Origin of the sequence: Corynebacterium occultum, from assembly GCF_009734425.1 — a bacterium.
Taxonomy (GTDB): domain Bacteria; phylum Actinomycetota; class Actinomycetes; order Mycobacteriales; family Mycobacteriaceae; genus Corynebacterium; species Corynebacterium occultum.
Genome location: NZ_CP046455.1, coordinates 1715674 through 1773155, shown reverse-complemented (window position 1 = coordinate 1773155; position 57482 = coordinate 1715674). Strand labels below are relative to the sequence as shown.

The 57482-nt window shown below is 63.0% G+C and carries 51 protein-coding genes, 9 tRNA genes and 1 pseudogene (1 of these 61 running past the window's edge); 43 read left to right on the top strand and 18 right to left on the bottom strand.

Translation table 11 applies throughout. The annotated features are described in order from the left end of the window. From galE to COCCU_RS08265, 6 genes are all read right to left on the bottom strand, one after another. Positions 1-312 carry the 5' portion of a UDP-glucose 4-epimerase GalE gene (galE, locus tag COCCU_RS08290; RefSeq protein ID WP_156231071.1) on the bottom strand. Its footprint begins 678 nt before the window's first position, so 312 of the gene's 990 nt are visible here — the first part of the coding sequence; the start codon lies at positions 310-312; its stop codon lies off the left edge, out of view. 48 nt (positions 313-360) lie between these two features. Further along, entirely contained in the window at positions 361-1041 is a 681-nt protein-coding gene (locus COCCU_RS08285; RefSeq protein WP_156231070.1) for a metal-dependent transcriptional regulator, read from the bottom strand. Between the two features lie 480 nt (positions 1042-1521). Next, the gene (locus tag COCCU_RS08280) at positions 1522-2523 is read right to left on the bottom strand and encodes a sigma-70 family RNA polymerase sigma factor (protein ID WP_156231069.1); all 1002 of its coding nucleotides are present in this window, start codon (positions 2521-2523) and stop codon (positions 1522-1524) included. A 277-nt stretch (positions 2524-2800) separates the two neighbouring features. After that, entirely contained in the window at positions 2801-3235 is a 435-nt protein-coding gene (gene dtd, locus COCCU_RS08275) for a D-aminoacyl-tRNA deacylase (RefSeq protein ID WP_156231068.1), read from the bottom strand. 26 nt (positions 3236-3261) lie between these two features. Beyond that, complete coding sequence (locus tag COCCU_RS08270; protein WP_156231067.1) at positions 3262-4785, bottom strand: DUF7782 domain-containing protein; 1524 nt, start codon at positions 4783-4785, stop codon at positions 3262-3264. Positions 4786-4817: 32 nt separating this feature from the next. Continuing rightward, the gene (locus tag COCCU_RS08265; RefSeq protein WP_156231066.1) at positions 4818-5300 is read right to left on the bottom strand and encodes a DUF3099 domain-containing protein; all 483 of its coding nucleotides are present in this window, start codon (positions 5298-5300) and stop codon (positions 4818-4820) included. A 58-nt stretch (positions 5301-5358) separates the two neighbouring features. Between COCCU_RS08265 and COCCU_RS08260 the strand changes: the two genes are divergently transcribed. The 4 genes from COCCU_RS08260 to COCCU_RS08245 all read left to right on the top strand — a co-directional run bounded on the left by COCCU_RS08260 (position 5359) and on the right by COCCU_RS08245 (position 9518). Continuing rightward, positions 5359-5598 (top strand): DUF3039 domain-containing protein, encoded by a 240-nt coding sequence (locus tag COCCU_RS08260; protein ID WP_156231065.1) that lies wholly within the window; start codon positions 5359-5361, stop codon positions 5596-5598. Further along, the gene (locus COCCU_RS08255; RefSeq protein WP_156231064.1) at positions 5595-7316 is read left to right on the top strand and encodes a DEAD/DEAH box helicase; all 1722 of its coding nucleotides are present in this window, start codon (positions 5595-5597) and stop codon (positions 7314-7316) included. The genes COCCU_RS08260 and COCCU_RS08255 overlap by 4 nt, the downstream gene beginning before the upstream one ends. A gap of 191 nt (positions 7317-7507) precedes the next feature. Beyond that, positions 7508-8152, top strand: coding sequence for a DUF4190 domain-containing protein (locus COCCU_RS08250; RefSeq protein ID WP_156231063.1), 645 nt, complete (start codon positions 7508-7510; stop codon positions 8150-8152). An 85-nt stretch (positions 8153-8237) separates the two neighbouring features. Then, a complete protein-coding gene (locus COCCU_RS08245) occupies positions 8238-9518 on the top strand; it encodes a DUF418 domain-containing protein (RefSeq protein WP_156231062.1) in 1281 nt (426 codons plus the stop codon). Between the two features lie 141 nt (positions 9519-9659). Here COCCU_RS08245 and COCCU_RS08240 read toward each other — a convergent pair whose 3' ends face one another. Beyond that, positions 9660-11219 (bottom strand): RNA polymerase sigma factor, encoded by a 1560-nt coding sequence (locus COCCU_RS08240; protein WP_156231061.1) that lies wholly within the window; start codon positions 11217-11219, stop codon positions 9660-9662. A gap of 337 nt (positions 11220-11556) precedes the next feature. Next, the gene (gene ppgK, locus COCCU_RS08235; RefSeq protein WP_156231060.1) at positions 11557-12309 is read right to left on the bottom strand and encodes a polyphosphate--glucose phosphotransferase; all 753 of its coding nucleotides are present in this window, start codon (positions 12307-12309) and stop codon (positions 11557-11559) included. Between the two features lie 196 nt (positions 12310-12505). On the opposite strand from ppgK, the gene COCCU_RS08230 reads away from it, so the two are divergent. Both COCCU_RS08230 and COCCU_RS08225 read left to right on the top strand, forming a co-directional pair. Next, complete coding sequence (locus tag COCCU_RS08230; RefSeq protein WP_197088316.1) at positions 12506-13372, top strand: inositol monophosphatase family protein; 867 nt, start codon at positions 12506-12508, stop codon at positions 13370-13372. A gap of 138 nt (positions 13373-13510) precedes the next feature. Next, positions 13511-13804: a DUF4193 domain-containing protein gene (locus tag COCCU_RS08225; protein WP_156231058.1), complete on the top strand. Its 294-nt coding sequence runs from the start codon at positions 13511-13513 to the stop codon at positions 13802-13804. 251 nt (positions 13805-14055) lie between these two features. Here the strand turns inward: COCCU_RS08225 and COCCU_RS08220 are convergent, their stop codons facing one another. Continuing rightward, entirely contained in the window at positions 14056-14571 is a 516-nt protein-coding gene (locus tag COCCU_RS08220; RefSeq protein ID WP_156231057.1) for a DUF3093 domain-containing protein, read from the bottom strand. Positions 14572-14820: 249 nt separating this feature from the next. Between COCCU_RS08220 and dut the strand changes: the two genes are divergently transcribed. The 4 genes from dut (at position 14821) to dxs (ending at position 20141) form a co-directional block, all read left to right on the top strand. Next, positions 14821-15273, top strand: coding sequence for a dUTP diphosphatase (gene dut, locus COCCU_RS08215; protein ID WP_407924169.1), 453 nt, complete (start codon positions 14821-14823; stop codon positions 15271-15273). A gap of 165 nt (positions 15274-15438) precedes the next feature. Beyond that, entirely contained in the window at positions 15439-16386 is a 948-nt protein-coding gene (locus tag COCCU_RS08210) for a DUF3710 domain-containing protein (protein ID WP_156231055.1), read from the top strand. A 303-nt stretch (positions 16387-16689) separates the two neighbouring features. Beyond that, positions 16690-17931 (top strand): class I SAM-dependent RNA methyltransferase, encoded by a 1242-nt coding sequence (locus COCCU_RS08205; protein WP_156231054.1) that lies wholly within the window; start codon positions 16690-16692, stop codon positions 17929-17931. 293 nt (positions 17932-18224) lie between these two features. Beyond that, positions 18225-20141, top strand: a complete 1917-nt coding sequence (gene dxs / locus COCCU_RS08200) for a 1-deoxy-D-xylulose-5-phosphate synthase (protein WP_156231053.1) — start codon at positions 18225-18227, stop codon at positions 20139-20141. 111 nt (positions 20142-20252) lie between these two features. Here dxs and COCCU_RS08195 read toward each other — a convergent pair whose 3' ends face one another. Beyond that, entirely contained in the window at positions 20253-21467 is a 1215-nt protein-coding gene (locus COCCU_RS08195) for an HRDC domain-containing protein (RefSeq protein ID WP_156231052.1), read from the bottom strand. 19 nt (positions 21468-21486) lie between these two features. Then, positions 21487-22122, bottom strand: coding sequence for a DUF3000 domain-containing protein (locus tag COCCU_RS08190; protein ID WP_156231051.1), 636 nt, complete (start codon positions 22120-22122; stop codon positions 21487-21489). A gap of 288 nt (positions 22123-22410) precedes the next feature. On the opposite strand from COCCU_RS08190, the gene hemQ reads away from it, so the two are divergent. Continuing rightward, entirely contained in the window at positions 22411-23112 is a 702-nt protein-coding gene (hemQ, locus tag COCCU_RS08185) for a hydrogen peroxide-dependent heme synthase (protein WP_231598709.1), read from the top strand. Between the two features lie 153 nt (positions 23113-23265). Here the strand turns inward: hemQ and msrB are convergent, their stop codons facing one another. The 4 genes from msrB to COCCU_RS08165 all read right to left on the bottom strand — a co-directional run bounded on the left by msrB (position 23266) and on the right by COCCU_RS08165 (position 26121). After that, positions 23266-23679, bottom strand: a complete 414-nt coding sequence (gene msrB / locus COCCU_RS08180; protein WP_156231049.1) for a peptide-methionine (R)-S-oxide reductase MsrB — start codon at positions 23677-23679, stop codon at positions 23266-23268. Between the two features lie 108 nt (positions 23680-23787). Further along, the gene (locus COCCU_RS08175) at positions 23788-25062 is read right to left on the bottom strand and encodes a glycosyltransferase family 87 protein (RefSeq protein WP_269434452.1); all 1275 of its coding nucleotides are present in this window, start codon (positions 25060-25062) and stop codon (positions 23788-23790) included. Between the two features lie 56 nt (positions 25063-25118). Then, a complete protein-coding gene (locus tag COCCU_RS08170) occupies positions 25119-25868 on the bottom strand; it encodes a pyrimidine reductase family protein (RefSeq protein WP_156231048.1) in 750 nt (249 codons plus the stop codon). Positions 25869-26049: 181 nt separating this feature from the next. Then, positions 26050-26121: transfer RNA gene (locus COCCU_RS08165), tRNA-Val, on the bottom strand. A gap of 650 nt (positions 26122-26771) precedes the next feature. On the opposite strand from COCCU_RS08165, the gene COCCU_RS08160 reads away from it, so the two are divergent. From COCCU_RS08160 to pdxS, 18 genes and pseudogenes are all read left to right on the top strand, one after another. Then, positions 26772-26844, top strand: a tRNA-Gly gene (locus tag COCCU_RS08160). 41 nt (positions 26845-26885) lie between these two features. Then, positions 26886-26956 (top strand) — tRNA-Cys (locus tag COCCU_RS08155). Positions 26957-26965: 9 nt separating this feature from the next. Beyond that, positions 26966-27040: transfer RNA gene (locus COCCU_RS08150), tRNA-Val, on the top strand. Between the two features lie 34 nt (positions 27041-27074). Beyond that, a tRNA-Gly gene (locus tag COCCU_RS08145) sits at positions 27075-27147 on the top strand. Between the two features lie 36 nt (positions 27148-27183). Then, positions 27184-27258: transfer RNA gene (locus COCCU_RS08140), tRNA-Val, on the top strand. A gap of 34 nt (positions 27259-27292) precedes the next feature. After that, positions 27293-27365, top strand: a tRNA-Gly gene (locus COCCU_RS08135). A 70-nt stretch (positions 27366-27435) separates the two neighbouring features. Beyond that, a tRNA-Val gene (locus tag COCCU_RS08130) sits at positions 27436-27510 on the top strand. A 34-nt stretch (positions 27511-27544) separates the two neighbouring features. Next, positions 27545-27617 (top strand) — tRNA-Gly (locus COCCU_RS08125). A gap of 472 nt (positions 27618-28089) precedes the next feature. Next, positions 28090-28710, top strand: a complete 621-nt coding sequence (locus tag COCCU_RS08120) for a copper resistance CopC family protein (protein ID WP_231598708.1) — start codon at positions 28090-28092, stop codon at positions 28708-28710. 38 nt (positions 28711-28748) lie between these two features. After that, positions 28749-29354: a copper chaperone PCu(A)C gene (locus COCCU_RS08115; RefSeq protein WP_231598707.1), complete on the top strand. Its 606-nt coding sequence runs from the start codon at positions 28749-28751 to the stop codon at positions 29352-29354. After that, positions 29344-30615 (top strand): Dyp-type peroxidase, encoded by a 1272-nt coding sequence (locus tag COCCU_RS08110; RefSeq protein WP_156231047.1) that lies wholly within the window; start codon positions 29344-29346, stop codon positions 30613-30615. The genes COCCU_RS08115 and COCCU_RS08110 overlap by 11 nt, the downstream gene beginning before the upstream one ends. A gap of 137 nt (positions 30616-30752) precedes the next feature. Next, positions 30753-32816, top strand: coding sequence for a threonine--tRNA ligase (gene thrS, locus COCCU_RS08105; protein WP_156231046.1), 2064 nt, complete (start codon positions 30753-30755; stop codon positions 32814-32816). After that, positions 32800-33414, top strand: a pseudogene (locus tag COCCU_RS08100) (HIT family protein); the annotation flags it as partial. The gene thrS and the pseudogene COCCU_RS08100, both read left to right, overlap by 17 nt. 151 nt (positions 33415-33565) lie before the next feature. Continuing rightward, on the top strand, positions 33566-34219 hold the full coding sequence (gene pgsA / locus COCCU_RS08095; RefSeq protein ID WP_156231045.1) for a phosphatidylinositol phosphate synthase: 654 nt from the start codon (positions 33566-33568) through the stop codon (positions 34217-34219). A 5-nt stretch (positions 34220-34224) separates the two neighbouring features. After that, the gene (locus tag COCCU_RS08090; RefSeq protein WP_231598706.1) at positions 34225-35148 is read left to right on the top strand and encodes a phosphatidylinositol mannoside acyltransferase; all 924 of its coding nucleotides are present in this window, start codon (positions 34225-34227) and stop codon (positions 35146-35148) included. Beyond that, a complete protein-coding gene (locus COCCU_RS08085; protein WP_156231044.1) occupies positions 35145-36254 on the top strand; it encodes a glycosyltransferase family 4 protein in 1110 nt (369 codons plus the stop codon). Before COCCU_RS08090 ends, COCCU_RS08085 begins: the two co-directional genes overlap by 4 nt. Continuing rightward, positions 36251-36727, top strand: a complete 477-nt coding sequence (locus COCCU_RS08080; RefSeq protein ID WP_156231043.1) for a LemA family protein — start codon at positions 36251-36253, stop codon at positions 36725-36727. Before COCCU_RS08085 ends, COCCU_RS08080 begins: the two co-directional genes overlap by 4 nt. A 135-nt stretch (positions 36728-36862) precedes the next feature. After that, positions 36863-37765 carry a pyridoxal 5'-phosphate synthase lyase subunit PdxS gene (gene pdxS / locus COCCU_RS08075; protein ID WP_156231042.1) on the top strand — a complete coding sequence of 301 codons (903 nt, stop codon included), beginning with the start codon at positions 36863-36865 and terminating at the stop codon, positions 37763-37765. Positions 37766-37858: 93 nt separating this feature from the next. Here pdxS and COCCU_RS08070 read toward each other — a convergent pair whose 3' ends face one another. Next, positions 37859-38335, bottom strand: a complete 477-nt coding sequence (locus COCCU_RS08070) for a DUF3817 domain-containing protein (protein ID WP_156231041.1) — start codon at positions 38333-38335, stop codon at positions 37859-37861. 164 nt (positions 38336-38499) lie between these two features. Between COCCU_RS08070 and COCCU_RS08065 the strand changes: the two genes are divergently transcribed. The 7 genes from COCCU_RS08065 (at position 38500) to yajC (ending at position 43956) form a co-directional block, all read left to right on the top strand. Further along, positions 38500-39363: an acyl-CoA thioesterase gene (locus COCCU_RS08065; RefSeq protein WP_156231040.1), complete on the top strand. Its 864-nt coding sequence runs from the start codon at positions 38500-38502 to the stop codon at positions 39361-39363. After that, positions 39360-39971, top strand: a complete 612-nt coding sequence (gene pdxT, locus COCCU_RS08060) for a pyridoxal 5'-phosphate synthase glutaminase subunit PdxT (protein ID WP_156231039.1) — start codon at positions 39360-39362, stop codon at positions 39969-39971. The genes COCCU_RS08065 and pdxT overlap by 4 nt, the downstream gene beginning before the upstream one ends. A gap of 178 nt (positions 39972-40149) precedes the next feature. Continuing rightward, entirely contained in the window at positions 40150-40902 is a 753-nt protein-coding gene (locus COCCU_RS08055) for a YebC/PmpR family DNA-binding transcriptional regulator (protein ID WP_156231038.1), read from the top strand. 215 nt (positions 40903-41117) lie between these two features. Continuing rightward, complete coding sequence (gene ruvC / locus COCCU_RS08050) at positions 41118-41732, top strand: crossover junction endodeoxyribonuclease RuvC (RefSeq protein WP_156231037.1); 615 nt, start codon at positions 41118-41120, stop codon at positions 41730-41732. Continuing rightward, a complete protein-coding gene (gene ruvA, locus COCCU_RS08045; RefSeq protein ID WP_156231036.1) occupies positions 41729-42343 on the top strand; it encodes a Holliday junction branch migration protein RuvA in 615 nt (204 codons plus the stop codon). The genes ruvC and ruvA overlap by 4 nt, the downstream gene beginning before the upstream one ends. Positions 42344-42359: 16 nt before the next feature. Next, entirely contained in the window at positions 42360-43433 is a 1074-nt protein-coding gene (gene ruvB / locus COCCU_RS08040; protein ID WP_156231035.1) for a Holliday junction branch migration DNA helicase RuvB, read from the top strand. A 115-nt stretch (positions 43434-43548) separates the two neighbouring features. After that, the gene (gene yajC / locus COCCU_RS08035; RefSeq protein WP_156231034.1) at positions 43549-43956 is read left to right on the top strand and encodes a preprotein translocase subunit YajC; all 408 of its coding nucleotides are present in this window, start codon (positions 43549-43551) and stop codon (positions 43954-43956) included. A 95-nt stretch (positions 43957-44051) separates the two neighbouring features. On the opposite strand, the gene COCCU_RS14680 is transcribed toward yajC, so the two are convergent. Then, on the bottom strand, positions 44052-44366 hold the full coding sequence (locus COCCU_RS14680; protein ID WP_231598704.1) for a hypothetical protein: 315 nt from the start codon (positions 44364-44366) through the stop codon (positions 44052-44054). Here COCCU_RS14680 and secD point away from each other — a divergent pair. From secD to COCCU_RS08000, 7 genes are all read left to right on the top strand, one after another. Then, positions 44347-46203 (top strand): protein translocase subunit SecD, encoded by a 1857-nt coding sequence (gene secD / locus COCCU_RS08030; protein ID WP_407924132.1) that lies wholly within the window; start codon positions 44347-44349, stop codon positions 46201-46203. The genes COCCU_RS14680 and secD overlap by 20 nt on opposite strands. Positions 46204-46206: 3 nt before the next feature. Continuing rightward, on the top strand, positions 46207-47388 hold the full coding sequence (gene secF / locus COCCU_RS08025; RefSeq protein WP_156231032.1) for a protein translocase subunit SecF: 1182 nt from the start codon (positions 46207-46209) through the stop codon (positions 47386-47388). Between the two features lie 274 nt (positions 47389-47662). Beyond that, entirely contained in the window at positions 47663-49225 is a 1563-nt protein-coding gene (locus COCCU_RS08020) for an ABC transporter substrate-binding protein (protein WP_156232706.1), read from the top strand. Continuing rightward, the gene (locus COCCU_RS08015) at positions 49226-49783 is read left to right on the top strand and encodes an adenine phosphoribosyltransferase (protein ID WP_156231031.1); all 558 of its coding nucleotides are present in this window, start codon (positions 49226-49228) and stop codon (positions 49781-49783) included. Between the two features lie 16 nt (positions 49784-49799). Continuing rightward, a complete protein-coding gene (locus COCCU_RS08010) occupies positions 49800-52082 on the top strand; it encodes a RelA/SpoT family protein (RefSeq protein WP_156231030.1) in 2283 nt (760 codons plus the stop codon). Between the two features lie 159 nt (positions 52083-52241). Then, complete coding sequence (locus COCCU_RS08005) at positions 52242-54236, top strand: S9 family peptidase (protein WP_156231029.1); 1995 nt, start codon at positions 52242-52244, stop codon at positions 54234-54236. 223 nt (positions 54237-54459) lie between these two features. Beyond that, positions 54460-56565 (top strand): bifunctional metallophosphatase/5'-nucleotidase, encoded by a 2106-nt coding sequence (locus COCCU_RS08000; RefSeq protein WP_156231028.1) that lies wholly within the window; start codon positions 54460-54462, stop codon positions 56563-56565. A 333-nt stretch (positions 56566-56898) separates the two neighbouring features. On the opposite strand, the gene COCCU_RS07995 is transcribed toward COCCU_RS08000, so the two are convergent. Beyond that, positions 56899-57243 carry a hypothetical protein gene (locus COCCU_RS07995; RefSeq protein WP_156231027.1) on the bottom strand — a complete coding sequence of 115 codons (345 nt, stop codon included), beginning with the start codon at positions 57241-57243 and terminating at the stop codon, positions 56899-56901. Positions 57244-57482: the final 239 nt, after the last annotated feature.

Below are 57482 nucleotides of genomic sequence, written 5' to 3'. Positions count from 1 at the left end.
CTCACGCATGGCATCAAGCAGAGCCAGCGAACCGAGCACATTGTCCTGCCAGTAGATTTCCGGCTTGAGCACTGATTCACCGACCAGGGAACGGGCGGCAAAGTGGATCACGCCCTCAATTCCACCGCGGCCGAGGACCTCGGCCGCCTTTTCCCGGACACTACCTTCGACGAGTTCTGCCTCGGCCGGGATCGCCTCCCGGTTTCCGGTGCTGAGGTCGTCAATGATGATGACCTCATGACCGTGTTCGACGAGTACGGCGGCGCAGACGCTGCCGACATAACCAGCTCCACCGGTGACCAGGAGTTTCACGCTTTCCAACTTTCCTTAATGAATGTGCTCAGTTAGCCGAGTCAAGGCTCAGAGTAATTCGATTCGGACTGCATGGCAGAGGTCGTCGATCAGCTCGACCTCATAGCCGTTCTTGCTGATTCGGACCCGGCCGTGGTCATTGACAATATCGATAGTGGTGCCGATGCTGATGCCGGCCTGACGCAGGGCCTCGAACTGGGCCACGTCGACCTGGAGAATTTCATTGAGCTGGACGATCCTGGCGGTGACCTTTTCCCCGTTGGGCAGGTCAATTGCGCGAATGCCGGCGTCCGGGGTTTCCTTGTTGTCCAGGCCCAGACCAGCCAGACCTGGGATGGGGTTGCCGAAGGGGGAGCGGGAGGCGTCCTCGAGGACGGCGACCATGCGCTTCTCCACCTCATCGCTCATCACATGCTCCCAGCGGCAGGCTTCCTCATGGACCTGGCTGATGTCCAGGCCAAGGATATCGGTGAGGAGTCGCTCAGCGAGGCGGTGCTTGCGCATCACGGCGGTGGCCAGCTGGCGGCCCTCCTCAGTCATTTCGAGACTGCGGTCGGGACGGACCACTACCAGGCCGTCCCGCTCCATGCGGCCGACCGTCTGACTGACGGTCGGTCCGGACTGCTCCAGGCGCTCCGCGATCCGCGCGCGCAACGGCACGATGCCCTCCTCTTCGAGCTCGTATATCGTGCGCAGGTACATCTCGGTGGTATCAACCAAGTCCTTCACGTCGCGAGAACCTTTCTTCAGAATTCCGGGGACGGCCTTATGGCATGTCAAGTGTAGATCAGAATGAAAGTGGCGGGGCTTATCGGCCAGTGACGGAAGTTTGCCGATGCTGCTGCTTTCGGGATGGTTCTTCAATGGTGTCCGCATCCTGCTGGGTGCCTCCGCCGACCCACTTTCTTATAGGGTTAGATTACCTGATTCTATCAACAGATAGCGAGTATTGATTATTCCTTTAATGGGGACAATCGCGGGTAATCAGTCGTTCTCGGCTTAAAAAATGGTTATGGCCGAAATATGAATCATAACGGACATCTCCGGGTTATTTTGATGGGGTGCCATGTTCTGGCGTGTCATCCCCTCGGAAAGGTCTGATGCAGGGGGAGGGATCCGGGCCTGCGGTAGGGGAAATACTGCACGACCCCGGCATAGTGCCGGGGCCGTGCAGCAACCTCGAGGGGAAGGGCTTCCGCCTCACCTGGTTTAAATGGCGTAATCGCGGAGGCGGTCAGCGCGCTCGCCATCACGAAGCTTGCTCATGACCTCGCGCTCAATCTGGCGGACACGTTCGCGGGAGAGCCCGAAACGGCGACCGATCTGGTCCAGGGTGCGCGGCACCCCGTCGTCGAGGCCATAACGCAGTCGGATGACATCCTGCTCACGCTCCTCCAGGGTGGAGAGAACATAGCGGATATCGGAGTGCCGCAGGGAGGCAACCACAGCGGTTTCTGCATCGGTGGCCTCCGCATCCTCGATGAAATCGCCCAGAGGTGCCTCTTCGTCGGCACCGACCGGCATATCCAGGCTCACCGGGTCACGCGACTGGCGCAGCAGCATCTCAATCTTGGACTCATCAATGCCGGATTCCTCAGCCAGTTCCTCATTGGTGGCCTCACGGCCGAGATGCTGGTAGAGCTCACGCTTGATGCGGGAGAGCTTATTGACCTGCTCCACCAGGTGGACAGGCAGGCGAATGGTGCGGGACTGGTCAGCCATGCCGCGGGTGATCGCCTGACGGATCCACCAGGTAGCGTAGGTGGAGAACTTGAAGCCCTTGGCGTAGTCGAACTTCTCCATCGCACGGATCAGCCCGAGGTTTCCTTCCTGGATCAGATCCAGGAGGGGCATGCCGCGGCCGGTGTAGCGCTTGGCCAGGGAAACCACCAGACGCAGGTTCGCCTCAAGAATGTGGGCGCGGGCCTTCTTGCCTTCCTTGGCCAGGACCTTCAGGTCGCGCTTCATGGCGCGGGTCAGCTTTTGCTCGGGATCATTGAGCAGGTGGCTGGCGTAGAGCCCCACCTCAATCTGCTGGGCGAGCTCGACCTCGTCCTCAGCTGTGAGCAGAGCGGTCTTGCCTATTCCGTTCAGATACACGCGGACCAAATCCGCCGAAGGGTTGTCATTGGTCTGGCCGCGGCGACTGCCACGATCCTTCACCTCAACCTTGTCCTCTACATCGATGTCCACTGCAGACGCTTGTGTCATAGGGGCCTCCTCGGTATCGCCGGTTCTATAAGAGATAACGGCCACTGCCCGAATAAAGTTCCCGCGCTCCTGAAATGGATTTTAATGGAGGAGGGTTATCGGCCCTGAACTGGTAAAACGGTGATTCTTCGGGAAAATTCCAGGTGGATTCATGGATCTTTCGCCACTGCGTATCACTGGGCTGCGTATCACTGGCAGGAAAGTTTAATGCCGCTGCTGTTCGGGCAGGCCTGGGCAAGGGACCCCACGCTGGTCAGCAGCCCTCACTCCCAGGGATTCAGCATTCCACCAGCACTGTGAAGGGCCCTTCGTTGACGGAACTGACCTTCATCATCGCCCCGAATTTCCCCTCCGCCACCGGGATACCCCGATCCCGGAGCCCTGCCGCGATCTTCGCGATCACCGGTTCCGCCAGCTCCCCGGGGGCAGCCGCCGACCAGGAGGGGCGGCGCCCCTTCGCGGTCTGGCCATGGAGGGTGAATTGGCTTACCAACAGCACAGGGGCGCCGAGATCCTGGATGGAGCGCTCGCCCTCGAGGATGCGTAATTCGGCGATTTTACGGACCATGGTTTCCCAGGCGTCAGGGGCATCCTCCCGACCGACCCCGACCAGGGCGAGTAACCCGCCGGTATCGGGGCAATCGATGGCACCCACAGTTTCACCTTCGACGGTGGCTGCGGCGGAACTGACGCGGGTTAACACTGCCTTCATCGGCGCTACTCCTGGAGATATTCGGTTTATTCAGTGATGATCAGGTCTGCCGGTACCACCAGGCCATGGCGGACCAGATCGCCCACGGCATTGACGGCGGCGGGCAGGAGTTCTTCGCTGTCGAGTCCCTGCGCCATGGCATAGAGCTCCACGGTCTCTGCCAGGCTCAGACCCTGGGGGTGGAGGCCGGCGACGATGGCGGCAAGGTGGGAGTCCACCTCGTGGCTCCAGCGGGGTCCTTCGGTGCGGGTCAGACGCATCACTGCGGGAGTGAAACCCACCCCGGCATCGGTGTCGGGGAGGGAGATGTCCTCGCGGGCGACCCCGGGGCGCAGCTGGAAACGGGAATCCCCGAACTCCTCGGGGTTTAAGTCCCGGAGCCATTCCACCCGCGTGAAATACTCCTCGATCTCCGGGGAAAGGGGGTCAGTGAAGGACTGGGTCATTTCCTCGGCGAGGATCTCGGTGGGTTGATCACCGATGTTCTTCATGGCCACGAAGCCGAAGCCGACCCCGGTGACCCCGGCATCCGCGAAGTGCTGCAGCCAGGCTGCGGTGCGGGCATCGGATTCCGCGGATCGTGGGTCGAGGGATTCATCACGCAGCCAGGTGCCCACATAGTGGGCGGGGTCGGCCACATCGCGCTGGATCACCCAGGCGGAAACCCCGGTTTCCGGGAACCAGGAGGCCACGCGGTGGGCCCAGGACTGCTCCGAGGTATGGATCCAGGCAGCCAGGAAGTGGGCGGTGCCCCCGGTGTTGAGGTGTTCCAGGGCCTGCCCGATCACCAGGGCACTGGCCCCGTCAAGATCCAGCCCGGAGTCACGGTAGACGTGTCCGACCTCCGGCAGGCCGACCACGAAAGGCGGATTGGCGATGATCCGGTCGAAGGTTCGGCCCTGGACCGGCTCGTACCAGGGGCCCTCCAGCAGCTCTATCTCAGCCTGCTTATCGACGGCCGCGCCGAGCGTCGCCTCCGCGAAGTCCAGCGCCCGGGGGTGTAGGTCGGTGGCGGTGATGTGATCGGCGCAGTGCAGCTGCCCCAGGGCCTGCACCCCGGAGCCGGTGCCCAGGTCCAGGACGGTGCCCACCGGGGAGTCCGGGGTGGCCTGCAGCAGGGAGAGGCTGGCGGCCCCGACCCCCAGGACGTGCTCCGGCCCGGGGATGTGTTCGGTCATGGCGGCATCGGCATCGGAGAAGACCATCCGGTCCCGACCGAGGATGACATGGGGTCGGATATCCATGTCCAGACGAAGCAGATCCTGATCGGCGGTGAAGACCGCGGCGTCGATGAGCGCCTGGGTGAGTTCCGCACCGATCAGTTCCTCCAGCTGGGCGGGGGAGAGCGGATCGCGGAGGATGAAGGTGCGGATCAACTGATCAAGTCGGCCCTGCCGGCGGGTGGCGAAACGGACGGCCGCGGGCTCGCCACGGTGCATCGCCTCGGTCATCTCCGGGCCGAGGTGCGCGGCGATGGCGTCGGCGGTGAAACCTGCTTCCCGCAGCACGGGAGTCAGGCGGGCAGCCAGGGTGGTCAGTTCACTGCGCATGGTGGGGGAATTCCTTCTGGGTTTGAGGGTGGCTAAGGCTGGGAGGTGGAGGTGTCGGCCGGGGGATCCTCATCCTCATCGGCTTCGATTGTTTCAGCTTCCGGGGAGGCCTCCAGCTGCTGTTGGGCACGGGCCGCCAATTCCTCCTGGTGGGCGAGTTCCCGCAGCACCGCCGGTTTGTACACCTGGCGGCTCCGCCGGTCCAGCTTCTCCCCCTTTTCATTGGCGAGGATCACCGCCACCGCGGGCAGCGGTATCGAGATGAGGAAGAAGAAGGCGGTCAGCCACCAGTTGTGCCACCAGAAGACACTAAGAGCACAGAGCATGAACAGTGGCACGCGTGCGAGCTGGATCATCGCGTAGACCCGTTCACGATGCCTCCGGTTCTCGGCAGGGGAACGGGTAGCGGTGGTGATCAGGGCGGCTGTTCTGCGGCGGAGCCGGAAGCGTCGTCGGTGGGCAGGCTCGGCAGAAGTGGAATCCGCGGGGTCGGCCTCGTAAATGCCCTCATTCATGGCTCACACGATAGACCCGTTGTGCCTTTGAACCGAGTATTGGGGCATGATGGAGTCCGTGAGAACGACAACGAAGACCATCGAACGCCCCGAGGTACGGGATCAGAACAGTACCGACGACGACACCCCGAAGTTCTTCCACTATGTGAAGAAGAACAAGATCGTGGAGTCCGCGGTCCAGGGAAACATGGTTGTCGCCCTCTGTGGTGAGACCTTCCCGGTGACCAAACAGGCCAAGCCTGGTTCCCCGGTGTGCCCCGACTGCGAACGGATCTACAAGGGCCTGCGTAAGAAGTGAGCAAGGGACAACTTCGTGTATGGCAGCGCCAGGCCTTGACGAAGTACCTGGCGCAACGCCCCAAGGATTTCCTCGCGGTGGCGACGCCGGGTGCAGGTAAGACCACTTTCGCCCTGCGTGTGGCCACCGAATTCGTGGAGGACCGCACCGTTGACCGGATCATCGTGGTGGTGCCCACCGAGCACCTGAAGGTGCAGTGGTCTCAGGCGGCGGCCCGCGTCGGTCTTTCACTGGACCCGCATTTCACCAATGCCGACGCCATCAACCCCGCCTTCCATGGTGTGGTGGTCACCTACGCCCAGGTGTCCATGCACCCCTTCAAGCATCACGCCATCTCCACCGCCAAACGCACCCTGGTCATCCTCGATGAGGTCCACCACGGTGGTGACGCCAAGAGCTGGGGCGACGGCATCCGGGAGGCCTATAACGATGTGGAGCACCGCCTCTCACTGACTGGCACCCCCTTCCGTTCTGATGACTCGGCGATCCCCTTCGTCCGCTACGTAGAAGACGGGCAGGGGCACCTGATCAGTCAGGCTGACCACACCTACGGCTATGCCGACGCGCTTGCCGACGGCGTGGTCCGACCCGTGGTCTTCCTCGCCTACTCCGGTGAGGCCCGTTGGCGCACCAGCGCCGGTGAGGAGTTCGCCGCCCGCCTGGGGGAGCCCCTCAACGCGGAGCAGACCGCCCGGGCCTGGAAAACCGCCCTGGACCCCAAGGGGGACTGGATCCCGGCGGTGCTGCAGGCCGCCCACACCCGTCTACTGCAGCTGCGCCGCAATATGCCCGATGCCGGAGGCCTGGTGATCGCCACCGACAAAACCACCGCGCGGGCCTACGCCAAAATCCTGGAGAAACTCTCCTCGACCCCGGTGTCCGTCATCCTCTCCGATGAGCCGGGATCCTCGGAGCGTATCGACGAGTTTTCCGCCTCCACCGATGAATGGATGGTGGCGGTCCGCATGGTGTCTGAGGGAGTGGATGTCCCGCGGTTGGCGGTCGGTGTCTACGCCACCTCCGCCTCCACACCGCTCTTCTTCGCTCAGGCCATCGGCCGCTTCGTGCGGTCCCGTATGCCTGGGGAGACCGCCTCGGTGTTCCTGCCCTCGGTGCCGGTCCTGCTGGACCTGGCCGCCAAGCTGGAGACCTCCCGTGACCATGTGCTCGGCAAACCGGACCGTCCCTCCGACGGACTCGATGACGAGCTGCTGAACCTGGCCAACAAGGTGGAGAATGAACCGGAGCTGGAGAAGAGCTACGAGTCCCTCGGTGCTGAAGCCGAACTCGACTCCCTGATCTACGATGGCTCCACCTACGGCACCGCCACCTTCGCCGGCTCCGAGGAGGAAGCCGATTACCTCGGCCTGCCCGGGCTTCTCGACGCTGAGCAGATGCGTGCCCTGCTGCGTAAACGCCAGGAGGAGCAACTCGACGCCCGTGATGAGGAGCAGCGCCGCCGCCAGGAAGCAGAGGCCAAGGCCCGGAAGGAAGCCCAGAACAAGGGCAACCAGGCTGCTGCGGAACGGGTGGCCAGCCAGGAGATTCCGCAGCTGCGCAAGGAGCTCAACGCCCTGGTCTCCATTACCGCCGGCCGGAGCGGACGCCCACACGGAGCGATCCACACCGAGGCCCGTAACGCCTGTGGCGGCCCGCCCACCGCGCTGTGCTCTGCGGAGCAGCTACGCGACCGGATCGCTTACCTGCGTCGTTGGTGATCTGTTTCCACCGTTGATCTGACACCCGGCTCCCGGGATTCCCAGGGGCCGGGTTTTCTCTGGTCGGGGAGATAACAAAGGATAAAGATTTTCTTTCGGCACTGCCCCCCTGAGGGCGTGAGGCACTTAGACTCGGGGGACAAACCTGTCTGTACAAGAACATCCCCATCCCCGGATGAAAGGCGAGCACCATGACCAACCCCCAGAACCCCTATGGAAACAATGGAGAAGGCTCCGGAAACGGATCCTCCGGGCAGGGTGGTACCCCCAACTTTGACTCCTACGGCTACTCTCCCGGCGCCCCGGGCAGTCAGCAGCCCAGCTCTGGTTCAGGTCCGCAGGAAAATCCCTTCCAACAGCCAGGACAGGGTGCCCCGGGTTACCAGCCCCAACCTGAGAGTGGTCGCTGGGACGGTTACAGCCAGCCCGGCTATCAGGGCGGCTACCCCAACAGCTACCCGCAGGGTGAATATGCCCAGTCCAACCCGGAGAACGGACAGAAAAACCAGGTCGCACCCTGGGCCCTGGGAACCTCCATCGCCTCCATGGTGGTGATGTTCACCCTCATCTTCGCTTTTTTCGCGCCCCTCCTGGGGGTGGTCGGGCTGATCCTGGGCATCATTGCGGTGGTTCAGGCCCGCAAGCATCAGGGGCCGGCCCGACGGATGGCTATGAGTGTCACCTCCATAGTGCTCTCCCTGATTGCGATCATTCTTCCGCTGGCCCTGATCATCATAAGTTTCTCCTTCCTGGAAGGCTCTGGGGCCGCGGACTGCTTCATGCTGACTAATTCTGCCGAGCAGGAGGACTGCATCAACGAGGTCTTCAACCTTTAGACCCGCTGAGAACCTGATTACCTCCACTCCCGGCTGATCCTTTTCAGCGCAGGGGTTGAGTTTTCCAGGAAAGGAACTGAACTGAATGGCAGAACCCACGGCAGCGATGAGCAGAACGGCCAGTCCCCAACGCTTCCTCGCCCCTGATCTTGCCCGTGGTCTGATGCTCTTGGGTATCGCGCTGGCGAATGCGGTGCACATCTGGGTGGGGAATCCGGAGGCGGAACTGGTCACCGGTTATGGCGGGGTCTACGACAACAGCATCCTGGACAAGATCACGGTGGTGCTGGGGGCGATGTTCATCCACATGCGTGGCCTGCCCATGTTCAGCATGCTCCTGGGTTTCGGTGTCGGACTGATCATCCTGAGTCTGGAGCGCCGGGGTTTTCCGGTCGGGGAGGCGAAGCAGATGATCGCCCGCCGCTATGGGTTCCTGACACTCCTGGGTCTGCTGCACATGGTGTTTCTCTTCTACGGCGACATCATCTTCTTCTACGGTCTCGCCGCCATCGTGCTCGGATTGATGATCACCCTGCGGGACAAGACCCTGCTCTGGATCGCCGGCACCCTCTTCTCCCTCCAGGCCACCTTCTACACACTGCTGGGTGTCGTCATAATCATCTTCGCCGAGTCCGGTGGACTCTTTTCCCTCCCCACCGGCTTCGGCGATCCACAGACCTATGCGGAGAACCTGCAGCTGGGTCTCTTCTCCCTGGGGTTGGGGCTGCTGGTTTTTCCCTTCCAGCTGATGACCTTTCTGCCCTTGATGCTCCTGGGTTTCGTCGCCGCCCGCCGCGGTATCCACCGGAACACCGGTGCGCACCTGCGCCTGTTGTGGATCTGGGTGGGGGTGGGGGTCGCCGTGGTCCTAGTGATCGGTCTGCCGTGGGGACTGGCGGAGATCGGCGTATTGCCGACTGGCCTGGCGGCGGGACTTCGGCTGATCAATCTGGGACTCGGCCTGCTGACCGGCCCAGCCATCATCGCGAGTATCGCCCTGGTGTGTCAACCCCTGCAGGAGCGACTGAACCATCACTCTGAGACTGGAGAAACACCCCGCCTTGCGCTGCCGCTGCGTGCCGTGACAGCCCTGGGTAAACGATCCCTGACCGGTTATGTGCTGCAGTCGGTGTTTTTCCTCATCCTGCTTCGTCCCTTCTGGCTGGGACTCGGCATCGGGCAGGGGGCCTTCGAGGTCTCCCTGATTGCGCTGGGGGTGTGGCTGTTGACGGTGTTGCTTGCCCTGGGTCTGGATTATGCCGGTAGACCGGGTCCTCTTGAACAGCTGCACCGCCGTCTTTCCTATGGCCGTGAGGGGCTGCCGGACCGGTGGCAGCCCAAGCAGCGTGGCGGGGCGCTCACCTAGCGCACCAGCTTTTTCGGGCCATGATGCCTGACCTCTGGACAACGGGAGGTGGGGTAGGGGGCAGTCTTTCTGATCCGCGGCGTCGATAAGCAGGGGCGCACAAAAAACCGGGCCCGAAGGCCCGGCTCATTTGTGGGTGGACTAGTCCAGGTAGTCGCGCAGCACCTGCGAACGCGAGGGGTGACGCAGCTTGGACATCGTCTTGGACTCGATCTGGCGGATGCGCTCACGCGTGACACCGTAGACCTGGCCGATCTCGTCGAGGGTGCGCGGCATACCGTCGGTCAGGCCGAAGCGCAGCCGAACCACGCCGGCTTCACGCTCGGAGAGGGTCTGCAGCACATCCTGCAGCTGATCCTGCAACAGGGTGAAGGAGACCGCGTCCACGGCGACCACTGCCTCGGAGTCCTCGATGAAGTCACCGAGCTGGGAGTCGCCCTCATCACCGATGGTCTGATCCAGGGAGATCGGCTCACGGGCATACTGCTGGATCTCGAGGACCTTCTCCTCGGTGATGTCCATCTCCTTCGCCAGCTCCTGCGGGGTGGGCTCGCGACCCAGATCCTGCAGCAGCTCACGCTGGATACGACCCAGCTTGTTGATGACCTCAACCATGTGCACCGGGATGCGGATGGTGCGGGCCTGATCGGCCATGGCGCGGGTAATGGCCTGACGGATCCACCAGGTGGCATAAGTGGAGAACTTATAACCCTTGGTGTAGTCGAACTTCTCCACCGCGCGGATCAGGCCGAGGTTTCCTTCCTGGATCAGATCCAGGAAGGCCATGCCGCGACCGGTGTAACGCTTGGCCAGGGACACCACGAGTCGGAGGTTGGCCTCCAGCAGGTGATTCTTCGCCTTGCGTCCGTCACGGGCAATGGCACGGAGGTCACGCTTGACCGCGGGGGTCAGCTTGGCTTCCTTGTCGCCGGTGGCGAAGGCCTCCTCCATCTGCTCCATCCGGTGGGTGGCGTAGAGACCGGCCTCGATGCGCTTAGCCAGCGACACCTCCTGCTCAGCATTCAGCAGGGCGACCTTACCGATTTGCTTGAGGTAGGCGCGGACCGAATCGGCCGAAGCCGTTAGTTCAGCGTCCTTACGTGCCTGGCGCAGGGCGGCAGACTCATCCTCATCCCAGACAGAGGAACCGTCGTCTGCTTCCTCCTCTTCCTCTTCTTCCTCCTCGGTCTCGATTTCCTCCTCGAAATCCTCCGCTTCGCCGAGAACGGGATCGAAATCCTTCTCATCCTCGTCGACCAGATCCTCATCCACGGTCCCCGGCGCGGTGGCCTTGGAATCAGCGGACTCGGTGACCTTAGCTGCGCTGGTCTTCTTCGCAGTCTTCTTGGCCGTGGTTTTCCGGGTGGTTTTTTTCGCGGTGGTCTTCTTGGCCGTGGTTTTCTTGACTGCCTTCTTCGCGGTAGTCTTCTTTGCCGGTGCACTCGCGGTGGAAGAGGCGGTGGCGCCGGACTCTTCGGGTTCAACCGTCATGTCAGCGGCTGATGCCGCCGGAGCCGAGGTTACGGAGCGAACCTGCTCTGCCGGGGTGACAGCAGGCACGGCGGCAGCGGTTCGTGGAACCGCCTTGCGCACGGTCTTCTTCGCGGACTTCTTGACGGTCTTCTTCGCCGGAGTTGCGCTTCCCACGGCAGTGTCCTCGCCGGGTGCGAGTGCCTTGTCTGAAGATTCAGTGGCTGCCACGTACGCCCTTTCGCCTTGCTTACTATTTCCGGTGTGAGTCTGGGGGAGCAATGTTTGATTGCACACCCCGGATACTGCGGTACTGCACACACTAGTGAATTTGCCGCTACTGCCGGTGGAACCGCTTGTCCCGAAGATGGCTGGAGGGGACGAAAACGGCACGCCGGGGGCAGGCGCGGTCATGATCAACGCCCCAGTATAGAGGATCTATGAATTGCGCGTCGCAGGGGATGGGTCGAAACCTCCCCGGAGGGTGTCTCAGCCACCCCGCAAAGCACCTGCCCGGAGGCTGACACCGGGGGATCGGCTGAGGTGGCACCCTGGGCTCGCGGCACCCTTAGGGGGCAACGTGTTTCGCCACCGCCATGGCCGCACCGACGATGCCGGCCTGGTTGCGCAGCTCCGCCGGGATGACCGGGGTGTTCAGATCCAGACGAGGAACCCATTCCTCGTGCTCACGGGAGATGCCGCCACCGACGATGAACAGCTGCGGGTTGAACAGACGCTCATACTCGGCCATCACCTTGGACACCCGCTTCGCCCATTTCTTGTAGCTGAGCCGCTTGCGGTCCTTGACTGCGGAAGAAGCGCGGTGTTCGGCCTCCCTGCCGTCGACCTCCAGGTGCCCGAGCTCAGTGTTGGGGAAGAGTTCACCATCGAGGAGGAGTGCAGATCCGATCCCGGTGCCGAAGGTCAGGAAGATCACCGGTCCCTGCTGGGCGCGTTTGTCACCGAAGGCGACCTCAGCCAGGCCGGCGGCATCGGCATCATTGAGTACGCTGACCTCGCGGCCACCGAGGTGACGCTGGAAGAGGTTGTGGACGTCGGTGCCGATCCAGGAGGGGTCGATATTGGCGGCGCTGAGCGCGATCTGACCTTTGACCACCGAGGGCAGGGTGATGCCCACCGGCCCCTCCCACTCGGCCTGGTTGAGGATCTCCAGAACCGTCTCTGCGACGGCATCCGGGGTGGCGGGCTTGGGGGTCTTGATCTTGATCCGGTCCCCGATGAATTCACCGGTATCCAGATTCACCTTGGCACCCTTGATGCCCGACCCGCCGATATCAATTCCGAAGGCAATATTGTCCATGCCACGGAGTCTACAAATCTCTGGCCCATCGTGCGGGTTAACTGGCCATTACCCGGGGATCAGGCGATCCGGTGCCCCCACCCGGCCCCTTTCCGCATGGGGGTGTCGGGGGCGAATCCCGCGGGGTGGCGGTTTCTGCCCCGCGGGTTAGCCCTACCTGCCGCATGGCCCTGATAACCACGGCACAATGGAACCCATGACTGAGACTCTGAGTGCAAGGCCCGAGTGGGCGGGAAATGATCCGGCGATCCTGCGGGAGATCGCGGTGGAGACGGCGGAGCTGGCGGCCGGGCGCATCGTGGCCAAGCGTGAGGAACTCGGCGATATCCGGAAGTTTGTGACCATCAAATCCTCCGCCGTGGATCCGGTGACGGTGGTGGACACCATGGCCGAGGATTTCATCGCTGACCGGCTGGAGCAGCTGCGACCTGAGGACGGGATCATCGGTGAGGAGGGATCCTCCCGTGAATCCATCTCCGGGGTGTCCTGGGTGATTGATCCCATCGACGGAACGGTGAACTTCCTCTACGGGCTGCCGCAGTATGCGGTCTCCATCGGTGCCGCCATCAACGGTGAAGTGGTCGCCGGAGCCGTGGTCAACGTGCCCACCGGCGTGGTCTACTCAGCAGCCCGGGGGGAGGGGGCCAGTCGCCGGAGCGGGGCGGAGGAGATCCGGTTGCGGGTCAATACGGTGACTGATCCCGCCCAGGTGCTGCTGGCCACCGGTTTCAGCTACTCATCAACTCGTCGTGCCGCGCAGGCTGAACTGCTCACCCACATCCTGCCTGAGGTTCGGGATATCCGCCGCCTGGGTAGCGCCGCCCTGGATTTCTGTGCGCTGGCGGAGGGGTCGGTGGATGCTTTCTATGAGCATGGGCTCAACTGCTGGGATTATGCGGCAGGGGCGGTCATCGCCGCCGAAGCCGGTGCGGTGGTGAAGATCCCGAACTTGTCGACGCCGGGTGAAGTTGGGGAGCTGACCTTCGCTGCGGCAGACAAGGTGGCCCAGTCCCTGGGTGAAATTTTCGAAAGGTGCGGAGCCCAGGGTCCACTAACTCGTTAGGCCACTGTTTTTAGCGGGGTTGACCTGGGAATATGACAACGCGCAGAATGTGACTTAATATGCGCGTCGAACCTGCTGACCTTTGGTTTCAGCGTATTCAATTTTTCCGGACCCACCCGACTTGAAGGACTCAACCTCATGGCCACCGATTATGACGCCCCGCGTCGCCGCGTAGAAGACGAGCTGGATGCCGATTCCCTTGAGGGCTTGAAAGCCGCCGAGAGCGCATCCTCACCGATGGATGATGATGGCGAGATCGTCGAGCCCTTTGAGCTTCCGGCTCAGGATCTCTCCGGTGAGGAACTCAACGTCACCGTGGTGCCGCGCCGCGCCAACGAGTTCACCTGCGCCAGCTGCTTCCTGGTTCAGCGCAACAACCGGATCTCCCACACCGAGGATGATGGTTCCATCATCTGCCTCGACTGCGCCTGATCCGCTTAGGACCCCTCCTCCTGCCGGGGCTGGGGTGAGGGGTCGTGGGTCGGGTGGCGGCGGTGCATCATGCTTCGGCCCGGTCCGCGGCCTGTGCCGAGTTTTCCTGAGTGATGCAACCAGGATCCAGCGACGAATCACCCCCAGGCGACAATGCCCGGGGTGATGAAAATACCGCCGGGCGACAGTTCGAACTGTCGCCTGGCGGTATTGTCCTTTTGTCCTGCCTCCCCCTTTGAGGGTTGGCCGGCTCAGGAGCGGTAGGTGGCGATGGCTGCTTCTGCCTGGTCGGGGAGGAAAGCGCGCAGCAGGGCTTCCGGGTTCCTCGAACCGATCAACCAATAAGGGGTGGGATCCTCCGGGTCTTCAAGCACCAGCATCACCATTTCGTGAACCCAGCCATGGGAGACTACGAAGGCCGCCGGGTCGAGCTGACGCCCCATGGCGTTACGCTTCGCGGTGGCCGGCACCGCCAGGGAACGAGAAACCACCTCGTCAGGCAGTACGGCCTTCTCCGCCAGCAGCCAACGGGTGCCGTCAGGGTCCTCCTCGACGCTGATCACGGTGCGCGACATGGAGAGAAGAATCCAGACGGCGACCAGCGATAACACGATCGCCGGGATGATCAGCCAGAAAATATTTCGGTTCAGGGCGAATTGTGCCGAAACCAGGGCGACCAGAAAACCGGCGAGAACCCACCAGTAGGCGGGCACCCACTGTCGTTCGCGGTAGATCGTCTTGGTGGCGGCAGATCCAGAGTCAGTCACAACCCATCACTGTACTGCACCTCCTTTCGCAGCCAAGGTGTGCCTGGGTTGGTGCAGGCTGCGGTGTCGAGGTTCAGTCCGGGTTGCCCGGATCAGGTGGGTGGGATTCTTAATTGCAGGGTGGGAACCAGGGGAGGGCAGCGTCCCGGGCCCACCACCTTGGACGGGTTCAGCGACCCGGGGAGAATCCCCTCCCGTAGTCTGAAGAACGTGAGTGAGACCCAGAATTCCCCTGTTGAAACTTTCCCCCTGACCGCTGGCCAGATCGGTCCGATCCCGCTCAAGCGCCTGGACCCGGACTTGCCGATGCCCCGGCGCGCCCACCGTGGTGATGCCGGGGTGGATCTCTATGCCGCCGAAGATCTCCTCCTGGAGCCGGGGCAACGTGGTCTGGTGGGTACCGGTGTGGCATTGGCCCTACCGCTGGGCACCGTCGGGCTGGTACACCCCCGTTCCGGTCTGGCAGCCCGCCATGGACTGTCCATCGTGAATGCCCCCGGTACCGTGGACGCGGATTACCGGGGCGAGATCAAGGTCAACCTGATCAACCTGGATCCGGTGGAGAAGGTCGAGATCTCCCGGGGCATGCGCATCGCGCAGCTGCTGATCCAGCGGGTGGAGCTGGTGGATTTCCTGGAGGTCGAGGACCTGGATGAGACCGAACGTGGCACCGGGGGACATGGCTCAACCGGTCTTAACTGAGTCTCCCAATCAGTAGAGTGGGCGAGGGAACACCCCTGGGCTGGTTCCCGACTTCCCGGGCACCCCAAGATTCGGATAGTCCCCGGATCGGCCACCCACCGATCAATTCCCTCACCGCAGCTAGATGCCGACCCCCCCGGATCGGCCGAGAAAGGACGCGTACCCATGGCACTGTGGCCATTCGGAAAAAAGAAGCAGGACAACCAGGTGACAGCAAAGGAGGAGGTGTCGCAGCCAGTGGCGGCGGAGGCTGAGCACCGGGCCGCTGAAACGGCCGCGGTGACCACCCCGGCTGCAGAGAGCCTGGTTGCCGCCTCCCCGGAACCTGCCCCGATGACAGCTGCGGAGCAGCCTGACCCGGTGCATGATGCCACCGGTGGGGGCACCGGCCCCTTCGATGGTGACACCGTGAACATCGAGGAATTCGACTTTCAGGATTTTTCCACCGCCACCCTCAACCTGGGCAGCATGAACATCCCGCTGCCCACAGGTTCCCAGGTCCAGGTTGAGATGGCGGAACAGGGGCCGAAGATGCTCCACATCGTCACCACCGCTGGCCGCATCACCCCGGTCGCCTTCGCGGCACCCCGCAAGCCGGGACAATGGGCCCAGGCTGCCACGGATATCGCGGAAGGTATGCGCAAAGAAGGCCTGGAGGTCCTCGTGGAACAGGGCCCCTGGGGCCGCGAGGTCGTCGGCAGCAGCGCCAACGGCATCATCCGGATCATCGGTGTGGACGGCCCACGGTGGATGCTGCGCATGACCCTGGCCGCCCCGGCGGAAAAGGCCGAGGAACTGGCCAACCTGGGCCGGGAAGTCACCGCCCGCACCTTCGTCTACCGCGGTGAGGATCCGATCCTCGCCGGTAGCGCCCTGCCGGTGGCATTGCCCGCCCAGTTGGCGCAGCAGGTGCAGCAGGCCATGCAGCAGCGAACCCAGCAGGCCCAGGGCGGCCAGCAGGTGCGGCCGGCGGGCCAGCCCCCCGCAGTCGGCCAGCCCGGTGGCAGCGGTCCCGCTGCCCTCAGCCCGGAGCAGGAGCAGGCGCTGCGCGAAGCCCAGGATGCGTTGCGCAGCCAGGGGAACAGCGAAACAAAGCGCCCCGAGAACCCCTGATCCACTGGGGGGACTGCACGGAGTGCTCCGGAAACCGAAGAAGTGCAGTCCCAAGAACCCCGGCACCGGCCAGCCAGCACCTGAAACAGCCAGCTGCAGGCCGGCGAGTTGATCGGGCCCGAGTAGCGGAGAAGACTGGGGCGGAGCACAATTCCGGAATAGAAGGCCGGACACCCACCCCCCCCACTCTGATCCGGACATCACCGGGGCAGCAGCAGGGGCAGGTCCCGGGGCAGTACTGCCCCGACCTCAACATCATGCGAGCGCGACACCCCGCGCTCAGAAACCAGAAAGCAAGAAACCATGACAACTCCCACCATCGGCCAACAGCAACAACTCGAGGTCACCCGGATGGCCCATGGCGGTGAGGGGATCGCGGTACTCGACGGTCGCGTCATCTTCGTCCATGGTGCCTACCCCGGCGACACCATCACCGCCGAAATCACCGAGGTGAAGAAGAACTTCGCCCGCGCCGTACTCGTCGAGGTCCTCAGCCCCTCCCCGCTGCGCAGCGAGCAGGTCTGCCCGGCCGCTGCCCGTGGTGCCGGCTGCTGCGACTTCGGTGACCTCAATCCGGCTGAAGAACTCGGCCTGAAGTACGGAATCCTCAAGGACCAGCTCTCCCGACTGGCGAAGGTGGGGGGAATCCCGGAGGCGGAACTGATCAACCTTCCCCCGGAACGCGGCTGGCGCACCCGCGTCCGACTCGGGGTGGACACCCAGGGCCGGGCCGGTTTCCGGGCGCTGAAGTCCAATGATCTGATCACCGAAGTGGCCTGCACCCAGGCAGCCCCGGGCCTGCTCGACGGCATCATGGGCGAAGGCGCGCGTACCTTCACCCCCGGCGCGGAGATCATCGTGGCCATCGACAGTGAAGGTGTGCGTCATATCGTGGAGACGCGCCGCGCCGCCCGCGGTCGACGCAGTGAAAAGGTCACCGCCGTACTCGAGGGCACCGGTGAGGTCACCCAGAACGCGGATGACCATGAATTCCGTTTCCCGGCGGAAGCCTTCTGGCAGGCCCATCGCAGCGCACCGGGAGCCTACACCGCACTGGTGCGCAACTGGCTGGCCGAGGAAACCCTGAGTGAGACCGCCCAGCCGGTCGCCTGGGACCTCTACGGCGGGGTAGGCCTTTTCGTCCCCGCCCTGGCGGACTCCCTCGGCGAGGGCGCCCAGATCCACTCGGTGGAGATGTCCAAGGCAGCCACCCGAGCAGGGCAGGCCACGCTGGATGGCTATGATGTGGTGTTCCACAACGCCCGGGTGGAGCAGCACGCCGTTAAGTTGCCAAAGCCGCAGGTGGTGCTGCTGGATCCGCCCCGCAGTGGTGCCGGTGCCAAGGTGGTTGAGTCCCTGGCCACCGCCGCCCCTGAGTTGGTGGTGCACGTCGGTTGTGATCCGGCGACCTTCGCCCGCGATATCGCAGCCTGGGCGGAGCACGGTTATCAGGTCACCCGGATGACGGTGTTCAATGCCTTCCCCGGCACCCACCACTTCGAGGTCCTGGCGCTGCTGCGCCCGGCACCGGAGAGCAAGTCCTAAGTTTCGTGGCGCGGCCCCTGGGGCACCTGTCCTGCGCCGCAGCAGCACGGCTCAACCAGGATGAAAGCCCATATGGATCCTGACTTAAGTCGGGTGAGAGGGTCATCCCGGTCAAGACCCGAGTAGGATGGACATTTAAATAATAGGACGAATGCGCAGCCAGCTGTTCGTCCCTCCCGGTCGCTACCTCATGACCAGCCCAGTGAGGTAGTTTCAGTGGCCGCAAACCCCCCTGGAGTCCACAGCGCAAGCGGGGCTCCACCTAACCAGGTAAAGGAGTCAGACTCACCTCCATGGGAATCCTGCACCGTATTTCATCTCCCGCGGACCTTGCGGACCTCAGCAGCGAGGAGCTCGACACCCTGGTGGTGGAGATCCGTGACTTCCTGGTCGCGAAGGTTTCTGCGACGGGTGGCCATCTCGGCCCGAACCTGGGTGTGGTGGAGCTGACGCTGGCATTACACCGGATCTTCGATTCCCCCTCGGATCCGATCATCTTCGACACCAGCCACCAGTCCTATGTCCATAAGATTCTCACGGGTCGGGCAGGGGAGTTCGACACCCTGCGTCAGAAGGACGGCCTTTCCGGTTACACCTCCCGATCCGAGAGTCAACATGACTGGACCGAGTCCTCTCATGCCTCGGCGGCGCTGTCCTACGCAGATGGTCTGTCCAAGGCGATGTCCCTCTCCGGCAAGAAGGATCACTCCGTGGTGGCGGTCGTCGGTGACGGCGCCCTGACCGGTGGTATGTGCTGGGAGGCGCTGAACAACATCGCCGCCGGCAAGGATCGCAAGGTGGTGGTCGTGGTCAATGACAACGGCCGCAGCTACTCACCAACCATCGGCGGCTTCGCCGAGAACCTCGCGGAACTGCGGATGCAGCCTTTCTATGACCGGGTCATGGAGCGCGGTAAAACCCAGCTCAAGTCCCTGGGGTGGGTCGGGGAGCGTACCTTCGAGGCCCTCCATGCCTTCAAGGAGGGGGTGAAGTCCTCGGTGATTCCCACCGAGATGTTCCCGGAGCTGGGCATGAAGTACGTCGGTCCGGTGAATGGTCACGACCGGGAGACCCTGGAGACCGCCTTCGCCTACGCCCGGGAATACCAGGGACCGATCATCATTCACGTGGTCACTGAGAAGGGGCACGGTTTCGCCCCGGCGGAGAATGACACCGCCGAGCTGATGCACTCAACCGGCATCATCGATCCGGTGACCGGTGTCCCGAAGTCAGCTTCCAAGCCGGGCTGGACCGCCATTTTCAGCGAGGAACTCTGTGCCACCGCTGAGCAACGGGAAGACATCGTCGCCATCACCGCAGCCATGGCCGGCCCCACCGGTCTGGCTAAGTTCGGGGAGAAGTACCCGGAGCGTTTCTTTGATGTGGGTATCGCCGAGCAGCACGCACTGACCTCTGCGGCCGGGTTGGCCCTGGGTGGGATGCACCCGGTGGTGGCGATCTACTCCACCTTCCTCAACCGCGCCCTCGATCAGCTGATCATGGATGTGGCGCTGCTGAAACTACCGGTCACCCTCGTGCTGGATCGCGCGGGTGTCACCGGGTCGGATGGTGCCAGCCACAACGGCATCTGGGATCTTTCGCTGGCGTCGACGGTGCCGGGCATCCGGATCGCCGCCCCGCGGGACGGGGAGCAGCTGCGTGAACTCTTCCGGGACTCCCTGGATATCAAGGATGGTCCCAGCATCGTCCGTTTCCCCAAGGGTGCGCTGCCCCGGGAGCTCCCCGCCGTGGACATGCTTGATGACGGCGTGGAGATCCTCCACTACTCGGATGGCACCGGAGAAGCGGATGAGGTGGTCAGCGTGCTGCTGATCGCCGTGGGCATCATGGCGGAACAGGCGGTGGCTGCGGCAACTGCCCTGGAGGAACTTGGCGTCGGGGTCACCGTGGTCGATCCACGCTGGGTCGTCCCCGTGGCACCCTCGCTGCTGGCCCTGGCCGATGACCATGACCTGGTCATCACCATCGAGGACGGAATGTTGCGCGGTGGTGTGGGGTCCATGATCGGTGAGGCACTCAACGCAGCCGGGGTGGACGTACCGCTGCGTCAGCTCGGTTTCCCGGGTATCTTCCCGGAGCATGCCTCCCGCAATGAGCTGCTCGGTGAACTCGGTCTGGATGCGGTGGGGGTTTCGGCTTCCGCAGTGGAGTGGGCCGAGGAACTTTTTGGCGGGGACCCCGCAGAGTAACACTGCCGAAGTGTAAAGGCCGTGGGTGTGGCTCCTGGATTTTCCGGGAGACCACACCCACGGCCTTTGTGCTGTTGCCATCCCCGGGGGATGGGTCGGGGAGGGGTGGTTTTAGGTGCGGGGGAAGAGGGCGTCGTTAAGCAGTGGTGTCACCAGTTCGATCTGCCAGGGGCGCACCTCCTGGTCCTGGAGCAGGGCTATCAGGTCCGCGGGGGAGTTGGACTGTTTCCCTTCGGTGCTCTCCCACACCGCGGTGCGCAGTGCCGCGGGGCGGATCAGATTTTCGCTGGGTATCTGCAGCTCCAGGCTGAGCGCATCGACTTTTTCCCGGGTCTGGGTGAACCGTTCCCAGGACTCCGGGAACTCCGTCTGCCAGGTCCGCCGGGAGGGGATACCGCGGGGTGGTCGGATCCTGGTGGGCCAGGTGTTGCGCGGGGTGGCTCGGGCCTGCTGGATGATGTCGAAGCACCAGCGGGCGACCCCGGGCCGGCGGAAGGGGAAACCCTTGATCTGGCGTAGCTCCCGTTCATTTTTCGGGGTATGGCGGGCAACTTCGATCAGGACCTTATTGGCCAGGATCCGACTGACCGCGCGGTCTTCCTCATAGGCGATGGAATCCCGTTCCAGCCACAGCTCTCTGGCAATCAGCAGCTGCTCCGGGGTGGTCAGGGTGCTCACCCCCTTGGTGTCCCGCCATCCTAACTCCGGTGGGGCCTCAATATCCTGGTGCCCGGCCCGGATGTACTCGAATTCCTGCTCCGCCCACTCCAGCTTGCCCTGGGAGTCCAACAGCTCGGTCATGGCTTCCGCCAGTTCCAGCAGCAGCTCCACATCCAGGGCCGCATAATTGAGCCAACCATCCGGCAGCGGACGTTGGGACCAGTCCTCGGCACCATGCCCCTTGGTCAGGCTCTGATCCAACAGCAGCTCAATCATGGCGGCCAGGTTCACATGTTCCAGGCCGGCCATCCTGCCAGCCAGCTCAGTGTCGAAGATCCGACCCGGGTAGAGCCCCAGCCAAGCCAGGCAGGGCAGGTCGGAGGGGGCGGCATGGATGATCCAGTCCCGGCCGTTGATGGCCGGGCCGAGCAGGCCACCCAGATCCTCCCGATAAGGTTCCGGGTCTATCAGCAGAGTGCCGCTGCCCTGGCGGCGCAGCTGAATGAGGAAGGCCCGGTCGTCATAACGAAAACCCGAGGCACGCTCGGTGTCAATGGCGATGGGGCCTCTGCCCGCCGAGAGTTGCTCGGCGGCGGCGGAGATTTCTTCCGGAGTGGCCAGAAGTGGGGGGATTCCCTCCCGCGGAGAGGTTAATGGGATAGACATCATCAACCAGCTTAGTCAGCTAGCCACGGCCCAGTTCCGTCACACCCTCCGGGGGCAGACCCGCCACATGCGCCAGGACATGGGCGAAAGCCTCCACATGGGGGGCCAGATCATTGACAGTGGCGGTCCAGGAGGCCCGTAGCTCCAGCTGGTAGGCCCGCGGCGGGCCCCCGATATCACCGAACCGCACCGAAGCGGTGGAGGTGACCGTGCCACCCAGGTTGGTGTAGTCCGCCGCCCCCTGAGCCAGCCCTTCATTCAGCCACTGCCAGGCTACATCCGGGAGCAGGGGATCAGAGGCCACCGCACTGTCCATGTCAGCCTGGATGTAGGCGACCAGACGCATCGACCCGGACCAGGCATCATCGGCCTGCGGATCATGCAGCAGAATCAGGCGGCCGAAGGCATCACCTTCAGTGTCGGTGGGGATGTCCTCCGGTTCCTCCCGCATGATCTCCAGACCGATGGCATGGCTGAAGGGTGCCAGACGTTGTGGCGGGCGGATCGTGCCGACCGAGATCTCCGGACGCAGCGTGGCAGTATGCATGGATTCCACGGCATCGGAAAACACCTTGGGGGTCCCCTCATCGGAGACACCGGAATCGGCGGAGCCTGAGGTCGACCGCAGCTTCGAGGAGGCATCGGAGTTGATCACAAGGCCAAGGTAGCTTTGGGGCTCAACACTACGGTGGAGGCGCGCCGGTTTCCGGGGCAGACACCTTGTGGGCGCTCCGCGGAAGGCCCCGGCCACGGATTGTGGCGGGCGGAGTTTCGGGGGAGTCTCACACCATCGGAACCATATCCAACTTATGATTGATAGCAATGGTGTACCCACCCAGGTCGTGGCACCCCAAAGGGAATGCTACCGCCGGGACTGGGTTACCTCGTGAAATGCAGGTGCGGTCCCGGATCCCCCGGAAACCGCGGAAAGGATGTCACGCAAGTGGGCAAAATCAATTTCGAGGAACTCAACAAGGTTCAGCGCTACACCCAGTGGGCCACCTTCCGGGCGATCCCCGGCGCCCTGGGCAAGGAACGTGCCGAGATCATCACCCAGGCCCGCGAGTTTTTCGCCGGCCTGGAGGAACAGGGTGATGTCACCGTCCGTGGCATCTACGACCTCTCCGGCCTGCGCGCCGAGGCGGACTTCATGATCTGGTGGCATGCCGAGGAATTCCAGGAGCTTCAGCAGGCCTTCAGTGCCTTCCGTCGTGACACCGCGCTGGGTCAGCTCAGTGAGGCCTTCTGGATCGGCAACGCACTGCACCGGCCGGCGGAGTTCAATAAGTCTCACCTGCCCTCCTTCATCATGGGTGAGGAGCCCCAGGAGTGGATCACCGTCTACCCCTTCGTCCGCTCCTATGAGTGGTATCTGCTGGATCCGCAGGACCGTCGCCGGATCCTCTCCGAGCACGGCAAGGCCGCCCGCGACTACCCGGATGTCCGCGCCAACACCGTCCCCGCCTTCGCGCTGGGTGACTATGAATGGCTGCTGGCCTTCGAGGGGCCGAAGCTCGACCGCATCGTCGACCTGATGTACAAGATGCGCTATACCGAGGCACGTCTGCACGTCCGGGAGGAACTGCCTTTCTTCACGGGGCGTCGCGTCGCCGATGTCGCTGAGCTGATCGAGGTCCTGCCCTAACCAAACCCCGCGGGCCAGCCGTGGGGCGCGGGGGACTGCGCCAAGCGTCTGCGCCTGCCGGAGCTCCCGGGAGTGCAAAAGGTCCCTGTGTCCCTCCCCCGTTGCGGGGGAGGGACACAGGGACCTTCAGTGTTATTGCTGGCCGGGGGGGAATTAACCCTCGATCGGCTTCTCATCCAGGGTCAGGCTGATGGAGTTGATGCAGTAGCGCAGATCCGTGGGGGTGTCATAGCCCTCTCCACCGAACACATGACCCATGTGGGAACCGCACTTCGCGCAGAGCACCTCAACGCGGCGCATACCCAGGCTGTTGTCCTCCCGCTCGATGATCTTGTCACCGGCGAGCGGGGAGAAGAAGGAGGGCCAGCCACAGTGGGCCTCAAACTTCTCGGTGGAGCGGAAGAGCTCCTCGCCGCAGGCGCGACAGCGGTAGACACCTTCAGTGGTGGTGCTGGTGTATTCACCGACATGGGGCGGCTCGGTGCCTGCTTGGCGGAGCACATGGAATTCTTCCGGAGTGAGCTTCTTGCGCCACTCCTCATCGGAGATCGGGGTGAAGTCAGTCATGGTGGAGACCTCCTTGAAAGAGGGGTTTAAGGGTTGGTTCTGTGCCGAGTCTAGCGGGAGTGCCGGAATCAGCTCGCTTCGCCTACTTCAGCGTAAACGACGGTTGACCTATTCCCGGGGTGTTCCCGGGGTGGGACTCCCCGCACCGACGGTGTCACGACTTTCGCTTCGCCACCAGAACACCGTCACTACCGCGGTGATGATGACCAGCAGAGCCCAACCCAGGGTGGGGCTGAAGAAATTCATCCAGCGCCCGTAGTCCACCCAGCGGGTGGAGAACCATTCATCGGGGGAGAGGAAGAGGTAGACCGCAACCCAGGCCGGCCAGGTGTGGAAGACGCTGCGGCGCAGCAGCAGGGTGAAGAGCCAGGGGAAGAGCATCATGGAGTAGTACATCTGACCCAGTGAGGAAAGCAGGAAGACCCCCGTCAGCAGCAGCCCGGCGGTACTGCTCGCCCACAGCAGCGGATCGCTGTAGCGCCAACGCAGCAGGGTCACCCCACCGACCACGCCCACCGCGGCGAAGATCAGGAACCAGAGGGTCTGTAACCACTCCGGCATCCCGAAGTAAACCGCGAAACCGGACAGCGAACTATTGGCGTAATCACGGACCTCGGCCAGATAAGGGGCCAGTCGGGTCAGGTAGTCGGAGGCCCCGGGCACCAGGGGCCAGGCCACCACATTGAACAGCGCCGGCACCGCCAGACCGCCCAGGAGAGTCTGCCACTGCCACTTCACCAGCGGCAGGAAAAGCAGCGGCAGGAAGATCGGTTTGATCAGGATGGCCAGGCCAATGACGATGCCCGCCCACCATAGCTTCTCATTAAGCAGCAACCAGAGGAACCCGACCAAGGCAAGCAATAGGAGACCGTTGATATTGGAGAAGATCAGGGTGTTGCGGACTGATTCGGTCAGGAAAGCGGCGGTGATCGTGGCTGGCCAGATCAGCGAGCGCAGGCTGAAACCGAACATCCGGGTCAGCAGGCCCAAGGCTGCAATGATGGCGGCGGCATTAGCGGCGATGAAGGCGAAGCGGGCAAAACCGAAACCGGGCATCATCCCCAGTGGGGAGAGCAGGAGCGTGGCGCCGGGGTTGTAGAGGTAGTGCGGGTCCACGTGGTGGTAGATCTCGTTGTAGACCGGCACCCCGTCCAGGAAACGTCGGATGGCGGAGTGCACCGTGGTGAAGTCATCGGTGGTGTCACCGTTGATGGCGAGGATGAACACACGGTGGATCACCAACAGTGCAGCCAGCGGCCACAGTATGGCGTTGCCCACCCGGTCCGTGCTGAGCCGTCGCCTGGTGGGAGCGTCGGGCTGACCACTGATGGATGCCCGGGCCGTCCAGATGCTTTCGAGCCTGTTGTTTCCTGGGAAAGTCACGTCCCAAACACTATCTAAGTGACCGGAGTACGGCGGAACCAACACTCACCAAGGCGCTAGTGGGGACGACGGTAACGCAGGAAGAGTGTGCCGTCCGCGGTGACTCCGACATGCTCCAGGTGCAGATCCCGGGTGAAGGTGGGCATTCCCTCGGACACATTCAACAGCTGATGTTCGATGGGGGCGTGCAGGCGGGGCTCGATGGTCAGGTGGAAGACATCGATGAGATCCTCGGCGAACATCTCCGCGAAGGCCCGCGGCCCACCCTCCAGGTCCACCCTTTTGAAACCGTGGAAACGCAGCGTCTCCAGCACGGTGCGCATCCCACCGTCACCACAGTCGATGATCTCCGCCCCGGCAGCAAGCAGAGCCTGCTTCTGGGAGGCCAGGGCCGGGTCGGCGAAAGTGGCGTGTGGCACCAACAGCAGGGGAGTGGAAGTCGCCTCAGTGAAGAAGCGGGCCGCCGGGTTCAGCGAGAGGCTGCGGGTGAGCACGGCGATCTGTGGCAGCACATCCTGCCCGATATTGAGCCGGTCCTGTCTCTGGTCCTCACTCAGGATCACACCGCCGTAGTTCTCCTCGCGGACGGTGCCGGCCCCGACCAGGATCACATCGGACCAGGCGCGCACCGCGTGGAAGAAGACGGAGTCGGTGGCGTTGCCCATGGCCTGGGTGTTGCCGCCCAGTGCGGCGGCACCGTTGAGGGTGGCGATGGCCACCGCCCGGACCTCCGCCGTGGCGGGGCCGGGCAGGGGGCCGAGCAACTCCTCGGGGGGCAGGGTCTCAGGTCGGGGAAGGCGGTTCATGATCTCAGCTTATCGACGACCCCCCTGGCCCGGGCCATTATGAAGGTGAGGCTTTGGCCCCAGCGGCCGGGTTAGGTGCCCCAGCGGCGGGTATTTTCCCTTAACCCGGGATTCCGCCGCCAGGGGTGGGGAAAGAAAAACGGTCCACATGCGATGCATGTGAACCGTTTCCATCTGATTGTGGTCCTAGCTGGGTTCGAACCAGCGACCTTTCCGGTGTGAACGGAACGCTCTTCCACTGAGCCATAGGACCAGTCAAGGGCTTCAAACAGTTGCCCTTGTTGCGTTAGAGAATTTAACACGAGCCTTCCAGAGGTGCCTAATCCGCAGGTGGAGGCGCACCCCCCATCGCGATTTCGGATTTTATGTGAAGTGTCTTGAATGGCCTTGATGGGGTTTGGGCCCCTTGTTCTTGCCGTGTCCATATTTTCCGGGCAGGTGGACCCTGCTCGGAGTGAAACTTCATCCTCGGAGATAAAGAGGAGAAGCAATTTTCGGAGCTAGTTGGGAAGAGCGGGTCGTGGGAGGTGCCGTGCTTGCAGATCCGGGGGTCGGGGGAGCTATTTCGCTGACACTATTCCTGGGGAAAGTATCTCTTCCGGAGTGGCTGGGGAGGAACTCCCTGGTCGGGGTGGGGTGAAGTGGGATGGTGGGGGGGGCGGCTCATCCGGCTGGGTGAAAGGGAGTCTTGGAGGGGTTGCCCGCCGGGAGCCTGAACATGAACCCTGCATGAACCACATGGGCGTAATTACGTCGTTGCAATTTGGAAAATGCCAGTTCACCACCTCAGAAAAGGTTGGTTTTGCTGGGGATTTGTAACTTTCGGGCAGGTCGGGTTAAAGTTCTTCTCGCACCAAGCAACAGGAACTAACGCAAATTAGTGAATGAAGTTTAAAGTGCAGTGCGGATGTAGCGCAGTTGGTAGCGCATCACCTTGCCAAGGTGAGGGTCGCGAGTTCGAGTCTCGTCATCCGCTCTGGTACCTTTACTGGTACCTGAGGCGGAATCAACCGCCACGGTGGAATGGCCGAGTGGTGAGGCAACGGTCTGCAAAACCGTGCACACGGGTTCGATTCCCGTTTCCACCTCGCAGTTAAGCGCGTTTAGCTCAGCGGGAGAGCGCTTCCCTGACACGGAAGAGGTCACTGGTTCAATCCCAGTATCGCGCACCAAGAGTATGAATCAACTCTTAAAACCAGGTTCAGTGCGGATGTAGCGCAGTTGGTAGCGCATCACCTTGCCAAGGTGAGGGTCGCGAGTTCGAGTCTCGTCATCCGCTCTCATTTCACCGGGCCAATCGGTATGAAATGAACCCGCGCGTTTAGCTCAGCGGGAGAGCGCTTCCCTGACACGGAAGAGGTCACTGGTTCAATCCCAGTATCGCGCACCAAGAGTATGAATCAACTCTTAAAACCAGGTTCAGTGCGGATGTAGCGCAGTTGGTAGCGCATCACCTTGCCAAGGTGAGGGTCGCGAGTTCGAGTCTCGTCATCCGCTCTCATTTCACCGGACCGGTTAGCTTGGGGCTGACCGGTTTTTTCGAACTAGCCGGTATTGAAATGAACCCGCGCGTTTAGCTCAGCGGGAGAGCGCTTCCCTGACACGGAAGAGGTCACTGGTTCAATCCCAGTATCGCGCACCAAGAGTATGAATCAACTCTTAAAACCAGGTTCAGTGCGGATGTAGCGCAGTTGGTAGCGCATCACCTTGCCAAGGTGAGGGTCGCGAGTTCGAGTCTCGTCATCCGCTCAATCCAGGCCGGTCAGCTTAATGCTGACCGGCCTTTTTCTTTTCCTGCCAGGGGCAAAATGTGGGTGCTGTTGCAAGATCGAGTTTTGGCGGAAACCGCGGATCCGATGAAACTCGGGCGTCGTGGCCCCTCCGCCCAACTTTGCAACAGCACCTCCTGAGCCCCGATCCCCCTGATCGAAAGAGCTCCGGCAGCTCCGATTCCTCATCCTTGATCGGTTAAGCCATCTCCCTGAAACGCAGCTGCAGGCGGAAATTCCCGGGCCTGAGTTTCCGAACTCCCCAGACCTGCCACCTGCATGTTGGTGCTTCCTGCCGGGTGGATAAATAGACTCAGGGCAAGCGTGGCACCACGGTTTCAGTTCACCGTCCATTAACCCTGTCGGGAACTTATCTGCGGTGCCCAACGACTATGTATTCAGCACCTCGGGTTCCCCGAGATGCGTAGCCGTCAACCAGGAGGAAGCACTCCGTGAGTCTGTCCCGTACCCGCTCTCTGTCCCATCGCTCATTGTTGGCTGCCGGCGCAGCCGCAGCTCTCACTCTGCTGTCTGGGGTGGTTGGCCTGGGGCTGCCGCCTGCCCAGGCCCATGATTCGGTCGTCGGTGGTAATCCTGCCCCGAATTCCGTGGTGGAGGAATTCCCGGCGCAGATTGAGCTGGAGTTCTCCGGGCTCCCGCAGGATTCCTTCAACACTGTGGCAGTCAGTGACAGTGACAGTGGGGAAGTGCTCTTCAACGGGGAGCCGGAGCTTGATGAACGCATGGTGATTCTGCCGGTTCCGGAGGACATTGATCCGGGACCGGGCAACTACACCGTGGGTTTCCAGATCACCTCCTCTGACGGCCATGCCACCCGTGGCTCCATCACCTTCGAGGTTGCCGGAGATGAGAGCATGGACGGGGAGAACACTGGTTCCGCCACTCCAGAAGACAGTGCAGGAATCACCGATGGCGACACCGAAGAGGAGACCACCTCCCCGGAGGATCAGCTCCTCTCCGGCCCGCTGGGCTGGGTATTCGGGGGTGTCGGTGTCATCCTCGTCATTGGCGTGCTGATCATGATGATCACCAAGAACCGCAATCAGTCCTAGTACATGAGTACCAGGACTCTCTTTCCAAAAAATCAGGAATGATGACCTTGAAGCGTACCCGTCTGCTCTGCGTATCCCTGCTTGCCATCTTTGCCCTCACTCTCGCGGCCTGTGGTGATTCCTCGGAGGAAGGCACCTCCACCACTGCCGCCGAAGCCACCACCACGGGTGGAGACGATCAGGACAATGCCGCGGCGGTCACCCTCGAGGATGGGGTGGTTCGTGCCACCGTCGAGGACAACCCGATGACCGCCATCTTCGGTGAGCTGCGAAATAACTCCGATGAGGAGATCACCATCACCGGTTTCCGCGCCGATGTGGCGGCCGAAGCCTATGAGATCCACGAGACTGTCGACGGAGTGATGCAGGAAAAGCCGGGCGGTATCACTCTCGCTGCAGGTCAGGGCCATGAGCTTGAGCCGGGTGCTGAGCACTTCATGCTGATGGGTCTGGATGCCCCGGTCGAGGCCGGCGATGTTGTTCTGCTCACCATGGACCTGTCTGATGGTTCCACCGTGGAGCTGGGTGAGGTTCCGGTCCGCACCATCGCCGCCGGCGATGAGGACTACGGTGATCTCGAAGATCATGGCCATGATTCCGAAAACCATGATGACGTAGATGATGGAATGGAGAATGAACACTAGGATTCGCGCTGGCCTTTCCCGCCGTGGATTTCTCTCCGGACTCGGTGTCGGCACGGGCGGCGCAGCTCTGGCTGCCTGCACCACCCGGGTCGCTTCCGATGTCACCGCCCCGGAACCGGAGGTCCCCAGCATCGGTGTGGAGACCGTCGACTTCGACGGGCCCCACCAGGCGGGGGTGGCAACCCCGGCCCAGGCGCACCTGAACCTGATCGCCTTCAATCTCCGGGAGGGCGTCGATAAGCGGGGTCTGCAACGTCTGCTGCGCCTGTGGACCGAGGATGCCCGCCGTCTGACCCAGGGTGAGACACCGCTTGGATCATTGGAACCGGAACTGGCAGACACCCCCGCCCGGCTGACGGTGACCTGTGGTTTCGGCCCGACGCTTTTCGACGCCGTGGGCATCGGTGCCGAGCGCCCGGAATGGTTGGCGGAGATCCCCGCTTTTAGTCGGGACCAGCTTGATGAGCGTTGGGGACAGTCGGATCTGGTGCTGCAGATCTGCGCCGATGACCCGCTGACCCTGGCGCATGCCACCCGGCACCTGATCCGGGCCGGCGTGGATTATGCCCGCACCCACTGGATTCAGCAGGGCTTCCTGGATGCCCGGGGTGCCCAGCGGCCGGGGCAGACTCCGCGCAATCTCTTCGGACAGAAGGACGGCACCGTCAACCCCCGCAATGAGGAGGATTTCCTGGAGCAGGTGTGGATCGACGAGGGTCCGCAGTGGGGGCGGGGTGGGACCATGATGGTGGTGCGGCGGGTCTTCATGAACGTCGACACCTGGGAGATCCTGGACCGCACCTCCCGTGAAGTGTCGGTGGGGCGTGACCTGGCCGAGGGTGCGCCATTGACCGGGGATAAGGAGTTCGATGAACCGGACATGACGGCCGTGGACCACACCGGCCTGCCGATCATTGACCCAGCCAGTCACATGGCTCGCTCCCGGCCCCCTGCGGATCATCCGGAACAGGTGCTCCACCGCCGTTCCTACAACTATGATCTCCCGCCGGAGCCGGAGCTCTCCGCTGCCCTTGAGACCGAGGGAGTGCCGGTGCTGTCGAACTCGGGTCTGGTGTTCATCTGTTTCCAGAGAGATCCCGGCACGCAGTTCATTCCGATCCAGCAGCGCCTGGATGAGGCCGATCGGCTCAACCAGTGGATCACCCACATCGGTTCCGCCGTCTATTTCATCCCCCCGGGGGTCAGCCCCGATGGTGAGGGCGGGAAGCGTTATTGGGGTGCGGCACTGCTCGAAGCCTGAACAGCACGCGGTAGGATATTGGCGAACAACCTCCTCCCTTGGTCTCTTCCGCGGCCAGGGGAGTGGTTTGTGCCAGATCCCAGTGGGAGGCGGCCAGGTATGCCGCCACCCACGTGAGCGTGTAAAGGACGCAACCTATGGTGAACGCCACCGAATCCGCCCCGGTCATTTCCGCATCTTTCGAGGTTCCCGGCGGCACCGCCGTCGGTGCTGCGATGCGTGAGCTCGACCTTCCGAACAAGGGCCCCGAGGCCATCGTCTGTGTCAAGGATGCCGAGGGCAACCTGAAGGATCTTTCCCACATCCCGGAAACCACGGCGGTCTTCACCCCGGTTGCGGCGAACACCGAGGACGGCCGCGCCGTCATCCGACACTCCTGCGCCCATGTGCTGGCACAGGCCGTGCAGCTGGAGTTCCCTGGCACGAAGCTGGGCATCGGTCCCGCCATCGAGAATGGCTTCTACTATGACTTCCAGGTCGCCGAGCCCTTCACCCCGGAGGACCTCAAGACCATCGAGAAGCGCATGAAACGCATCATCAAGACCGGCCAGCGTTTCGAACGCCGCGTCTACGAGTCCGCGGAAGCTGCCGCTGAAGAGCTCAAGGATGAGCCCTTCAAGCTGGAGCTGGTGCAGGACAAGGGCAATGTCGACCCGAACTCCGATGAGGCCACCGAGGTCGGTGCCGGTGATCTGACCGCCTATGACAACGTCAACCCGCGCACCAATGAGGTCGAGTGGTCGGACCTGTGCCGGGGCCCGCACATCCCCACCACCCGCTATATCCCGGCCTTCACCCTGACCCGCTCCTCCGCCGCCTACTGGCGTGGTGACCAGGCCAACGCCGGTCTGCAGCGTATCTACGGCACTGCCTGGGAAGACAAGGAGGCACTGGAGGCGCACCAGCACATGCTGGCAGAAGCCGAGAAGCGTGATCACCGTCGCCTGGGCACTGAGCTGGATCTCTTCTCCTTCCCGGATGAGATCGGTTCCGGTCTGCCGGTGTTCCACCCCAACGGTGCGACCGTCCGCATGGAGATGGAGGAGCACTCCCGCCGCCGTCACATCGCCGCCGGCTACTCCTTCGTGACCTCTCCGCACGTGACCAAGGGCGACCTCTTCGAGAAGTCCGGTCACCTGGGCTTCTACAAGGAGGGCATGTTCCCGCCGCTGCAGCTCGACGCTGAGTACGACGAGGACGGCAACGAGACCAAACCGGGCCAGGATTATTACCTCAAGCCGATGAACTGCCCCATGCACAACCTGATCTTCGACTCCCGGGGCCGTTCCTACCGTGAGCTGCCGCTGCGGCTGTTCGAGTTCGGCACCGTCTACCGCTACGAGAAGTCCGGCGTTGTCCATGGTCTGACCCGTGCCCGTGGCTTCACCCAGGATGATGCCCACATCTACTGCACCGAGGACCAGCTCGAGCAGGAGCTGACCACCGTCCTGCAATTCATCATCTCCCTGCTCAAGGACTACGGTCTGGATGACTTCTACCTGGAGCTGTCCACCAAGGACCCGAAGAAGTTCGTCGGTTCGGATGAGATCTGGGAGACCTCCACCGAGATTCTGCAGCGCGTGGCCACCAACTCCGGCCTGGACCTGGTTCCCGATCCGGAGGGTGCAGCCTTCTACGGCCCGAAGATCTCCGTACAGGCCAAGGACGCGATCGGCCGTACCTGGCAGATGTCTACCGTCCAGCTGGACTTCAACATGCCGGAGCGCTTCAACCTGGAGTACACCGCCTCGGACGGCTCCAAGAAGCAGCCCATCATGATCCACCGCGCGCTCTTCGGCTCCATCGAGCGTTTCTTCGGTGTGCTGCTCGAGCACTACGCCGGTTCCTTCCCGGCCTGGCTCGCTCCGCAGCAGGTCATGGGCATCCCGGTGGCCGATGATTCCATCCCGCACCTGGAGGCTGTCACCGCCAAGCTGCGGGAGAAGGGTATCCGCGCCACCGTGGACACCTCCGATGACCGCATGCAGAAGAAGATCCGCAACCACACCACCGGCAAGATCCCCTTCATGTTGTTGGCCGGTGCCCGCGATGTGGAAGCAGATGCCGTCAGCTTCCGCTTCCCGGACGGCACCCAGGTCAACGGTGTACCCGTGGATGAGGCCGTGGCGTTGATCGCCAACTGGATCGCAGAACGCAACAACACGCAGCCGAGCGAGGAAGCCATTGCCGCACGACGCTGAGCACCCAGCAGAGGACACCGCCGCGCACCCTGAAGGGGGACATGTCTGGGTGGACACTGGGGAGGGAACCCCGGATGCCCTGACCCGGTTGTGGGCCCCCTACCGGATGAGCTACATCAGCCGTTCCCCGGGTTCCGGTGACCCGGAAGCGGTGGCGGCCCGGCGGCGGAACCCCTTTGTTGAGGCACCGAAGTACCCCGATGAGGATTCGCTGATCGTGGCCCGCGGCAGGCTGGTCTTCGCCATCCTCAACCTCTACCCCTACAACAGCGGTCACCTGATGATCATCCCCTACCGCAAGGTTTCGGCGTTGGAGGAGCTGACTTCTGCGGAGTCCCTGGAAATGGTCGAATTCGGCCGTTTGGCCATCCGCACCATCAATGCGGTCTCCCGCCCGGAGGGCATCAACGTCGGCTTCAACCTGGGTAAGGCCTCCGGGGGTTCGGTGCAGGAGCACCTGCACATGCATGTGGTTCCCCGCTGGCCGGGTGACGCCAACTTCATGACCGTGCTCAGCGGTACCAAGGTGCTTCCGCAGCTACTGCGGGACACCCGGCAACTGCTGGCGGAGGAGTGGCGACGCATCGTTGCCGATGATGTCGACTATGCCGCCACCGAGGCCGAGAATGAGGTTGCGGCAAACCGGCGGGCCGAGCAGATCGGTATCCAGGCAGCGGCTGAAGCGGCGCAGCGGGCAGCGGCTCAGGCTACCGCCAGGAGAGCCGCAGCTGATCCAGGGCAGGCCCCCGATGCTTAGTGTCCACGGCCGCAAGCCCGCCGCTCTCGTTGTGGAACCGGTGGCCCGGATACTCAACCGGACGGGGATCACCCCGAATACGGTGACGGTGGCCGGTGCGCTGATCACCATCCTGATCGCAGTGCTGCTGATCCCCAGTGGACACCTGGTCTGGGCGGCGATCCTCTCCGGCATCTTCGCCGCCTTCGACATGGTCGACGGCACCATGGCGCGGATGCGCGGCGGCGGCACCAAATTCGGTGCCACCCTGGACGCCACCTGCGACCGGATCACCGACGGGGCGCTTTTCGCTGCGATCACCTGGTGGTTGATCTACAGCTATGAGGCGCCCCCCTCCCTGGTCGTAGCCTCCCTGGTGGTGCTGATCTCCTCCCAGGTCATCTCCTATGTGAAGGCCCGGGGTGAGGCCAGTGGTTTCCGGATAGTCGGGGGCTTGGTTGAGCGACCCGAACGGCTGATCCTCGGTCTGGTGGGTGTCGGACTGCAAGGCTTCGGTGTCCCTTATGCCATTGATGTGGCGATCTGGCTGCTGACGGTGGGTTCGGTGATCACCGTGGTGCAGCGCCTGCGCATCGCCGCCCGCGCACCCCAGGCACAGGATCTGGTCGCGGCCCCGGAGGGTGCCGCAGAAACAGTGGAGAAGTAGAGAGAATGAAACTGCGCAGCATGTTCCGGGATCTTGATCCCGCCGCCCTCGGCTATCTGGCGGGCTGGAAGATCATCGGCCGGCTGCCGGAGCCCCTGGCCCGTCGGCTCTTCCGCATCGGGGCGGACTACGCCTCCGACCACGGTCGGGGCATGGAGCAGCTGCGACTTAACCTCTCCCGGGTGGTGGGCCCGGAGAATGTCACCCGGGACCTGGTGCGCGCCTCGGTGCGTTCCTATGCCCGTTACTGGCTGGAGGCCTTCCGACTGCCGCAGATGATGAAGGATCCGGAGCTAGCCCGCCAGTTGGCGGAGTCGGTCATCGGAGTGCCCGCCCTGGATCGTTCCCTGGCCTCTGGTCGGGGAGTGATTCTCACCCTGCCGCATTCCGGCAACTGGGATATGGCGGGTCTCTTCCTGGTCAATCACCAGGGCACCTTCACCACGGTGGCGGAAAGACTGAAACCGGAGGTGCTCTATGAGGCTTTCGTCGACTACCGCGAATCCCTGGGCTTTGAGGTGCTGCCGTTGACGGGCGGCGCCCAGCCTTTCCCACAGCTGCGCCAGACCCTCGAGGCCGGTGGGGTGGTCTGTCTGATGGGGGAGCGCGATCTCAAGCACAGTGGGGTGCCCGCCCTGATGTTCGGGGAGGAAACTTCCCTGCCTCCCGGACCCGCCCGACTGGCGCGGGAGACCGGCGCCGCCCTGCATGTGGTCCACTCCTGGTACCCGGAGGAGGGAGGTTGGGGTTTTTCCATCTCCGATGAGGTCGAGGTCGGTGAATTAACGGAGACGGTGCAGCGGATCGCCAATCTTTTCAGCGCCAATATCGCCGCCCACCCGGTGGACTGGCACATGCTGCAGCCGCAGTGGCGTTCCGACTATGAAGAACGGAAGAAACAGCGTTCGGGGCAGGGGGACCGCCGGTGAGAATCGGTATCGTCTGCCCTTATAGTTTTGATGAACCCGGCGGAGTTCAAGCCCATATCCTTGATTTAGCCAGAGTGCTTATCGACGCCGGACACCATGTCCAGGTGCTCGGCCCCTGCGCCCCAGACACCGAGGTCCCCGACTTCGTGGTCCGTGGTGGCCGCTCCCTCCCCATCCCCTACAACGGATCCGTAGCCCGGCTCGCCATCGGACCCCATGTACTCCGCCGCGTCCGGGCCTTCATCCGGGAGGGCGACTTCGATGTCCTCCACATCCACGAACCAAACTCCCCGAGCTACTCCATGGCCGCCCTGTGGGCCGCTGAGGGGCCGGTGGTGGCCACCTACCACGCCTCCGCCGCCAGCTCCCGGGTGCTCAAACTCTCCCATCCCCTCCTGCGGCCCTATCTGGAGAAGGTCCGGGGCGGAATCGCGGTCTCCGAAATGGCGAGACGTTGGCAGGTGGAACAACTCGGTGGTGACCCGGTGCTCATCCCCAACGGGGTGGACACCGAGGTGTACCGAGGGGCGCACCAGAAATATCTCGCCACCCGTGATCCACAACAGCAGCAGCCCGTGGAGATCGTCTTCCTCGGCCGCCTCGATGAATCCCGCAAGGGACTCGACATCCTGCTCCGTGCCCTCGGCCGCCTCGACCGTCAGGTCCGGGTCTCCATCATGGGTGGTGGCCGGGCCCGCAGCATGGCGGGCGTGGACTTCCTCGGCCGTGTCTCCGATGAAGAGAAAGCTCAGGTCCTCGGTCGGGCCGACATCTACGTCGCCCCCAACACCGGAGGAGAAAGCTTCGGCATCGTCCTGGTTGAGGCGATGGCTGCCGGCTGTGCGGTCATCGCCAGCGATCTGGAGGCCTTTGCCGCCGTCTGTGACAGTGACTCCACCACCCCCGCCGGTCTGCTCTTCCGCAACGGTTCCGATCAGGAACTCGCCGCAAAGCTGCGACTGCTGATCGACGAACCTGATATCCGCGCTGAGCTGGTCCGGGCGGGGCAGGAAAGAGCCCGGCTCTATGACTGGTCGAATGTGGCCCGTGCGGTGCTCGCCGTCTATGAAACCGTCACCGATGGCACCAAGGTGGCTGTCCGGTGACCATCATCTACATTCTGCTGGCGGTGGCGATCACCGCGCTGCTGCTCTGGGCCTATTTCACCGCCCAACGGCTCAACCGCCTGCATATCCGCACCGACTCCGCCCTGCAGAACCTGCAGGCCGCACTGGATCTACGGGCCTCACTGGCGGAAGCTCTGGTGCCGGAGTTGACGGCGGTGGCCCGTTCGGCGACCGCACTACCACTGGCGCACGGTCAGTATGACCGTCGGGCGGCGCAGGAGAGACGTCTTTCAGAGGCACTGTCGGTGCAGGTTGCCGGGCAAGGTGTGCTGCCGGCACCGCTGATCGAGGCCAATGCCAGGGTTGAGTTGGCGCATCGTTTCTACAATGACGCGGTCACCACCACCAGGGCGCTGCGGACCCGGCCGCTGGTGAGGGTCTGCCGACTGGGTGGTACCGCTCCGTTGCCGGACTATTTTGAGCTCGCTTATCTGGAGGTCGGGGAGCCCTGAGCCCGATGCACTGGATCCGGTACCTCCTCTGGGGGTGGGGGTTGTGGGTGAGCCGGTTCATGAGGGGCGAACTAGGCGGTCTATCATTGGGCAAAACCTTTCGGATCCCCTAATCACAGGAGGCGTGACTAACACGTGAGCACCAATACTTCTACTCCCGGTACCGGCACCGGTCGGGTCAAGCGTGGCCTGGCTGAAATGCTCAAGGGTGGTGTGATCATGGATGTGGTCACCGCTGAGCAGGCGAAGATCGCCGAAGATTCCGGCGCTACCGCTGTTATGGCGCTGGAGCGTGTTCCCGCCGATATCCGTGCTCAGGGTGGTGTCTCCCGGATGTCCGATCCGGACATGATCGACAGCATCATCGAGGCGGTCTCCATCCCGGTCATGGCCAAGGCTCGTATCGGCCACTTCGTTGAGGCACAGGTCCTGCAGTCCCTGGGCGTCGACTTCATTGACGAGTCCGAGGTGCTCACCCCCGCGGACTACACCAACCACATCGACAAGTTCGGTTTCAAGGTCCCCTTCGTCTGTGGTGCCACCAACCTCGGCGAGGCACTGCGACGCATCAATGAGGGTGCCGCAATGATCCGCTCCAAGGGTGAGGCCGGCACCGGCGACGTCTCCAACGCCGTTACCCACATGCGTACCATCCGGGCTGAGATCAACCGTCTGAAGTCCATGGCGGAGGATGAGCTCTACGTCGCCGCCAAGGAGCTGCAGGCTCCCTATGAGCTGGTCCGCGAGGTCGCCGAGAAGGGTGAACTGCCGGTCGTGCTCTTCACCGCTGGTGGCATCGCCACCCCGGCTGATGCCGCCATGATGATGCAGCTCGGTGCTGACGGTGTCTTCGTCGGCTCCGGTATCTTCAAGTCCGGCAATCCGGAGGAGCGCGCCCGCGCCATCGTCCAGGCCACCCAGAACTACGATGACCCGGCGGTCATCGCGAATGTCTCCCGTGGTCTGGGTGAAGCGATGGTCGGCATCAACGTCGATGACATTCCGGTTCCGCACCGTCTCTCCGAGCGTGGCTGGTAATTCTCGGATTGGTTGAAGTCCACTCCTGAAAGCACGGCGCCTGTCACCCCTGGAGGGGGTGACAGGCGCCGTGTCCTTCCTCAGGGGAGGGATCTAGTTGACCGCATCTACGATGGCATCCGGGTCATAGGGCTGCCCCAGGGTCAGTAGCAGGGTGAACACAATGACGATGATCACCAGCAGGATGAGCATGGTGCGGACCGGGTGTCGCACCATCTGGGCCAGGCCTCGATCCGCCAGGTTCTTCGGCTCCGCATCATCGTTGAGGTAGCGCCAGCCGCCCTCCAGGTGGCCCTTCTTGTCCGCCCAGAGGGTGAAGGGCAGGGCACCCCAGGGGATGATGGAGACCACCAGGCCGAGCGCCCCCAGCCCGAAGGACCAGCGGTTGTTCACCCACAGCAGCACGGTGATCGCGACGAAGCAGAGGAAGCCGAAGCCGTGGATCGGTCCGGCGATGGGAACCAGGGAGTCGGTGACTCCGCTGTACTTCAGGATCATGCCGAGGATGAGGAGGGTCCAGGTGACCATTTCCAGACCGGCGGCGATCCGGTGCAGATTTTTCGGTGTCATGTCCGCAACGCTAACCGAAGGCGGGCATTTACTCCGAACCCGCAAGCTGGCAGGCTAAGGTGTGTGAGGGAACTCACCGGTGGAGCGTGCGTCACTGCACACCTCGGAGGAAATCCACTGACCACATGGACACGTAAAGATGAGGTAGGCCGGGATTGTCGAATATGGGCGGGATCGAATACATCCTGGATGTCGAGCGGATCGACACTGATATCTACCGGGGACCGGTGGTGGAGTCTCAACTGGCCCGGACCTTCGGCGGTCAGGTCGCCGCCCAGGCGCTCGTGGCTGCGACCCGCACCGTGCCGGATAACTTCCAGGTCCATTCCCTACACGGGTATTTCATGGCCCCGGGGATCTCGGATCAGCCGACCGTGTTCCTGGTCGACCGGATGCGGGATGGGCGAAGCTTCCAGGCCCGCCAGGTTAAAGCCATCCAGGATGGCCAGACCATCTTCTCGATGCAGGCCAGTTTTCACCGGGAAGGTGACAGTGGCATTGAACACCAGGATCAGATGCGTCCGGTCCCGGGGCCGGATGACTTTGAGGTGGACTTCGAAAGGATGCCGGTCAGTTCTCGCGCGCTGCTGGATGAATGGTCCGACTGGGACATCCGCCCGGTGCCCCCGGAGCTCTATGAACGCAATCCGCTGACCAGTGTGGAACAGGTGGTGTGGTTCCGTTCCAGGGCACAGCTACCGGATGATCAGACCTTCCATGTCTGCACCCTGGCCTACATGTCGGATATGACCCTGCTTCATGCCTCGGTCAGTGTGCATCCCGGGGAGAAGGTGCAGATGGCCTCCCTTGATCACGCCATGTGGTTCACCCGCCCCTTCCGGGCTGATGAATGGCTGCTCTATGATCAACGCTCACCCTCCGCAGGTAAGGGCAGGGCCTTGACTCATGGTCGAATTTTCAATCAAGCTGGCGACTTGGTCGCTATAGTCAATCAGGAAGGCTTGACCCGAACACTCCGTGAAGGTGGCTCGAGCATTCCGATGAAATCATCCGAGGAGCAGAAATGACCAAGGCACACATCGGAATCCTGGCAGTTCAGGGTGGTGTCCGAGAGCATGAACGCACCCTCGACCAGCTCGGGGTGATTCACCGTCAGGTACGCCGCCCCGAGCACCTCAAAGGCATTGACGGACTAATCCTGCCCGGCGGAGAATCCACCACCATGTCCCGACTGCTGGAACTCGGAGGGCTGCTGGAGCCGCTGCGAGAGGCCCTGGCCGGTGGACTCCCGGCCTACGGCACCTGCGCGGGGATGATCCTGCTGGCCAATGAGGCCCTCGATCACCGGGCGGATGCACAACAGCTCAACGCACTGGACATCACCGTGCGGCGTAATGCCTTCGGCCGCCAGGTTGATTCCTTTGAGGCGGAACTGGATTTCCAGGGAATAGAAGCCCCCGTGCCGGCGGTCTTCATCAGGGCCCCCTGGGTGGAGCGGGTCGGGGAGGGCGTCGAAAAGCTGGCGACAGTTCCCGCCGGCCCTTCTGAGGGGGCGGTGGTCGCCGTACGTCAGGGGAATGTGCTGGCCACCAGTTTCCATCCGGAGGTCACCGGAGACACCCGGATCCACCGTTACTTCCTGGCGATGGTGCAGAAAAGTACCGCCCGACTCTAGATGTTCGGCCAGTCGCAGAAAACCCGCTCCACCCACCTGCGTATACTTGGCGGAGCAACACCAATTGCCGCAGCCGCGCACCCCTGGTGCGGCACCGGTGTATTCACACTCTCAAGAACTCCCGGTCCGCAACCTCCCGGTAAGAGCGCGCGCGGTGTCGCCGAAGGAAAGGACTGCTATGGCCGGCCATTCAAAGTGGGCTACCACCAAGCACAAGAAGGCGGCGAACGATGCCAAGCGTGGCAAGGAGTTCGCCAAAATGATCAAGAACATTGAGGTCGCGGCCCGCACCGGTGGCGGCGATCCAAGCGCGAACCCGACCCTCGACGACATGATCAAGAAGGCCAAGAAGGCCTCCGTCCCCAATGACAACATTGAACGCGCACGCAAGCGTGGCTCCGGCGAGGAAGCCGGCGGTGCCGACTGGGAAACCATCATGTACGAGGGGTATGGCCCCAACGGTGTCGCAATGCTCATTGAGTGTCTGACCGACAACCGCAACCGCGCAGCCACCGAGGTGCGCACCGCGATGACCAAGAATAACGGCAACCTGGGTGAATCCGGTTCCGTGTCCTACATGTTCATCCGCAAGGGTGTCGTGCTGGTCGCCAAGGGTGAACTCGCCGAGGATGACGTGCTCATGGCCGTCCTGGATGCCGGTGCCGAGGAAGTCAAGGACATCGGTGAGAGCTTCGAGATCCTCTCCGCGCCGGTTGATATGCCTGCCATCCGGGATGCCCTGGAGGAAGCCGGCATCGAGGTCGAGGACTCTGACAGCGATTTCCGCGCCTCCGTCGAGGTTGCTCTGGATGCCGACGGGGCCCGCAAGATGTTCAAGCTCGTCGACGCCCTCGAAGACTCCGATGACGTCCAGAACGTCTACACCAACATGGACCTCTCCGAAGAGGTCCTCGCTGAACTCGACGCCTGACCCAGGCCCTAGTTCACCCCGAACCGCAATGCCGCGGTGCCCCACCCCCGGAACCTCGGGTCAGGGCACTGCGGCGTTGTAGTTTGACGCCCAGGGAAACGGAAAATCCTCCATTAGCACTTGTGTGCTAAGAATGTATCAAGCTGGGGCAGTAGCCGTCGGCACACTGTTTTTATCTGCCCAGCCGGGAATACGAAGAGAAAGGTGGAACCGGGATGAACCTCGAAGGGCTTCGGGTCATGGGAGTGGATCCCGGCCTGACCCGGTGCGGACTCTCCGTGGTCCAGGCTGGTCGCGGCAGAGCAGTCCTGCCCATCTCGGTGGGAGTCGTCCGCACCCCCTCCGATCTGGAACTGGAGAAACGCCTGCTCCGGATCTTCAAAGCCACTACCGAATGGATCCAGGAATATCAGCCCGATGTGGTCGCCATTGAGCGGCTCTTCGAACGCGGCAACGTCTCCACCGTCATCCACACCGCCCACGCGGTCGGGGTGATCATGCTGGCCGCCGCCGAACAGGGGCTCGCGGTACACATGTACACCCCCAGTGAGGTCAAGAAGGCCATCTCCGGCAATGGGCGTGCCGACAAGAAACAGATGACGGTGATGATCACCCGGATCCTGGGCCTTGCCGAAGCCCCCAAACCCGCGGATGCGGCTGATGCCCTGGCACTGGCGGTCTGCCACTGCTGGCGGGCACCCCTGATCGCACGGGAAAAGGCCGCCCTGGCGCGCCGGGACGCGGAGCTCGCGGCCCGCCGCAACAATCACCCGGTGGCTGGCCGGGGTGCCGGACACCCCGTCAACCGAATTCAAGGAGCACAATCATGATTGCCTCATTGCGTGGCACGGTTATCGAAATCGGACTCGACCACGGGGTGATCGAGTGCTCTGGTGTGGGTTACCACTTCAGTGCCACCCCCCGGACCCTGGCGGAACTGCGCCGCGGCGAAGAATCCTTCATTTTCACCACCATGGTTGTGCGTGAGGATTCCATGCAGCTCTACGGTTTCAAGGAGAACGAGGACCGGGAGATGTTCCACCTCCTGCAGACCGTCACCGGGCTGGGCCCGAAACTGGCGATGGCCTCCCTGGCGGTGCTGCACCCCGCCGAGCTGGCCAAGGCTGTCGCCGAGGCGGATTCCAAGACCTTGCAGCGCATCCCGGGTGTGGGCAAACGCATGGCGGAGCGTATGGCGCTGGAACTCAAGGAGAAGGTCACCGCCTACCTCGCCCCGGCCGAAGCCGGTGAGATGGAACTCGGGACCCAATTGCCGATGGGTTCGGAGGCGGTGGCCGAACAGGTCGCCGCAGCACTTCTGGGACTGGGCTTCGGGGAAAAGGAAGCCACCGCGGCAGTGAACACGGTCCTGGCGGAAGATCCCGAACTGACGACCAGTGCGGCGCTGCGTGCCGCCCTGGCTGGCCTGGGCAAGAAGTAGTCGGAGGCGGACAACAATGTCAGATGTGGAAAAGACCGAGTTTCAGCTGCCTCCGGAATACGCCGGGGCAGGCAGGGCAGAGGATGCGCCCGTCAACCCACAGGCCACCCCGCAGGAACAGGATGGCGAATCCACGCTACGGCCCCGCAGCCTGGTGGAGTTCATCGGCCAGCCGAAGGTCCGCGGCCAGCTGGACCTGGTGCTCACCGGTGCCAAACGTCGGGGGGTGACCCCGGACCACGTGCTCCTTTCCGGGCCCCCTGGTCTGGGTAAAACCACCATGGCGATGATCATCGCCCAGGAAATGGGTGCCAGCTTGCGCATGACCTCCGGACCGGCACTGGAACGCGCCGGCGACCTGGCAGCCATGCTCTCCAACCTGATGGAAGGTGATGTTCTCTTCATTGATGAGATCCACCGCATCGCCCGCCCCGCGGAGGAGATGCTCTACATGGCGATGGAGGATTTCCGGATTGACGTGATAGTGGGAAAGGGCCCCGGTGCCACCTCCATCCCCCTGGAGCTGCCGTCCTTCACCCTGGTTGGCGCGACCACCCGCTCCGGCATGCTCACCGGTCCGCTGCGTGACCGCTTCGGCTTCACCGCGCAGATGGAGTTCTATGACGTGGAGGACCTCACCCGGGTGGTCACCAGAACTGCGAAGATCCTGGGTATCAGCATCGAAGCAGATGCCGCCGTCGAGATAGCCTCGCGTTCCCGGGGTACCCCGCGAATTGCCAACCGCCTACTGCGCCGCGTCCGGGACTACGCCGAGGTGGAGTCTGACGGGGTGGTTGATCTCGCCGCCGCCAAGGAGGCCCTGCGCATCTTCGACGTGGATGAGATGGGACTGGACCGCCTGGACCGGGCGGTGCTCACCGCTCTGATCAAGGGACACGGTGGGGGACCGGTGGGGGTGAACACCCTCGCCGTGGCGGTGGGTGAGGAATCCGCCACCGTGGAGGAAGTCTGCGAACCCTATCTGGTCCGTGCCGGGATGATCGCCCGCACCGGCCGGGGCCGGGTGGCCACCGCCGCCGCCTGGCGCCATCTTGGGCTGACCCCACCGGAAGGTTCGATCGGTTACTGATCCCACCGATTTCCCTCCGTGGGATCAACCAGGAGTTGGGTGGCTGGAAATCCACTGTGAAAAAGTTCAGAGGAATGGTGATGGAGAGGGGTTGTCTGGCACACTGGGGAACATTATGGACATTGTTCTTCTCATACTTCTGCTTCTGGTCTTTCTTCTTCCCTCCCTCCTGATGGCGCGTAAACAGCGCCGCAACCAGGCTGAAATCAAGAATTACCAGGACTCTCTGCACCCCGGCGAGCGGGTGGTCACCGTCTCCGGTCTCCATGGCACCATCGTCAGCATCCGCCCGACCGAGATCGACCTGGAGATCGCACCCGGTGTGGTGATCACCCTCGAGAAGATGTCCGTGGTTCGTAATGAGAACCAGGGCATGGTCGGCACCGCCGAGTACGGCCACCCGGAGGATGCCGCCTTCGATGGCTCCCCGGAACAGGAGTACCCCCTCGAGGACCAGTCGCGCCGTGAGGAAGGCCCCGAGGGTCAGACTCCGGGCGGGGGACATCCGGAGAACCTCCGTTAAAAAACCTCCACCACCACGAACACCTCCGGTGCTTCGTGGTGGTTTTTTATGTGATGGCGATCAACCCTGCCCTGGGCAGGGTTGGGCAGGTCAACCTAACCCCCATCACGTACCATGACATTTTGTGCCTTCGGTGCCTGACCCTGGTATCCGAGTCCATCTTCAATTTTTGTCCATTCGAGCTGAGTCAGTTCCGCCACCGCCTGAAAGGTGATGTTCGGCGGGACGGTTCTGTTCCGGGGTGGCACCGTGAGGTGTCCCGGGATGGGGCCACTTTGCCCCAGAGGGGAGACATCCTTGTCCACTAAAACCAGACGCGCTGGAGCCGGAGGTCGATCCGGCTCCAGTTCGCCCAGGCGGAATTGGCCGACACAGGCCATCGCATTCTTTGTGCTGATCGTGTTGGCCATGTTCGCCCTGGTGTTCTTCACCGGTGATCGTTCGACCACCCCGAAGCTCGGCATTGATCTGCAGGGCGGAACCCGGGTGACGCTGGTCCCCCAGGGTGAGGAACCCACCCAGGATCAGCTGCGACAGGCCCGGGACATCCTGGAGAAGCGTGTCAACGGCATGGGTGTCTCCGATGCCAGTGTCGTCGCTGACGGCAGCACCCTGGTGATCACCGTCCCGGGTGAGGACACCTCGCAAGCTCGTGCCGTGGGACAAACCTCCCAGCTGTACTTCCGTCCGGTCATCACCGGCGAGCAGCCCATTGTGGGGGAGATCCCCGGGCTGGCTGAGGAAATGGCCAACCAGTGGGTGGAATACGGTGTGGTCACTGAGGAGGAGGCCGCTGAGGCTCTCAACCTGATCATCGGTGCGGTCAATGACGCCAATCAGGCTGCCGCCGATACCGGCGCCGTGGAAGGTGAGGAAGCCCCGGCGGTGGAGGAAACTCCGGTCCCCGAGATCACCGCCATCCCGCTGCCGGAGCCGGAAAACTCCATTGTCGCCGGGGAGCGTCGTGGTGAGGTGACCGAGATGCTGCGTGCCCACCGTCAGTCCACCGATCCCTCGGTTCAGTTCGTCACCCAGGCGCTGATGCGTTGTGGCCCGGATGAGACTGATCCGCTGCAGGGCACCGATGATCCCACCCAGCCGCTGCTGGCCTGTGACCCCTCCATCGGTCAGGTCATGCTGCTCGGTGAGGTTCCCTTGCTGGTCGGCGAGACGGATGCGGAAGATGGTGAGCGACTGACCGGTAACCAGATCGACACCGACCGTCCGATCAGCGGTGGCTTCAACCCGCAGACCGGCCAGATGGAGATCTCCTTCTCCTTCAAGTCCGGCAGCGGTGAGCAGGGTGCCGCCACCTGGAGTCAGCTGACCACTGACTACCTGCAGCAGCAGGTCGCCATCACCCTGGACTCCCAGGTGATCTCCGCCCCGGTGATCCAGTCACCCACCCCGGTCGGCTCCGCCACCTCCATCACCGGTGACTTCACCCAGGAGGAGGCCCAGGATCTGGCGAACAACCTCCGCTACGGCGCACTGCCGCTCTCCTTCGCCGGTGAGGATGGTGAGTCCGGCGGTACCGCCGAGACCGTCCCGCCTTCCCTGGGTGCGGCCGCCATGCAGGCTGCCCTGGTTGCCGGTCTGGTGGGTCTGCTTCTGGTCGCCATCTTCGTTTTCGCCTACTACCGCATCTTCGGTTTCGTCTCCCTGATCACCCTGGCCGCCGCCGGTGTGCTCCTCTACGGCGCGCTGGTGCTGCTGGGCCGCTGGATCGGTTATACCCTGGACCTTTCCGGCATGGCCGGTATCGTCATCGGTATCGGCACCACCGCCGACTCCTTCGTGGTGCTCTACGAGCGGATCAAGGATGAGGTCCGTGAGGGACGTTCCTTCCGTTCCGCGGTTCCCCGTGGTTGGGATCGCGCCAAACGCACGATCGTCACCGGTAATATCGTAACCCTGCTGGCAGCTGTGATCATTTATCTGCTGGCCGTCGGTGAGGTCAAGGGCTTCGCCTTCACGCTGGGTCTGACCACTGTCTTCGACCTGCTGGTCACCTTCATGATCACCGCACCGCTGATGCTCCTGGCTTCCCGTAGGCCCTTCTTTGCCAAGTCCGTCATCAACGGCATGGGTTCCTCCTTCCGTTTCGCGGAGCAGGAACAGGCGGTCAAGCGTGAGGCTGCGGCCGCCCCCGAGTCGGCCGAGGCCGAGCCCCGGGACACTGCCGGAGCCACCACCGCCGGATCCACCGACACCGCTGCTCCCGCCGAGCAGGATGAGGAGAAGTAGCTCATGAGTACCGATACCAAGAAGAAGGGTTCCACGCGGAGCCTCTACTCCGACACCGGCGGCATCGATTTCATCGGCCGCAGCAAGCTCTGGTACTGGATCACCGTTGCCCTGCTGGTGATCAGTATCCTCGCCATCGCGATCCGGGGTTTCTCCCTGAGCATCGATTTCGAGGGTGGCACCAAGATGACCATGCCGGCCGCCGATCTGGTGGTCGAGCAGGTTGAGGACACCTTTGTCGAGGCCACCGGCGTGGAGCCGGAACTGACTCAGATCGTCGGCTCCGGTGATGGCCGTACTCTCGAGATCACCACTGAGCGTCTCAACGAGGATCAGATCACCGATGCCCGTCTGGCGATCTTCGAGGAGTTCCAGCCGCTGGACACGGAGGGCAACCCCTCCCCGGATGCGGTCGGTGACTCCACCGTCTCCGAGTCCTGGGGTTCGACCATCACCCAGCGGATGCTCATCGCCATGGTGGTCTTCCTGCTGGCCGCCTTCGCCTACATCGCATTCCGACTGCAGCGCGCGATGGCGGCCGCGGCGATGATCGCCCTGGCCGTGGATGGTGTGCTGATCGCCGGTATCTACGCCGTATTCGGCTTCGAGGTTTCCCCGGCCACCGTCATCGGTCTGTTGACTGTGCTCTCCTTCTCCATCTATGACACGGTGATCGTCTTCGATAAGGTTCGTGAGAACACTGCTGGGCTGAATGACTCCACCAGGCGAACCTATGGGGAGCAGGCCAACCTGGCGGTCAACCAGACCGTGGTGCGTTCCATCTCCACCTCGGTCATTTCGGCCCTGCCGATCATTGCCCTGATGGTGGTGGCGGTCTGGATGCTGGGTGTGGGCACCCTCCGTGACCTGGCGTTGATCCAGCTGATCGGTGTCATCCAGGGCATCTTCTCCTCGATCTTCCTGGCCACCCCGCTGCTGGTGACCATCCACAACCGCAGTAAGGAAGCCAGGGCACATAACGCCCGGGTGAGTGCCGCCCGCACCGGCAAGAGCAGTGTCGCTGAGGTGGGTGGCGGTGCCTCCGGTGAGGCAGGTTCCTTCACCTCCGAGGAGTCCGAAACCACCGCCAAGCGCACCATCGTCTCCCCGGTTCTGCGGGTGGAAGATGACCGCCCCCGGGATGAGGGCCCCAGTGGTTCCGTCACCTGGCGGCCGGGCCGCTAACTGCTCCGCTCTGGAGTACCAGACCCAGCCTGCTCCGCGGCGTCGATAAGCGCCACCAGCCCCGTTCCCGAAAAACCGCACCCGCGGTGCCAGGGGGCGGGGTTTTGTGCCACCGTGGGAGACGTATAATTTGGGTTCTGTGAACATCGCGCGGTTTTTCGGCTGCGCACAACCTAAATGGAAATCGGGTGGCAGCACGGTGAAAATCCAGGTGTCCGGACGCGGATGGCTTCGATCGGCGTTTTCTACCCTCAGTCTGAGCGCGGTGCTGGGGATGGTGGCATGTGCCCCGGCACCGGAGCCGGAGGAGGACCTGTCCACCCTGGACCACTTCGGCTACGCCCTCTCCACCCCGTTGCGCACCACCAATGCCGCCAGCCTGGTGGGTGCCTCAACCAGTGCCCAGCTGCTCTCGGTGCGTATCTTCCCCTCGGTCTATGTCGCCGGCCCCTCAGGCCAGATGATCCCCAACACTGACCTGGTGAGCACCCAGGTGCTGCCCGGTGCAAATCGGCAGGTGATCTACACCCTGAGCGAGGATACGGTCTGGAGTGACGGAACCCCGATCACCTGCACCGATTACCTGCTCAACTACAAGGCCGGGGTGATGTCGACGCTTTTCGAGTCTTATCTGCCGTTGACGGAGCAGATCGAGCGGATGAGCTGCGAGCCGGGGGCGAAGCGTTTCACCGTGGTTTTCAAGGAGGATGCCGGAGCGCGGTGGCGTCAACTCTTTTCCCCGGGTACCGTGCTGCCCGCCCACGCCATCGCCGAGAAGGCTGGCCTGAGCACCGCGGCGCTTCACGACGCCCTGCAGGCCGAGGATCGCGATCAGCTGGAGGAGGTTGCGCGGATCTGGCGGGAGGATTTCAACCTCGACAGTTTCGACCCGGCGTTGCAGCTGTCCTCCGGGCCTTACCGGGTGGAGTCGGTCGGGGAGTCGGGGGAGGTGACCCTGGTGGCCAATGAGCGTTATTTCGGGGATCAACCGGTGCTTTCCCGGCTGGTGGTGTGGCCGGGTGAGGTGGATAAGGCGGCGCTCGCAGCGGAGGGCGCGATCCAGATCGCCGATGCGGACAATTATGACTGGGTGAACCGCGATGACCCGATGAATCAGCTGCGGGTGGAGGATCTGGAGGGCATCCTCACCGAGTCTCTGGTGTTGGGCAGTTCCGGGGTGTTCTATGGTCAGCCCTCCCGTCAGGCTTTCACCGCCTGCGTGGATCAGCGGGCGGTGGCGGCGGCCTCCTCCGCGGTGGCGGGCCGGGAGTTGCCGGTGGTGGGCACCCATGTGGTTTCTCACTTTGATCCGGTGGCCCGGCAGTTGGCCGGGGTGGTGGAACCGAAGCTGGGGGTTGACACAGAACAGGCTTCCGCGCTGTGGGGCACCACGGTCCGGATCGGGTATCAGGGACCTGATGAGCGGATGGCCGCCATGGTGGAGTCGATCCGGGTGTCCTGTGAGGCGGCGGGTATCACTGTGGTGGATGCCTCTGCGGAGGGTTCGACCATGGCCGATCTTGCCCGGCTCGGCACCGGACCCTGGGGTGAGGAACTTTACCTGGAGGGCAGTCTGGATGCGGTGCTGCGGCCGGTGGATCCGCTGGTCGAGTACGGCGGGGTCATCGCTGAGGACGGCAATGTGGCTGCCCTCTGGGAGGCTGAGGAACAGGCCTGGGAGGAGGCTAGGATAATCCCGTTGGCAGCCCAGCCCCGAACCTTCGCCATCGACGGTGATGTGGGTAACGTGGTGGAGTACACCGGCTCTACCGGCATCGGCTGGAACATGGATCGTTGGCGATATGAGGCCCCCATTACAGAGGAAGAAGAGGAATAAGTGTCCGAGAACAAATACCGCGATGCCCAGCATGCACTCGCGGAGAAGATCCGGCTGGTGGAGGACTTCCCGACGAACGGGGTTCTCTTTGAGGACCTGACCCCGGTCCTCGCGGACGCGGACGCTTTCCAGCTCATGGTCGATGAGCTCGCCGATGCCTGCACCCGTTTGGGTGCCACCCTCATTGGGGGGTTGGATGCCCGTGGATTCCTGCTGGGTTCCGCCGTCGCCTACAAAATGGGTCTGGGGATCCTGGCGATCCGCAAGAAGGGTAAACTGCCGCCGCCGGTCCATTCCCAGGAGTACTCCCTGGAATATGGGACTGCGGCGCTGGAGATCCCGGCCACTGGCATGGGCCTTGAGGGGCAGCAGGTGGTGCTCGTTGACGATGTGCTGGCCACCGGCGGAACCCTGGTTGCGGCGCGCAACCTGATTGAGAAGTGCGGCGGCGAAGTGGCCGGTAATGTGGTTGTTCTGGAGGTCGCCGGACTCGGTGGCCGCGAACGACTGGATGACCTTCCCCTCGTGGTCGTTAATGAACCTGCGGAGCAGGAGTAGTCGGAAGGGATCGGCCATGAGCACGGAACGCAACAACAGGCGCACCTCAGTAGGTGTGCGAAGCATGTCTGCCAGGTTGGCCCGAAGCCTGACCGGGACCCGGGGTAAAACCAATCCGGTGCTCGCCCCGCTGTTGAGCATTCACCGGCAGTTCCATCCCAAGGCGGATGCGGAACTGCTGGAACGTGCCTACATCACCGCGGAACGTCTCCATGAGGGGGTTTTCCGCAAGTCCGGTGATCCCTATATCACCCACCCCTTGGCGGTGGCCACCATCGCCGCAGAAATCGGCATGGACACCACCACACTGGTGGCGGCGCTGCTGCATGACACCGTGGAAGACACCGACTATGGCCTGGATGACCTCATCGCGGACTTCGGTGAGGAGGTCTCCCGCCTGGTGGACGGGGTGACCAAGCTGGACAAGGTGGCACTTGGTGCGGCCGCTGAGGCGGAGACCATCCGCAAGATGATCGTGGCGATGAGTCAGGACCCCCGGGTGCTGGTGATCAAGGTCGCGGACCGGCTGCACAATATGCGCACCATGCGTTTCCTGCCCCCCGAGAAGCAGGCCAAGAAGGCCCGCCAGACCCTGGAGGTGATCGCCCCCCTGGCGCATCGCCTGGGCATGGCCAGCATCAAGTGGGAGCTGGAGGATCTTTCCTTCGCGATTCTCTACCCGAAGAAGTATGACGAGATTGTCCGCCTGGTTGCCGACCGGGCACCTTCCCGGGACCGCTACCTCAAGGACATCATCGATCAGGTGCAGGAGTCGCTCCGGGAGAACGCCATCCCCGCTGAGGTGATGGGTCGGCCGAAGCACTACTGGTCGATCTACCAGAAGATGATTGTCCGGGGACGGGAGTTCGATGAGATCTTCGACCTGGTGGGTATCCGCATCCTGGTGGACAACATCAACAACTGTTATGCCGCCATCGGTGTGGTCCATGCGCTTTTCTCCGCCATGCCGGGCCGCTTCAAGGACTATATCTCTGCTCCGCGTTTCGGGGTGTACCAGTCACTGCACACCACGGTGATGATCCCCGGGGGCAAACCCCTGGAGGTGCAGGTGCGCACCCATGAGATGCACTACAACGCCGAGTTCGGCATTGCCGCGCACTGGCGTTACAAGGAGACCAAGGGTTCCCACTCCGGTGACAGGTCCGAGGTGGACCAGATGTCCTGGATGCGGCAGCTGCTGGACTGGCAGAAGGAGGCCGCGGACCCCAATGAGTTCCTGGACTCCCTGCGCTATGACCTGACCGCCAAGCAGATCTTCGTTTTCACCCCCAAGGGGGATGTGATCAACCTGCCGGTGGACTCCACCCCGGTGGACTTCGCCTACACCGTCCACACCGAGGTCGGCCACCGCTGCATCGGTGCGAAGATCAACGGCAAGCTGGTGGCACTGGAGTCGAAGCTCAAATCCGGTGACCGGGTGGAGATCTTCACCTCCAAGGACGCCAATGCCGGGCCCTCCCGGGACTGGCAGAATTTCGCGGTTTCCCCCCGCGCCAAGGCCAAGATCCGGCAGTGGTTCGCCAAGGAGCGCCGGGAGGAGCACCTGGAGGCCGGTCGGGATGCCCTGGCTGCGGAGGTACAGCGGGGTGGTCTGCCCATGCACCGCCTCTTCACCGCCCAGTCCATGAAGGGGGTGGCCGGAGAGCTGCACTACCCGGATGTCGACGCTCTCTACACGGCGATCGGTTCCGGTTCGGTGTCTGCCCAGCATGTGGCACACCGCCTGATGGCAGCCTTCGGCGATCAGGATGACGCCGAGGATGCACTGGTCGACCGCACTCCCTTCTCCGAGATCGTCAGCTCACGCAACCGGATCAGCGCCGGTTCGGCGGGCATCCTGGTTGAGGGCAGCCCGGATGTGCTGGCCAAGCTGGCCAAATGCTGTCAGCCGGTGCCCGGTGATGAGATCTTCGGGTTCGTCACCCGTGGTGGGGGAGTTTCCGTCCACCGCACCGACTGCACCAATACGGAGCAGCTGCGGCAGGAACCGGAACGGCTTATCGACGTCGCCTGGGAAGTGGAGAGCTCAACCCGTTCAGCTTTCGAGGCAACCCTCCAGGTTGAGGCCCTGGATCGTTCCGGCCTGCTCTTCGAACTGACCCGGGTGATCAATGAGCAGAAGCTCTCGGTGATCGCAATGCACTCCCAGGCTTCGGAGGACCGTATCGCGATCATCCGTTTCACCTTCTCGGTCTCCGACACCAAACAGTTGGGAACCCTGATGACCACGCTGCGTAACACCGAGGCCGTCTTCGACGTTTACCGGGTGCAGAACTAACACAGCTGGTGGCACATCCGCCCCGGGGTGTCCCTCTGGAGGGGCATCCCGGGGCGGTGCTCTTCGTGGGGTGGCCGGCGGGCAGGGGGGTGGGCGTCGAGAAGCAGGGGGAGTGTTTTTCCGGGCGGAGCGGGGGCGCGTCTAATAGACTGTGCTTTCATGCGTCAGTCCTATGGTTCCGCGCTCGCCCCGGATGGTTCCGCCATCACTTATATCGTCCGGGACGGAGGCTACCCCTATGCCGTGCGTGCCCGGCTGGGGGAAGCGGGACTGGGCGAAGAGGAGATCGTCGCGCTGCCGATTGAGGGGCGCGGTTCGGTGACCAAGGTGCTCTACTCCCCGGACGGCAAATGGATCGCCTGCGAAGCCTCACCGAAGGGCAGCGAACGCCTGGTGACCTGGGTGGTCCCCGCGGGCGGGGATCCGGGGGCCGGGAAGCAGGCCAAGATGCTGCACGCCCAGGAGGATGTGCTGACCACCTTGGTGGAGTGGGACGGGGACCTGCTGGCCATGAACGCGGTGACCAGCAATGGTGTCACGGAAGCCCGGCTGGTGGATCCGCGCAACAACACCGTCGAGGTTCTGGACCGGCGCACCGACAGCCTCCTGATCGCCGCCGAACAACACCATGCCCTGATGCGGGTGGGTCCCCGGGGCAGCCGGGAACTACTGCTGATCACCCCGGACGGTAGATGGCTGCCCCTGCTGCCCCCGGACCCCGGATCCATGACCGAAACCGGAACCTTCCTTTCCGATCCGGGGGAGGACGACCTGGCGGTGATTGTCTGCACCGACCACAATGGTGACCGCCGCCGGGTGGTCCGCCTGGGGATCACCGCTGACCAGGTCACGGAGACCGAGGTCATCACCAATGGCGATGCTGAGGTGGATGAGTTCGTCATCAGCGAGGATCTCTCCACCGCTGCCGTGCTGTGGAACCTCTCGGGGATTTCCGCACTCGAACTCCTGGCACTGGCCCCGGACCAGTCGATCACCATGCGGCGCACCGTGGAACTGGATGGCATGGTCGCCTCCGGTCTTTCCATCACCGATGACGGCTCTCTGCTCTCACTCACCGTGGAAGGACCCAACCTTCCGCCCACGGTGGAGGTGATCTTCACCGACCTCGGCCAGTTGGAGCACCTGCGCCCCGCCGAGGATCAGGCGCGTGCCCCCCTCGCCAGGGAGGAACACGTTCCTGAGCTGGTGCACTACACCGCCCGGGACGGGTTGGAACTCTCCGGCTGGCTCTACCATGCCCAGCCCGTTGAGGGGGCAGGGGAGGAAGCCACCCCACAGCCGACCTATATCCACCTCCACGGTGGGCCGGAGGGGCAGTCACGCCCCGTCAACCATGATGTACTCACCGCACTGATCGACTCCGGGATCACCGTATTCACCCCCAATATTCGCGGCTCCAAGGGATCTGGCCGGAGATTCCAACATGCTGATGACCGTTATGGGCGTTTTGCCGCCATCAATGATGTGGCGGACACCGCCCACTTCCTCATCGACGCCGGAGTTGCCGACCCCACCCGCCTGGCACTCGGGGGTCGCAGCTACGGCGGTTACCTCGCCCTGATGGTGGCCGCCCGGCACCCGGAGCTTTTCACCGGGATCGTCGATGCCTGCGGGATGAGCAGCTTCCGCACCTACTTCCGGAGCACCGAACCTTGGTTGGCCAGCGCCGCCTACCCCAAATACGGTTATCCGATGCACGATGCGGAACTGCTGGTGGCGATCTCCCCGCTCTACCTGGCCGATAAAATCCGCACCCCGGTGCTCTTTCTTCACGGGGAGTGGGATAGTGCGGTGCCCCCCAAAGAATCCCAGCAGATGGAGGAGGCCCTGGCGCGCCGTGGCGTGGAGACCACCTTTCTGATGGTACCGGGGGAAGGGCACCAATTCGTCAAACCGCGCAGCCGTAAACTCATCGCCGAGGCGATGCTGGAGTTCTTCTGCGCCCGGGGGTTGAGCACCACCATCGATCTGGGGCGTTTCCAGACTCCGGTCCAGCCGCGGGAAGGTGTGGAATCGCTACTTCAGGATGCCCTCGCCGGGGATGTGTCCGCGACGGAGAACCCGGCCAACTGGGGCGAGTCCGGATTGGTGATCCGCAAGGGGCGGGGCATCCAGTGGCTGGAGGGGCGTTGATTCGTCGATGGGGGAGTCATACGGGAAGGTTGGGGCACCAAACCCAAGGTTAATGGTGATATTAAAATGGCTGACTGGGGCATGAATCTTTGGTGGCCCCATGGTGAACCTGCAGGAGAATCTGAGAGCAACCTCATTCTCACCCTGCAGGAAGCGAGAATTTTCATTATGAACTTATGGGTAGAGCAATAATTCCACCTTAAGTTTCAGGAGCACTTTCGAGATGAAGCACCCCCGCACCGCTCATGTCCGGAACACCGCCACCGCTGTCGCCACCGCCAGCGCACTGGTGCTCTGTCTGACACCGAACGCTGTCGCCCAGACCACCGAAAACCAGGTCACCTTCTCGGTCTCCAACTTCAGCGACTTCCACGGGCACCTGGAAGAGGTCGCTGATTCCGACACCGGTGAAGTGGAGGAAGCCGGCGCCGCACTGATCGCAGGCAAGATCGACGCCCTGCGTGCCGAGGCGGTAGCCGAGGGCAGCACCCACTTCCACACCACCTCCGGTGACAATGTCGGCGGCTCCGCCTTCACCTCTGCGCTGCTCAATGATGAGCCCACCATTGACGTCCTGAACGCCATGGGAGTGGATGTCTCCGCCGCCGGCAACCACGAGTTCGACCAGGGATTCACTGACCTGCGGGACCGGATCGTGCCGAACTCCGAGTTCCCCATCCTGGGTGCCAACGTCGTTGATGCCAAGGGCGAGGCCGTCCTGGAGGAGTACACGATCAAGGAGGTCGAGAACGCAGAGGGAGACAGCATCTCCGTCGCCTTCATCGGTACCGTCACCGAACAGACCAAGAACAAGGTGGCACCCTCGGCTGTTGAGGGACTGGAGTTCCTGGACCCGGAAATCGTCACCAATGAAATCGCAGCTGAGCTCTCCGACGGTGAGGAAACCAACGGTGAGGCCGATGTGGTCATCGCGCTCTTCCACGAGGATGGTGAAACCGCCACCACCTTCTCGGAGGATGTTGATGCCGTCTTCGCCGGTGACTCTCATGCCCGTTACCTGAGCGGGGAAAACTCCCAGCCCGTCATCGTCCAGGCCCTGGAGTACGGCAAGCTGCTGGCCAACCTGGACTTCACCGTCGACGCCGACAGTGGCGAGATCATCAGCATCGAGCCGAGCCTCTTCACCGCCGATGAGATGGCCAAGGATGAGTCGGTCACCCCGAACGTAGCGGTCACCAACATTGTCGAGCAGGCAGTGGTGCAGGCCGAGATCGAGGGGGCCAAGGTCGTGGCCTCCATCGAGCACACCTTCACCCGGGGTGCGAACCCCGGCGAAGAGTCCGGCTCCAACCGGGGAATCGAGTCCACCCTCAACAACCTCATCGCCGAGGCGCAGCGCTCTCAAATGTCTGAAGTCGTGGGCCAGGATATCGACCTGGGGCTGATGAACGCCGGTGGTGTCCGCGCGGACCTGGAGGCTGGCGACGTTACCTACGCTGAGGCCTTCACCGTGCAGCCCTTCGGTAACGCCGTCGCCTACGGAACCCTCAGCGGTGCTGATATCCTCCAGGCTCTGGAGCAGCAGTGGAAGGATTCGGCGGACTCCCGTCCCCGCCTGTCCCTGGGTGTCTCCGACAACTTCTCCTACACCTACGATCCCACCGCGGCTGCTGGTGAACGCATCATCCAGGCCACCATCAACGGCGAGCCACTGGATCCGACCAAGGACTACACCGTCGCCGCCTCCACCTTCCTCTTCGAGGGTGGTGACGGTTTCAGCGCCCTGGAAAACGTCAGGAACTTCGAGGATGTCGGTGCCATGGATGTCCAGATGTTCATCGACCACCTGGCTGAGGCCGAGGACCTGGAGCCCCGCTGGGGCCAGAGTGACATCGGCATCAGCGTCACCGGGGACCTGGCCCCGGGTAGTACCGTGACCATCGACCTGGAGTCCCTGGCCTACTCCCAGAATGAGACTGCCACCGAGGTCACCATCAAGCTGGGTGAGGAGGAGTTCAGCGCTGCGATCGACACCACCGTCATCAGCGCCGGTTATGGTTCCACCGGTACCGCGCAGTTCGCTGACCTGGTTGTTCCCGAAAGCTTCCGGGGTGGTGTCGAAGACATCATCATCACCACCGATGCGGCTGCTCCGCAGGCCTCTGAAGATCCGCAGGAACCGGAGGAGCCGCAGGAGCCCACTGCGGGTTCCATCGACTCTCCCACCGGTGGCGTGATCGCTGCTGCCGTGGCAGCGGTCGCCGCCATCGCCGGCGCACTGGGCTTGGCCAATCTCTTCAACGGTGGCCAGCTCTTCGCTGAGATCCAGGCCAATATCCAGCGCGAGGTCGCCCGTTTCCTGGGTTAATCTCACCCAGCCTTAAAGCCATCAGCCTGGGGATACTGTCCCCGGAGGTGATGGTCTGAAAAGATCTCCGCCTCCCTCCAACCAGGAGAGGGGCGGAGATCTTTCGGCTTCAGCCGCTTCTCGACGGCCGTGGGCTCCCACAACCCGCCCGAGACAACAGCGCCCATACCGGACACGGTAGCAGGGGACAGGAGCCCCCAGACCCAGGCTGTTGGGCAGGGGATACGGGGAAAGAAAAAACCACCGCTGTCGGCGGTGGTTTCTCATACTGCTGGATTCTCGCGGTTGTTTCTCCCGCGGAGTTTTCAACCGAATGAATTATTCCGGAAGGGCTTAGTTCAGCTTGTCGGCGAAGACGAAGACGGTGGAGAGAGCGCCGATGATGGCGGTGAACACGGCGATCCAGTCACGGATTGCACTGGCCTTCAGGTTGCCGTCCTCATCGGAGGAACCGGCGATGAACTCATCGGAGGAGGAAAGCTCCGGCTCCGGCTCGAGATCCTCGTCAACCTCGTCAACCTCGGGCTGCGCGGTGTCCGTGGCCGGAGCTTCCTGAGTGTTGGTGGTCTCGGTGGCGGGGGCGGTCTCCTCAGCGGAGGCCGGGACAACCAGGGCGCCAGTGACCAGGCCAGCGGAGGCGATGACTGCGACAAGGCTCGTGCGGGAGAACAGCTTCATGGAGAATCAGATCCTTCTTCGGGAATCAATGGAGACGAGACAGAGACTAATCATAACCGAAGTCTTCCGCAACCTCTTCGTGGAAGATTCTTATATTTCTCTGCGCCCCTTTTACCTGCGGAAACTTGATTTTCATGACAAAATAGTGAAACCAAAAAATTCGAGTCATCCCTGAGGGGTTTACTTGAACCCCACGGAGCGTCATGCCCGTTAATTTTGAGCCAACTAAAGCTGAATTC

What these genes read in the sequence shown, in the direction of transcription:
- COCCU_RS08280 (WP_156231069.1), bottom strand. Translation starts at nt 2,523, where the DNA reads ATGACACAAGCGTCTGCAGTGGACATCGATGTAGAGGACAAGGTTGAG.
- dtd (WP_156231068.1), bottom strand. Translation starts at nt 3,235, where the DNA reads ATGAAGGCAGTGTTAACCCGCGTCAGTTCCGCCGCAGCCACCGTCGAA.
- COCCU_RS08270 (WP_156231067.1), bottom strand. Translation starts at nt 4,785, where the DNA reads ATGCGCAGTGAACTGACCACCCTGGCTGCCCGCCTGACTCCCGTGCTG.
- COCCU_RS08265 (WP_156231066.1), bottom strand. Translation starts at nt 5,300, where the DNA reads ATGAATGAGGGCATTTACGAGGCCGACCCCGCGGATTCCACTTCTGCC.
- COCCU_RS08250 (WP_156231063.1), top strand. Translation starts at nt 7,508, where the DNA reads ATGACCAACCCCCAGAACCCCTATGGAAACAATGGAGAAGGCTCCGGA.
- COCCU_RS08245 (WP_156231062.1), top strand. Translation starts at nt 8,238, where the DNA reads ATGGCAGAACCCACGGCAGCGATGAGCAGAACGGCCAGTCCCCAACGC.
- ppgK (WP_156231060.1), bottom strand. Translation starts at nt 12,309, where the DNA reads ATGGACAATATTGCCTTCGGAATTGATATCGGCGGGTCGGGCATCAAG.
- COCCU_RS08230 (WP_197088316.1), top strand. Translation starts at nt 12,506, where the DNA reads ATGACTGAGACTCTGAGTGCAAGGCCCGAGTGGGCGGGAAATGATCCG.
- COCCU_RS08225 (WP_156231058.1), top strand. Translation starts at nt 13,511, where the DNA reads ATGGCCACCGATTATGACGCCCCGCGTCGCCGCGTAGAAGACGAGCTG.
- COCCU_RS08210 (WP_156231055.1), top strand. Translation starts at nt 15,439, where the DNA reads ATGGCACTGTGGCCATTCGGAAAAAAGAAGCAGGACAACCAGGTGACA.
- COCCU_RS08205 (WP_156231054.1), top strand. Translation starts at nt 16,690, where the DNA reads ATGACAACTCCCACCATCGGCCAACAGCAACAACTCGAGGTCACCCGG.
- dxs (WP_156231053.1), top strand. Translation starts at nt 18,225, where the DNA reads ATGGGAATCCTGCACCGTATTTCATCTCCCGCGGACCTTGCGGACCTC.
- COCCU_RS08195 (WP_156231052.1), bottom strand. Translation starts at nt 21,467, where the DNA reads ATGTCTATCCCATTAACCTCTCCGCGGGAGGGAATCCCCCCACTTCTG.
- msrB (WP_156231049.1), bottom strand. Translation starts at nt 23,679, where the DNA reads ATGACTGACTTCACCCCGATCTCCGATGAGGAGTGGCGCAAGAAGCTC.
- COCCU_RS08170 (WP_156231048.1), bottom strand. Translation starts at nt 25,868, where the DNA reads ATGAACCGCCTTCCCCGACCTGAGACCCTGCCCCCCGAGGAGTTGCTC.
- COCCU_RS08115 (WP_231598707.1), top strand. Translation starts at nt 28,749, where the DNA reads ATGATGACCTTGAAGCGTACCCGTCTGCTCTGCGTATCCCTGCTTGCC.
- COCCU_RS08110 (WP_156231047.1), top strand. Translation starts at nt 29,344, where the DNA reads ATGAACACTAGGATTCGCGCTGGCCTTTCCCGCCGTGGATTTCTCTCC.
- thrS (WP_156231046.1), top strand. Translation starts at nt 30,753, where the DNA reads ATGGTGAACGCCACCGAATCCGCCCCGGTCATTTCCGCATCTTTCGAG.
- pgsA (WP_156231045.1), top strand. Translation starts at nt 33,566, where the DNA reads ATGCTTAGTGTCCACGGCCGCAAGCCCGCCGCTCTCGTTGTGGAACCG.
- COCCU_RS08090 (WP_231598706.1), top strand. Translation starts at nt 34,225, where the DNA reads ATGAAACTGCGCAGCATGTTCCGGGATCTTGATCCCGCCGCCCTCGGC.
- COCCU_RS08070 (WP_156231041.1), bottom strand. Translation starts at nt 38,335, where the DNA reads ATGACACCGAAAAATCTGCACCGGATCGCCGCCGGTCTGGAAATGGTC.
- COCCU_RS08065 (WP_156231040.1), top strand. Translation starts at nt 38,500, where the DNA reads ATGGGCGGGATCGAATACATCCTGGATGTCGAGCGGATCGACACTGAT.
- pdxT (WP_156231039.1), top strand. Translation starts at nt 39,360, where the DNA reads ATGACCAAGGCACACATCGGAATCCTGGCAGTTCAGGGTGGTGTCCGA.
- COCCU_RS08055 (WP_156231038.1), top strand. Translation starts at nt 40,150, where the DNA reads ATGGCCGGCCATTCAAAGTGGGCTACCACCAAGCACAAGAAGGCGGCG.
- ruvC (WP_156231037.1), top strand. Translation starts at nt 41,118, where the DNA reads ATGAACCTCGAAGGGCTTCGGGTCATGGGAGTGGATCCCGGCCTGACC.
- ruvA (WP_156231036.1), top strand. Translation starts at nt 41,729, where the DNA reads ATGATTGCCTCATTGCGTGGCACGGTTATCGAAATCGGACTCGACCAC.
- ruvB (WP_156231035.1), top strand. Translation starts at nt 42,360, where the DNA reads ATGTCAGATGTGGAAAAGACCGAGTTTCAGCTGCCTCCGGAATACGCC.
- yajC (WP_156231034.1), top strand. Translation starts at nt 43,549, where the DNA reads ATGGACATTGTTCTTCTCATACTTCTGCTTCTGGTCTTTCTTCTTCCC.
- COCCU_RS14680 (WP_231598704.1), bottom strand. Translation starts at nt 44,366, where the DNA reads ATGGCCAACACGATCAGCACAAAGAATGCGATGGCCTGTGTCGGCCAA.
- secF (WP_156231032.1), top strand. Translation starts at nt 46,207, where the DNA reads ATGAGTACCGATACCAAGAAGAAGGGTTCCACGCGGAGCCTCTACTCC.
- COCCU_RS08020 (WP_156232706.1), top strand. Translation starts at nt 47,663, where the DNA reads ATGGTGGCATGTGCCCCGGCACCGGAGCCGGAGGAGGACCTGTCCACC.
- COCCU_RS08010 (WP_156231030.1), top strand. Translation starts at nt 49,800, where the DNA reads ATGAGCACGGAACGCAACAACAGGCGCACCTCAGTAGGTGTGCGAAGC.
- COCCU_RS08005 (WP_156231029.1), top strand. Translation starts at nt 52,242, where the DNA reads ATGCGTCAGTCCTATGGTTCCGCGCTCGCCCCGGATGGTTCCGCCATC.
- COCCU_RS08000 (WP_156231028.1), top strand. Translation starts at nt 54,460, where the DNA reads ATGAAGCACCCCCGCACCGCTCATGTCCGGAACACCGCCACCGCTGTC.
- COCCU_RS07995 (WP_156231027.1), bottom strand. Translation starts at nt 57,243, where the DNA reads ATGAAGCTGTTCTCCCGCACGAGCCTTGTCGCAGTCATCGCCTCCGCT.